Genomic DNA, 55,438 nt, shown 5'->3' on the forward strand with positions numbered 1-55,438 from the left:
GGCAAGAGAAGGCCATTGAACGCATCACCCACGAAGACGCGCTCTCGCGCATCGACGAGGTGCGGATCGGCGGCCAGACGCGCAGCATCGCCGTTCAGCCCAAAAACGGCGCACCAGCCTACGAGGTGGCGCCGCTGCCCGCGGCAGACACCCCCACCGAAGGCCAGGGTGGCAGCAGCGGCCGCAGCCGCTGGCGCGTGTTGAGCTTCTGATTTTTCCTCCCTCATGGCCGTTTACACCGAAGTCCCGACGGACGAAGCCGCCGCGTTGATGCGCGCCCTCCACCTGGGTGAACTCACCGCGCTGCGCGGTATCCAGGGTGGCATTGAAAACACCAACTATTTCACCACCACCGAGCTGGATGGCATCGCAACGGAGCACGTGCTCACGGTGTTCGAGCGCCTGAATTTTGAGCAGTTGCCCTATTACCTGCGGCTGATGAAGCACCTCGCGGGCAAAGGCATTCCGGTGCCGGAGCCAGCGGCCAACGCCCGGGGCGAGCTGGTGCACACCGTGCAGGGCAAACCCGCCGCGGTGGTTGCCAAGCTGCGCGGCCACAGCGAGCTGGCCCCCGGGGTTGCGCATTGCCGGGCCGTGGGCGACATGCTCGCGCGCATGCACCTGGCCGGCCGCGATTTCGAGCTGACCCAACCCAACCTGCGCGGCATCGGCTGGTGGAACCAGACCGTGCCCGTGGTGCTGCCGCACCTGAGCGAGAGCCAGGCCGCGCTGATCCTCAGCGAGCTGGCCTACCAGAACCACGTGGCCGCGAGTCCCGCCTACAAGGCCCTGCCCGGTGGCCCGGTGCACGCCGACCTGTTCCGCGACAACGTGATGTTCGAGGGCGAGACCCTCTGCGGCTTCTTCGACTTCTATTTCGCCGGCAACGACAGCTTCCTGTTCGATCTGGCGGTGACGCTCAACGACTGGTGCATTTACCACGGCCGTGACGGCTTCGACGGGTTGCACGATGAGGCCCGCGCGCAAGCCATGTTGGAGGCATACCAGGCGGTGCGGCCGCTGAGCGCGGCCGAGCGCAGCCTGCTGCCCGCCATGCTGCGGGCCGGGGCGCTGCGCTTCTGGCTCTCGCGCCTGTGGGACTGGCACCTGCCGCGCGAGGCCTCGATGCTGAAACCCCACGACCCCACGCACTTCGAGCGCGTGCTGCGCGAGCGCGTGCGCCAGGCGCGCACGCTGTCGGTGGCGCTGGTGGAAGACGGCGGCGTGACCGCCTGATCCCCATGAAACTGCGTTCCGTTCCCGCCGCCACCGGCCTGCAATGGGTCCAGCTGGGCATGCGCACCTTCCTGCGCCAGCCGCTGGCCATGTCGGGGCTGTTTTTCCTGTTCATGGTCGTGATCTCGCTGCTGGCGCTGTTGCCCGTCGTCGGCGCGGCGCTCTCGGCCCTGCTCACCCCGGCGGTCAACCTGGGCCTGATGGCCGCCAGCAAGGAAGCCTCCGAGGGCCGCTTCCCCATGCCGTCGACCCTGCTCACCGCCTTCCGCTCCGGCCCAGGGAACACCCGGGGCATGATGGTGCTCGGCGGCCTCTACGGCTTCGCCCTGCTGTTGGTGCTGGGTCTGGCGACCCTGGTCGACAACAGTGCGCCGGTCCCGGCCGACGCAACGATGACCGCCGAAGCCATGGTGCAGGCCACGCTCGCCAGCCCCGCGCTGTGGATCACCATGGCGGTGATGGTGCCCCTGCAAATGCTGTTCTGGCACGCCCCCGCCCTGCTGCACTGGCACGGCGTACCGCCGGTCAAGAGCCTGTTCTTCAGCGCCATGGCCTGCTGGGCCAACAAGGGCGCGCTGGCGGTGTTCATGCTCGGCTGGATGGGCGTGTTCATGGTGCTGGGCCTGGTGATCTCCGTCGTGGGCGCGCTGCTGGGCGGCGCGGAGGTGCTCACCATCATCCTGTACCCCGTGGTGTTGTTCATGGCGTCGATGTTTTTCACCTCCATCTACTTCACCTTCCGCGACAGTTTCTACAGCGCCAACGACCCAGACGGCACCCTACCACCCACGGACGAAGGAGCATCCCCATGACCACCCACCACCTGCAAGGTCGCTCGGACAACGAGGTGCTCTGGTTTCAGCGCCGTGAAACCCTGTCGGCGGCCGCTGCCTGGGTGGCCATGGGCGGCATGCCGGTGGCCATGGCGCAGCAGCGCAGCAACGTGGTCGAGTTCGTCGGCGACGTCCTGCTCAACGGCCAGCGCATGTCGTCGGGCCACACCGTGCAGAGCGGCGACGACATCATCACCGGGCCCGCTTCGCGGCTGGTCTTCGTGATCGGCAACTCGGCGTTTCATGTGCGGCAGAACTCGCGACTCACGGTGTCCCGGGGGCGCACCCTGAACACGGTGAGCCTGCTGCGCCTGCTGACCGGTGCGGTGGTCAGCGTGTTCGGTCGCGGCGCCAACCGGGTCATCTCCACGCCCACCCTCACCGCTGGCATCCGCGGCACCGGTGTGTACACCGAGGTCCTGCCCGACCTGCGCACCTACTTCTGCAACTGCTATGGCATGGTGGATCTGGAAACCCGGGGCGAGCAGGTGGTGTCCGCTTCGAGCTACCACCAGTCGTACTGGGGCGAGGTGCAGCCCGACAAAGACGGCCGTGTTATCACCCCCGCTGGCGCGATCAACCACACCGACGAAGAGCTGGAGTTTCTGGCCGGTCTCATCGACCAGCGCACCACCTGGCAGATCGCGGGCAAGAAGGGCTTGAAAGACGGCCGCGGTTACCTGGACAGCGCGCCCGGCGTGCTCCACCCGGCGGCCGTGCCGCTGACCCCGAAGTCCGACGCCCGCTGAAGATGCGCACCCAGGCCCGGCGATTCAGAACGCGGGCAGCGGCCTCACACGGGGCACGTGCGCGGCGTGCCGCGCCATCACCTCCATGAACACCGCCTCCACCTGGGCGGCGATCTGCTGCCAGTCCAGCTGCACCACCCGCCCACGCGCGGGGGCGCGGGCCATGGCGATGCGCTCGGGATGCGCGGCCAGCTCTCGGGCGCAGGCCACATAGGCCTGCGCATCGCCCACGGGCGCCAGCCAGCCCGAGTGGTGGTGCACCAGCCATTCCGAGGCCGCAGCGGTGTCGAAGGCGAGAACCGGCAAGCCGCTGGAGAGCGCCTCCAGTGTCACGTTGCCAAAGGTCTCGGTCAGGCTCGGAAACAGGCACAGATCGGCCGACGCGTAGAACAGGGCCAGCTCATCCTGGCGGCGCTGCCCCACAAACGTGGCCTGCGGGCACCGCTGCCGAAGCGCCTCGCGCGCGGGGCCATCGCCCACAAACACCAGCTTCACCGAGGGGTGCTTCGCGCGCATGGCATCAAAGGCCTGGATCGCGACGTCGAGGTTCTTCTCCGGCGCCAGGCGCCCCACCACCAGCGCCACCAGACTGTCCTCGTCGGCGCCCCAGCTGGCGCGCAACGCCGCGTTGCGCAGGTCCGGGCGAAACATCTGCGTGTCCACGCCCCGCGCCACCACGCGTGTGTTCTCAAAGCCGCTGCTGATCAGCTCGGCACACAGCGCGCGCGTGGGCACCATGGTGCACTGCGTGAGGTTGTGGAACTTGCGCAGGTAAGCCACGATGGGCTTCTTCAGCCAGCCCAGGCCGTAATGCTGGCTGTAGCTGTGGAAGTTGGTGCGGAAGTCGGAGGTCACGGGCAGGCGCAGCTGGCGCGCGGCCTGCAACGCCGACCAGCCCAGCGGGCCTTCGGTCGCGATGTGCACGAGGTCTGGCCGCTGCAAGGCCCAGGCCGCGACCAGCGCCTTCTTACCCGGCAGGCCGAGCTTGAGCTGCGGGTAGCGGGGGATCGGCATGCCGCGCATCAGCACCTCTTCGAAACCGGCGTTGTCCGCCCCGCGCTCGCTCACGGTCTGGCGAGGCCGCACCAGTTGCACTTGGTGGTTGCGCTCGCACTGCCCCTGCACCAGACGCGACAGCGTCAGCGCCACACCGTTGACCTCGGGCGGCCAGGTCTCGGTGACCACGGCGAGGCGAAGCGAGGGCCGGGACGCAGGGAATTCCTGCATCAGGATGTTTTGGGAGACGACTGTTTCCATGTGCACATGATCTCCACGTGACAAAACAGATTGATGACAAGCGCGCACCACGTGTCGCTTGCATGCGATGACTATGACATTCAGGTGGTGTCACAGGCCTTTCATCGGCCGTTCACATCATTGGCTCGCCCGGGTCGTCAGACCTGTTCCTTTGAACCACCGGAGAGCCCTGTGAGCGAATTCTTCAAGCAACTCGAGATCCAGCGTTGGGACGATCACCGCTACTACCACCACAGCCGCGTCAACCAGGCCCTGCACTTCGTCAGCGCGCTCAGCTTTCTAGTGGCCTATGGCTGGCTGTTCGTCGACCCGGCCATCGCCGCGTTGATCGGCTGGCTGGTCTCGATGACGACGCGCCAGTCGGGCCACTTTTTCTTTGAGCCCAAGGGCTACGACCACGTCAACCAGGCCAGCCACGAACACAAAGAAGAGATCAAGGTCGGCTACAACCTGCAGCGCAAGGTGGTTCTGATGGCCCTGTGGGTGGCCGCCCCGCTGGCTTTGCTGGTGCAACCCGATCTGCTGGGCCTGGTGGAGCCGAACGACAGCTGGACAGGCTACCTGCGCCAGGTCGGCATGGCTTGGCTGGCGCTGGGGGTGGGCGGGCTGCTGTTCCGCACGGTGCACCTGTTTGTCATCAAGGATGTGCAGACCGGTCTGGTGTGGATGACCAAGATATTGACCGACCCCTTCCACGACATCGCGCTGTACCACAAGGCCCCGCTGCAGTTGCTGCGCGGCGAGTGGATCGACCCGGCCTACCACGGCCAGCGCGGCTGACCCGGCACCACTCGCGACCGCCCGCCTTGAACTCATCGCGCCAGCAGCGCGCCGAGCACCTCGCGCAGGATGCCGCGCCGGATGGCCCTGTTGCTCTGCCCGCCGCCCTGCCCCCACCAGCCTTGCGACTGCATGTCGCACCCGGCGAGCACAAAGCGCTGCAGCACCTGCTCAAAGTCGGCGTCGCTGAAGTTCAGGCTGAAGATCAGGCGCCCAGTGCCCACCCAGCTCAGTGCCAGACCGTGCCAGCGCAGGTAGTACTGGAGCAACCAGTTGTAGCGCGAGGGGTCGGTGTAGCCGATGGTCCAGATGCTGTGCATGTTCGTCGCGCGCATGGGCAGGCCCTCGGCGGCCATGGTGGCGTTGAAGCGCAGCGCGCGCGCATCCCAGCGCGCCTCCTGCCCGTCGTAGATGGCCTGCACCTCGGGCGTGTCCAGGCGGCGCAGGAAAGCGTTCATGCCGCCCATCACATACGGGTGGGCATTGAAGGTGCCGCGTGCGAAACACAGGTCGGCCGGGCGCTCGGGGCGGTAGCGCTGCATCAGCTCATGGCGCCCGCAGACCACACCCACCGGGTAACCGCCTGCCAGCGTCTTGCCGTAGGTGACCATGTCGGCCTTCACGCCGAAGTACTCCTGCGCACCGCCCGGCGCGAGCCGGAAACCGAGGAACACCTCGTCGAAGATCAGCACGATGCCGCGCTCGGTGCAGACCTCGCGCAGGCGCTGCAGCCAGGCGGTGTAGGCAGCCTTGTCGTAACCCGCCTGGCGGCTGCTGTCGACCAGCGCCGAGTCGGCCGGTGCGTTGCGGTTGGGGTGCAGGGCCTGCAGCGGGTTGACCAGCACGCAGGCGATGTCTTTGCGCGTGCGCAAGACCTGCAGGCTGCGCTCGCTCAGGTCGGCCAGGGTGTGGGTCTCGCGCGGGGGCAGCGGGTTGCCCGGGCCGGGCTGCACGTCTTCCCACCAGCCGTGGTACGCGCCGCAGAAACGCACCAGGTGTTGGCGACGGGTGTGGTAACGCGCCAGGCGCACGGCCTGCATCACCGCCTCGGTGCCCGACATGTGGAAGGACACCTCGTCCAGCCCGGAGAGGGCGCGCAGCCGCGCGATGTTGTCGGCCACGCAAGGGTGGTACGCGCCGAGCACTGGCCCGAAGTCCTGAGCCAGCGCCGCGCCCTCGGCCATGGTGGCCTTGTAGAAGTCCACGCCGAACACGTTGACGCCGTAGGAGCCGGTGAGGTCGATGAAGCGGTTACCGTCCAGATCGGTCAGGCTCACGCCCTCGGCCGATTGCACGAAGGCGCCCACCTTCAGCCGCTCGCTCACGATGGGGCTGAACTGGAAGGGCACGCGGTATTGGCCGGTGAACTGCAGATCGGCCAGTCCCTCGCGCGCCTGCGCGGTAAGCGCCAGGGTCTTGGCGTAGCGCTGCGCGAACCCGGCACACAGGGTCTCGAAGGCCGCGCGCCGCTGCCAGGCCACCTCATCGGACACGCCGTCGCAGTTGAAGAACTTTTCCTCGTCGTAGGCGTAACCCGGCAGCAGCCGCGCCAGCCGCTTGGCCAAACGCGAATGGCCGGCGAGCGAGCGGTGCTTGGCGCGCGAGAGGTCGAGGCGGCGCTTGAGCGCCGGCAGGCCCAGCGCGAGCGCGGCGACCGGGAGGGCGTATTCGAAGACGGGCATGAGCGATGACTTTCAGATGACTGCAATCCCGCGTTTCTATTTCACCCCCATGACACCCGTATGAACCTGCGAGCCGCCGCTCAGCGCCTGGCGCTGAACGAAGACCTGAATTTCCTGCTGACCAACCGCGTGCCGCGCATCGCGCTCACGCGCTTCATGGGCTGGTGGAGCCGCATCCGCCACCGCTGGGTTCGGGATGCGTCGATGGCGGTCTGGAAGACCTTCTCCGACCTCGACCTGAGCGAGGCCCGAAAGACGCACTTCGACAGCCTGCACGACTGTTTCACCCGCGAACTCAAGCCCGGCCTGCGCCCGCTCGACGGCCGGCCCGGCGTGCTGACCAGCCCGAGCGACGGCATCGTCGGCGCCTGCGGCCGCATCGAGCCCTTGCAGGACGGCGCGGACGCCCAGCTGTTCCAGGCCAAGGGCTTCCCCTACCGGCTGCTCGACCTGCTGGGCGACGATGCGCGCGGGCGCGATCTGGCGCGGCAGCTGCAGGGCGGAAGCTACGTGACGCTGCGGCTCACCTCCAGCATGTACCACCGCTTTCACGCGCCCTGCGACGCCATGCTGGAGCACGTGACCTACATCAGCGGCGACACCTGGAACGTGAACCCCATCGCGCTCCAGCGCGTGGAGCGGCTGTTTTGCCGCAACGAGCGCGCGGTGTTGAGGCTGCGCCGGGCCGACGGCGGCCTGCTGGTGGTGGTGCCCGTGGCCGCCATCCTGGTGGCCAGCATGCGCCTGCGCGCGCTCGACGTGCCGCTCAACCTGCGCTACCGCGGCCCGCATCAGCTGCCCTGCTCGGCGCGCTACCAGCAGGGCGACGAACTCGGCTGGTTCGAGCACGGATCGACCATCCTCGTGCTCGCGCCGCCGGGCCTGGCGCCCGATTCCTCGCTGCAGAGCGGCCACCGCATCCGCATGGGCGAAGCCCTGCTGCACACCGCCTCCCACAGCCACACACCATGACCACCGTTGACCTGATCTATTTCAACGCCGGCGGCGGGCACCGTTCTTCGGCGCTCGCGCTGCAAGCCGTGCTGCGCGAACAGGGCCGCCCCTGGGACGTTCGTTTGGTCAACCTGTTCGAGGTGCTGGACCCCACCGGCCGCTTCCAGCGCATCACCGGCAAGGCGCCGGAGGACTGGTACAACCAGCGCCTGGCGCGCGGCTGGACCCTGGGCATGGCGCAGGAGCTCAAGCTGCTGCAAAGCCTGATCCGAGTGGCGCACCCTGCCCTGCTGCGGCGCCTGCGACGGCACTGGCAGACCACGCGGCCCGACCTGGTGGTGTCGCTGATCCCGAACTTCAACCGCGCGCTCTGCGAGAGCCTGGACGCAGCCCTGCCCGGCGTGCCCTACGTGACCGTGCTGACCGATCTGGCCGACTTCCCGCCCCATTTTTGGATCGAGCGCCATCCCTTGCAACACCTGGTCTGCGGTACGCCCCGGGCGGTCGAGCAGGCTCGGGCGCAGGGCCACGACGCGCAGCACGTGCACGCCACCTCGGGCATGGTCCTGCGCCCCGAGTTCTACCGGCCGGGCACCGTGAACCGGGCCGACGAACAGCGCCGGCTGGGGCTCGACCCCGGGCGCCCGACCGGTCTGGTGCTGTTCGGCGGCCACGGCTCCAAGGCCATGCTGGGCATCGCCGAGCGGCTGATCGACACGCAGCTGATCCTGGTCTGCGGCCACAACACAAAGCTCGCTGACGCCTTGCGCGCGCTGCCCCAGGTGGCGCCGCGCCTCGTGGTCGGGTTCAGCACGGACATCCCGCGCTACATGCAGCTGGCGGACTTCCTGATCGGCAAGCCCGGGCCGGGCAGCGTGAGCGAGGCGGTGCAGCAGCAGCTACCGGTGATCGTGGTGAACAACGCCTGGACCATGCCGCAGGAGCGCTATAACGCGCAGTGGATTGAAGAGAACCGGGTCGGTCTGGTGCTGCGCAGCTTCCGCTCCATCGACCGGGGCGTGGCCCAGCTGCTGGGCGACCTCGACGCCTACCGCGCCAGCGTGCGCCAGGTCAACAACCGGGCGCTGTATGAGATCCCGGAGATCCTGGCCGGCCTGTTGCAAGGCGGGACGCCCGAGCGCCCCGCCGTCTCCATCTCAGATCAACGAAGGCCCGCGCAGTTGGCGTAGAAAGTCGTGGTGGCGGGCCAGTCGGAGAACACGCCCATCACACCCACGTCTTTGGCCAGCACGTCGAGCACGCGCAGCATCTCGCCCTCGCTGGTGAGCGCCGAGTCCACCGTCTGGTAATAGAAGCCGTTGTTGCCGTCGGCCAGGATGCCGGCGCGCTCCAGCGACCAGGTGATGAGGCCCAGCCCGGCCGCCTTGGCGTCGCGGGCGGCCTGCGAGGGCACGATTTTTCCCGCGGCGTCGGTGGCCATCAGTGCAAACAGCGGCGGTGCCCAGATGTTGATGCCCATCGACTTGTAGCCCGCCAGCTCGTTGTAGCTGGGCAGATCGGCCACGGTGTTGGCGTCGTCCAGGTAGACCGCCTGCTTGCCGAACGCGGCCTCGTTGCGCACCCAGTACACCACGTCGTTGATGTTGAACGACTGCGCGAACACGTTGCGCGGCGGCACGCCGGCGCGCTTGTACTCGTCGATCATCTTCTGCGCGTAGGCGTCCTGCGTGAAGCCGTCGAAGGGCATGGTCACGCTGGCGCTCTTCAGCTCGGGCGTCATCTTCACGCCCAACCGTTTGAAGAGCTCGATGCTCTCGGCGTGGGTCATCAGCGTGCCGCTGCTCGGGCCCGAGTACAGATCGGTGCGGAAGTTGGCCGTGCCGCCCAGGTACTCGGCGGGCGTGCGCGCGGCGTTGTTGGACGCGTCCATCTTGCCGCGCAGGGTCTTGAACTCGGCCAGCGTGATGTCGCTGGTGCGGCATTCGGCGGTGGCGGGCGTGATCACCTTGCCGGTGGCGTCGAGCGTGGCGGGCACGAAGGGTTTGGTGCACTTGGCCGCCAGCGGCGTGACCAGGATGTTGGTGGTGGTGTGCAGGTCGTTCTGCGCGTGGCGGCAGACGAGTTCCTTGTCTTTGGTGAAGGTCACGTCGCACTCGACGATGCCCGCGCCCATGCGCGCCGCCGCGGTGTAGGACTCCACCGTGTGCTCGGGGAATTGCAGGGCTGCACCACGGTGGCCGATGGACCAGTCACGCGGGGTGAAATGCCCGCGCTGAGCACACTGTTTCAACTGGTTCTTGAGCGGGCTGTCGGCCATGTCGTCCACCAGAAAGAAAGGGCGCGGCCCGAGCTGCACGTGGGAAGGCCGGTCGGTGTTCCGGCCGTGCTTGTCGCCCTGTGGGGCGGCCATGGCAGCGCCACTGACGAACCCGAGCAACATCAAACCAAGGAGGGGAAGTCGCATGAGATACCTCAAGAAGGATGGGAAAAGAAAGCCGGTGCGCCGGAAGGGGCGAGGCGCCTTCATCCTAGAAACGCTGTGTGGCAATGGTGTGGCAGTTGAATGCACTGTCGCATCAACAGGCCACCGATGGGCGCTTCACATGACGGTCACAGGGTTGTCACGGGAACAGGGCACCGCTCCGATATGCTGCTCGCACGCCGGGTCAGCGCAGGACAGGTCAGCCCCGTCGACCGACCGATGGCCACCCATCGTCCAGTGCACTGTGGTGCTGGCGTTGAAAGCGCGAGCGCTGCAAGGCGAGGAACTCCACCAGGCCGGTGGCCCAACCACAGGCCATCACGCCCAGGTGCACCCAGTGGCGGATCTCCAGGCGCTTTGCGCGCCGCTGCAACGGGCTCTGAACCAACATGCGATACCTTGGGCAAATGGGTGGTGGGTCTCACCACCGTAGTGCCCCCCTGTGACAACACCGTGACGACGATCCCATGACCCCCCACCACCGACCATTGCCCGAGCTGCAGGCGCTGGAGCAGCTCATCGAGCAGGGCGGCACCCACCTGCAGACCCGTGAGGTCCGGCGCGTCTCGGTGCCGGGCGGGCCGAGCTTCCCGATCCACGCCATCACGCTGGGCAACCCCGACCCCAGCCTGCCTGCCGTGGGTTACTTCGGCGGCGTGCACGGGCTGGAGCGCATCGGGGCCGAGGTGGTGATCGCCTTTCTGCAGAACATCGTCACCCGCCTGCGCTGGGACACCACGCTGCAGCGCCAGCTGGAGAGCGTGCGCCTGGTGTTCATGCCCATCGTCAACCCCGGCGGCATGTGGGCCGCCACCCGCGCCAACCCGCGCGGCGTGGACCTGATGCGCAACGCGCCGGTGGATTCCCTCGAAAAGGTGCCGCACCTGATGGGCGGACAGCGCCTGAGCGCGGGCTTGCCCTGGTACCGGGGGCGGCTGGGCGACCCGCTGGAGGTGGAGGCCGAGGCTTTGTGCGAGGTGGTGCGCACCGAGCTGCTGGGCCGCCCGTTCAGCCTGGCGCTCGACTGCCACTCGGGCTTCGGCGTCAGTGACCGCCTGTGGTTTCCGTATGCCCACACCCGGGCACCCATTCAGCACCTGGCGGAGCTGCACGCGCTGAAGGACATCTTCGTGCAGGCCCACAGCCAGCACCCCTACATCATCGAACCGCAGAGCGCGCAATATCTGACGCACGGCGACCTGTGGGACCACCTGTACCAGCAGGCCTGCGAGAATCATCCGACGACCACGTTTTTGCCACTGACGCTGGAGATGGGTTCCTGGTTGTGGATCAAGAAGAACCCACGCCAGCTGTTTTCTCGCAAGGGCATCTTCAACCCGCTGATCAACCACCGCCAGCAGCGCGTGCTGCGCCGCCACCAGGCGCTGCTGGATTTTCTGTCAAGGGCCGCGAGCAGCCACGCGCTCTGGACACCGGCCGCAGAACAGCGCGCACAGCGCCAAGCCGATGCACTGGCCGACTGGTATTGAAGACAAGGAAGGACCGCAGCATGAACACCTGGATCTTTCTCCGTGGCCTGACGCGCGAAGCCGCGCACTGGGGCCGCTTCACCGCCGACTTCAAACAAGCCCTGCCCCGCGCGCGCATCCACACGCTGGACCTGCCGGGCAATGGCGAACACCACCGACAGACGAGCCCACTCTCGGTGGCGGACATGGTGACCGCCTGCCGCATGGAGTGCGCCCGCCGCGACATCGAGACCCCGGTGTACCTGCTCGCCATGTCTCTCGGCGCCATGGTGGCGGCCGAGTGGGCGCGCGTGGCGCCCGAGGAGCTCAAAGGCTGCGTGCTGATCAACACCAGCATGCGGCCGTTCAGCCCCCTGCCCCAGCGGCTCCGGCCCGCCAACTACCCGGCCTTGCTGGGCCTGACCCTGCGCGGGGGCTCGCCCGAAGCCATCGAACAGACGGTGCTGCGGCTCACCAGCAACCAGCCGGGAGAACTGCGCGAGGTGATTCCCGACTGGTCGGCCGTGCGCCGCCTGCGCCCGGTGAGCGCCGGCAACGCCATGCGCCAGCTGCTCGCCGCCGCCCGCTACCGCGCACCCCGGCAAGCCCCTGGCGTACCCATGCTGCTGCTGTCCAGCGAGCACGACCAGCTGGTGGACAGCCGCTGCTCGCAGGCCATCGCCAGCGCCTGGCACTGCCCGTTGCGGACACACCCGGCCGCGGGCCACGACCTGCCGCTGGACGACCCACGCTGGGTGACGGGGCAGGTGTGCGCCTGGCTGCGCCGTGGCCACGGCTGACACGGTGCCTTCGCGCCCCTTTCACCGCCCGATCACACAAGCGTCACATTTCCGTCATCAAACCCGAGACCCTCGCCGGTATGCTTCTTTCAATGGCCCAACGAGGTCTTTCGCCTGCCCGTCCATTTGAAAAACCCCTGTGAGAACCCAAGTCATGAGAGCCTTGAAAAAAGCCCGAAAACTGATCGAAAACAAATCCGGAAAACCGGCCGCCGACATCGTGTCGCGCCTGGTGCTTGCACTCGAATCCGAGGTGCCGTTCCTGCTGTCGGACCTGTACAGCCTGGACTACGACGACTTCAACCTGGCCATGGAGGTCATGGCCGAATGGCGGCTTGACCGCTACTACACCAGCAAGGCCGTGTTGCTGGACCTGTCCATGCAGGAGACCCTTCACAAACCCCAGACCAGCGCCGAGGCCCCCAAGGCGGCGGTCGCGAAGGCCGACTGACCCAACGCCTCAGCCGCGCCCCATGGCGCGTGCCCCACAACCCCTGCCCCGCGCCCGCTGGCAGGGGTTTTTTTCGCCCAGCACACAGTGACCGTGTGTTTCAGCGGGCGACTTCATGGTGGTGACACATGGGAACCGTAGGCTGCTCGGTTTGTTCCCGGCTTCCCACCCTTCTCATGCACACACTCCGCCTCTGCACATTGACCGCGGCCCTCGCGGCCTCCCTTGCTTTCTCCTCGCTGGCTCGCTCGGCTCAGCCGGTCGCACCGGTTGGCTCGTTTGCCATGGTCCACCACCTGGCGGTGGACGGCGTGGCCGAGATCGTGGCCGCCACACCCGATGGCATGACGCTGGTCTACACCAGCGCCGATGCCGGGGTGCTGGGGCTGATCGACATCACGCGCCCTGAACAACCTGTGCTGCTGCCGCGCGTGGACGTGATGCGCATGGGCGTGGGCGAGCCCACGTCGGTCGCCATCAGTTCGGACGGCCGCTACGCCGTGGCGGCGGTGCGCATGGGCGACGACGAGAGCAATGCGCGCCAAGGATTTCTGCGCGTCTACGACATCCGCAACCCGCGTGCGGTGCAACACGTCAAGGACATCACCGTGGGCGTGGGGCCTGACTCGCTGGCCCTGGTGGGCCAGGGCCGCACGCTGCGCGCCGTGGTGGCGATCGAAGACGAAGAGACCGACGCCAAAGGCGACGCCACGCTGGGCGGACAACGCCCCGGCCGCATCGACGTGGTCGGCCTGCAAGACCTCTACGGCGGCGCCAGCACCGGCGTGCAGTCCATCGAACTGGTGAAGGCCCTGCAGGCCACGGCCGGGGTGGTCTACCCCAACGACCCGCAACCGGAGTTCGTGTCCATCGACGCCCGCACCCAGAAGGCCGTGGTGTCGCTGCAGGAAAACAACGCTGTCGCGATCCTCGACCTGAGCCAGCCGGCGCGCGCGCGGCTGGAGCGCGTGTTCTCCACGGGCAGCGTGGTCCGCAATGGCAACGCCGATTTGCAGAAAGACAAGGAAGTGCTGCTCAAGGACAGCTTCACCGGCCGACGCGAGGCCGACGCCGTGGCCTGGGTGGCACCGGGCGTTTTCGCCACCGCCAACGAAGGCGATGGCAAGAAGGACAAAGAAGGCGTATTGCCCGGTGCGCGGGGTTTCACGCTCATGAACATCCGCGGCGAGGTGGTCTACGAAGCCGGCGAGCGCACCGAGCTCAACGCGCTGCTGTATGGCCACTACCCCGATGGGCGCTCGGCGTCCAAAGGCGTGGAAATCGAAGGCGTGGCGGCGGGCACGTTCGGTGGCAAGCCGTATCTGTTTGCGGGTTCCGAGCGCGGCTCTTTTGTCGAGGTGCACCGCGTCGATGACCCGAAGCAACCGCGTTTCGTGCAGCTGCTGCCCACCGGCATGTCGCCCGAAGGCCTGACCACGGTCACGAAGCGGCGCGACGGCCAGCAGCTGCTGATCACGGCCAACGAGGGTGAAGGCTCGCTCAACCTGTACCGCTTTCACGCGCAGGGTGCGCCGGCCGCGCGCGAGCCCCAGTTGGTGGCGAAGGACCACAGCATGCCGTGGGGCGCCCTGTCGGGCCTGACCACCGACGGCACGCACCTGTATGCCGTGCCCGACAACGCCTTCGGCCAGTCGCGCATCTACCGGATCGACCCGTCGCAAGTGCCTCAGGGCCGCATGGTGATCGATCAGGTCACCATGCTAACCACCGCCGACGGCCAGGCGCTGAAGGTGGACCCCGAGGGCATCGCCCGGGTGGCCGACGGCTTCTGGATCGCCTCGGAGGGCGCAACGGTCGAGGGCAACGAGCTGATCAAGGTGAACGCCACAGGCGTGGTGCAGCAGCGGGTGAAGCTGCCCGCCAGCGTGCAGGCGCGCTTCGTCAGCCCCAAGACCGGCACGGGCTACGAGGGTGTGACCGCCAGCGCCGATGGACAGACGCTGTACATGGCCATTCAACGGGGTTTCGATGTCAAACGACCCCAGGCCGCGATCCTCAAGCTGCACCTGCCCACCGACACCTGGACCACCGCCTTCTACCCGTTGGACCAGCACAGCAAAGACCCCCAACAGTTCTGGATGGGTTTGTCGGAAATACAGCTCACCGACGACGGTCGCCTGCTGCTGCTCGAACGCGACAAGGGTGGCGGCGAAGGCCAGGCGATCAACGCCGAGGTCAAGCGCGTCTACAGCGTGAAGGCCACCGACATCACCGAGGGTGCGACGCTTCAAAAGACCCTGGTGAAGGACCTGCGCAAGGACTTCAACTACCTGCAGGAAAAGGCCGAGGGCATGGCGGTGTTCAAGGGTGATCTGTGGGTGGTGAACGACAACGACGGTGCGGGCTGGACACGCTGGGTCAACGCCGGAAAGCCTTGAAATGCTTTGTTGCTGCAATGCAACATTCATAGCAATGAAGTGAGAGTGTCACAGAGCTTTTGCGGTCGATCGGTGAAATACACCCACCTGCTTGCCCAAGGCAACGGGTGTGCAGACCGGTGAGTTTTCACCGCTGCCACATTCACCCAACTTCTGGAAAACATCCCATGAAAAAATCCCTCATCGCTCTGGCCGTGCTGGCCGCCTCGGGCGCCACCATGGCCCAATCCTCCGTCACCGTCTACGGCCGCGTGGACCTGTCGGTGGGCAGCCTCAAGGAACTCGACAAGGGCAGCCAGACCAAGCTGTTCAACGGCGGCGACGGCGGTCTGACGACCTCGCGCCTGGGCTTTCGCGGCACCGAAGACCTCGGTGGCGGTCTGAAGGCCAACTTCAAGCTGGAACACCGCCTGAACGCCGACGACGGCTCCTCGCAAGACCCGATGTGGAAGGGCGAGTCCACCGTCGGCCTCTCGGGTGGCTTCGGTGAAGTGAAGCTGGGCCGCAGCTCCACGATCTATGACGACGTGCGTGGCCTGGCCTTCAGCAGCAACGTGTTCGACTCGGCCTTCACGCCCGCCTCCAACGGCGTCTGGGGCTCGGGTGGCGACTACAGCAGCCGCTTCAACAACAAGATCACCTACGCCCTGCCCTCGATGGGCGGTGTGTACGGCGGCATCGAATACGCACTCGACGAAGACGCCACCACCAACGCCAACATGGTCGGCGCCAAGGTCGGCTACAAGAACGGCCCGCTGAACGTGGCCTTGGGCCTGCAGCAGGAAAAGGGCAAGGACAACGACTACATGCTGTTGGCCGGTTCGTACGACCTGGGCATGTTGAGCCTTTCCGCTGGCTACAACACGCGCAAGGGCGATGACGCCAAAGGCGACGACAACGAACTGACCGTGGGCGTCAACGTGCCCATGGGCAATGTCAACCTGTCTGTCGGCTACGCCACCAGCAAAACCGAAATCGGTGGCTCCACCGCTGGCAAATCGTCGGGCTTCGGCGTCGGCGCAACCTACGCCCTGTCCAAGCGCACCAAACTGTATGGCGGCCTGCGTTCGCACAACGTGAAAGACGGCTCGGGCGTGAAGACGGCCGACACCCGCCTGTTCGCCCTGGGCCTGCGCCACGACTTCTGATCGTTTTCTCCGGGTCTTGCGCGGGTAGCTCACAAAGCAATCAGGGTCTGCGCAGGTTTTGACAGCCACCGGTGCTTCGGCACCGGTGGCTTTTTTCATTCGTCCACCGGTGTGAGCTTGGCCACACTCAGCGCCAGCCACTTCACGCCGTGGCGCGAGAAGCTGACCTGCGCGCGCGCATCGGCGCCGGCCCCTTCGAGCGCGAGCACCTTGCCCTCGCCGAACTTGTTGTGAAACACCTTCATGCCAGCCTTGATGTCGGTGCCACGGTCGGGCTCAGGGTTGCTTTTGCCACCCAGGCCCTTGGGGTCGCTGCCCGAAGCCCAGCCCGGTGACCAGGCGGGCTGCAACACGGCGGGCGCCGCGCCCCGCGTGCCATAGCCACCTCGATTGCCCTGCCAGCCACCGCCACCGCCCGCCCCGGCCGCGCTGGGGTTCCAGGCCGGTTGTTGCGGCGTGAGCCACTTCAGACAGGCCTCGGGCAGTTCCTCGAAGAAGCGGCTCTTCATGTTGTAGCGAGTCTGGCCGTGCAGCATGCGCGTCTGCGAATGGCTCAGGTAGAGGCGTTTGCGCGCGCGCGTGATCGCCACGTACATCAGGCGCCGTTCTTCTTCCAGTCCGTCGCGGTCGCTCATCGAGTTCTCGTGCGGGAACAGGCCCTCTTCCATGCCGGTGATGAACACGCAGTCGAACTCCAGGCCCTTGGCGGCGTGCACCGTCATGAGCTGCACCGCGTCCTGCCCGGCCTGCGCCTGGTTGTCGCCGGACTCGAGCGCTGCGTGCGTGAGGAAGGCGGCGAGCGGGCTCATGGTTTCGCCGGTGTCGGCGTCGGGGGCGAGCGGCTCTTCCAGCACCGGGAGCGTCGGGTCCAGCCCCTGGCCGGCCGGGCTCTGCGTCAGCGCCACCCCGTCCGCCGTGCGCGCCACCGCGTCGCGGCCAAAGCCTTCGATGCCGACGAAGCTCTTCGCGGCGCTCACCAGCTCTTCCAGGTTCTCCACCCGGTCCTGCCCTTCGCGCTCGGCGCGGTAATGCTCGATCAATCCGCTGTGGTCCAGCACCAGCTCAATGATCTCAGACAGCGTCATGCCCACCGAGCGCTCGCGCAGCACGTCGAGCTCGGCCACGAAACCACCGATGGCCACGCCTGCCCGGCCGGTGACGGCGCTCACCGCGTCGTGCAGCGAACAGCCCGAGGTGCGCGCCACGTCCTGCAGCTGCTCGATGCTGCGCGCACCGATGCCGCGTGGTGGGAAATTCACTACGCGCAGAAAACTGGTGTCGTCGTTGGCGTTCTCCAGCAGGCGCAGGTAGGCCAGCGCGTGTTTGATTTCGGCGCGCTCGAAGAAGCGCAGGCCGCCGTACACGCGGTAGGGCATGCCGGCGTTGAACAGCGCGGTTTCCACCACACGGCTCTGCGCGTTGCTGCGGTAGAGCACGGCCATCTCGCTCTTGGGCACGTCTTCGCGCGCGAGCTGCTTCATCTCGTCGACCATCCACTGCGCCTCGGCAAAGTCGCTGGTGGCCTCGAACACGCGCACCGGTTCGCCCGCGCCCGCGTCGGTGCGCAGGTTCTTGCCCAGGCGGTTGCTGTTGTGGCTGATCAGCTGGTTGGCCGAATCGAGGATGTTGCTCACGCTGCGGTAGTTCTGCTCCAACTTGATCTGGTGCATCACCCGGAACTCGCGCACAAAGTCGGCCATGTTGCCCACACGCGCGCCCCGGAAGGCGTAGATGCTCTGATCGTCGTCGCCCACGGCGAACACCGCATTGGCCGAAGGCGTGAGCCCTTCGAGCGGCGGCGTGCTGAACATCTTGATCCACGCGTATTGCAGGCGGTTGGTGTCCTGGAACTCGTCGATCAGGATGTGGCGGAAACGGCGCTGGTAGTGCTCGCGCACCGGGTCGTTGTCGCGGAGCACCTCGTAGCTGCGCAGCATGAGTTCACCGAAATCGACCACGCCTTCGCGCTGGCACTGTTCTTCGTACAGCGCATACAGCTCCACCTTCTTGCGCGTCTCTTCATCGCGCGCGACCACATCACCCGGTCGCTGCCCGTCTTCCTTGCAGCCGCTGATGAAGTACTGAATTTGCTTCGGTGGGTAACGTTCGTCGTCCACGTTGAACTGCTTGCACAGGCGCTTGACCGCCGAGAGCTGGTCTTGTGTGTCGAGGATCTGGAAGGTCTGCGGCAGGTTGGCCAGCTTGTGGTGCGCGCGCAGGAAGCGGTTGCACAGGCCGTGAAAGGTGCCGATCCACATGCCGCGCACGTTGACGGGCAGCATGCTGGAGAGCCGCGTCATCATTTCCTTGGCGGCCTTGTTGGTGAAGGTCACCGCCAGCACGCCGCCGGGAGACACCTGCCCGGTCTGCAGCAGCCAGGCGATGCGGGTGGTGAGCACACGGGTCTTGCCCGAGCCGGCCCCGGCCAGGATGAGCGCGTGTTCGGCGGGGAGGGTGACGGCGGCGCCCTGTTCGGTGTTCAGGCCCGCAAGCAGCGGGGACGGGGCAACGGATTCTTCAAACAACATGCTTCGATTGTAGGAAGCCGGGGCGCCACGCCGGGTCTATATGCCTGACCGTATGAGCGTCATAAACCCTTCAGCGGCCCGAACGCTGTCCATAACGGTGGACGGCGCCTAGAATCAATCACCGGGCCCAAGATTCTTGCGCCCGGTTTCTTTTTGGCCCGATGGAATCCCGCCAGACCGAAGACCGGACCCAAGCCAAGCGCTCTCCCTGTTCATTCACAACAGTTTTCTGGAGCCTGGTTTTATGGAGATATTCGACTACGACAACATCCTGCTGCTGCCGCGCAAGTGCCGCGTGGAGAGCCGCTCGGAATGCGACGCCAGCGTGGAGCTGGGTGGCCGCAAGTTCCGCCTGCCGGTGGTGCCGGCCAACATGAAGACGGTGGTGGATGAAAAGATCTGCCTCTGGATGGCCCAGAGCGGCTACTTCTACGTGATGCACCGCTTCGACCTCGACAACGTGCAGTTCGTGCGCGACATGCACGCCGCTGGCACCTACGCCTCGATTTCACTGGGCGTGAAAGCGCCAGATCGCGCCACGGTGGACACCCTCGCCGCAGAGGGTCTGGTGCCCGAATACATCACCATCGACATCGCCCACGGCCACGCCGACAGCGTGCGCGACATGATCGGTTACATCAAGGCGCGGCTGCCGAGCAGCTTCGTGATCGCCGGCAACGTGGCCACGCCCGAAGCGGTGATCGATCTGGAGAACTGGGGCGCCGACGCCACCAAGGTGGGGGTAGGCCCGGGCAAGGTCTGCATCACCAAGCTCAAGACCGGTTTCGGCACCGGCGGCTGGCAGCTCAGCGCGCTCAAGTGGTGTGCGCGGGTGGCGACCAAACCCATCATTGCCGACGGCGGCATCCGCAGCCACGGCGACATCGCCAAGAGCGTGCGTTTCGGCGCCACCATGGTGATGATCGGTTCGCTGTTCGCGGGACACGAAGAGTCGCCGGGCAAGACGGTGGAAGTGAACGGTGAGCTGTTCAAGGAGTACTACGGCTCGGCCAGCGACTTCAACAAGGGCGAATACAAACACGTCGAAGGCAAACGCATCCTGGAGCCCATCAAAGGCCAGCTGGCGAACACGCTGATCGAGATGGAGCAGGACGTGCAGAGCTCGATCAGCTATGCGGGCGGCAAACAGCTGGCCGACCTGCGCAAAGTGAACTACGTGGTGCTCGGCGGCGAGAACGCGGGCGAACACCTGTTTATGTGAACGAACTCCCCCCGCGCCGCGCTGCGCGCGTCACCCCCCAAGGGGGCGGCACTGGCCGTCCGGCAAAGCCGGCCCGGCGGTGCCCTGGGGCGGATTCCCTCTCCGGCGAGAGCTGTCTTGATTCGTGGATGCGGTGGAACCGGCTCCGCCGGGCCACTCGCATCGCCCCCCGGGGGGTGACGCGCGCAGCGCGGCGCGGGGGGGGGGGAAGTTAATCCAGCATCTGCCTGGCGAGCTTGTTCAGCCGGTGGCCCGGTTGGATCAGGGCTTCCAGCACACTGAAGTGGTTCAGGCCTGGCAGGGTTTCGCAGATGGGCACCAGGGCCTCGCCCCAGGTCTCGCGGATCAGGTGGTTCTGGCGCTGGAATTCGCTGCTCTCGTCACCCCCCGCCACGCTCAGCAACACGCCGCGCTCGTCCTCCTGCGGCACCCGCGGCAGATAGGCCGGGCTGGCCATGCACACCTGCTCCGGCGTCAGGCGCAAGGCGTCGCTCAGAAAGGGTGTGTGGCGCAGCGGCTCCAGATCGAACACGCCTGAAATCGACAGCGCGTTGTTCACCAGATCGAGCGGCAGGTCGCTCGCGTAGCGGTCCCACTCGCAGGCCAGCAGCATCGCCGCCAGGTGACCGCCGGCCGAATGGCCGACCACCGAAATACGGCGCGTGTCGCCGCCGTGCACCGCGATGTGGCGGTAGACCCAGGCCAGCGCCTTCACCATCTGCAGGGTGATCTGTGGAATCGTCACCGCCGGGCACAGCGCGTAGTTGGGCACCACGACACACGCGCCTTTTTTCACGAAGGCGGGGGCCAGGAAACTGTGATCGGCTTTGTCCAGGCTGCGCCAGTAGCCCCCGTGGATGAACACCAGCACCGGCGCCAGCGGCGCACCGGCCTTCTGGCGAGCGGGGAAGATGTCCAGCGTCTCGCCCGGCTCGTGTCCATAGGCCACGTCCAGTAAACCGCCCAGCTCAGCCCTCGCCTGGCGCGACCCGGTCGCCCACCGCTCGAAGTGCTGCGCATGCTCGGGCACGAGGGCACGGTTGTTGTACTGGCTGTCGAGCCAGGCCGGATCGTTGCGTTGGGCGTCGTTCATGGAGCGGCATTGTCCAGCAGCTCGTTGACACATGCTGTCACTCACATCCTTCAAAACTTCGTGTATTCTGTATTCAGAGTACAGAATACACAACATGACCGCCCGACTCCTGCAACTGGAAACCGCGCCCGATCTGGTCGATCAGGTGTACCGCGCCCTGCTCGATGCCATCAGCGAAGGTTCGCTGGCGCCCGGGCAGCGGATCACGCAGGAAGAGCTGGCCGAGCGCCTTGCGGTGTCGCGCCAGCCGGTGATGCAGGCGCTGCGCCTGCTCAAGCGCGACGGTTTCGTGCACGACGCGCCGCTGGCCGGCGCCCCCAACGGCCGCAGCCGCGGCCTGCAGGTCGCGCCGCTGGATGCCGCGTGGATCGCCCAGGTGTACGAAGTGCGTGGCGCGCTCGACGTGCTGGCCGCGCGTCTGGCCGCGGGGCGCCGCACCCGCATCGACCCGGCCCTGATCCAGCGCGGCCGCGAGGCGGTGGAACGGGGCGAGATCAAGGCCATGATCGACGCCGACCTCGCCTTCCACCGCGCCCTCTACCAGGGCTCGGCCAACCCGCTGATCGAACAGAGCGCGCTGCTGCATTGGCACCACATCCGCCGCGCGATGGGTGAAGCCCTGCGCCACCACACGCTGCGCGGCCCGGTCTGGGACGAGCACGAAGCCATTGCCGCCGCCGTGGCCAAGGGCGACGTTGAGCGCGCCGAGGCCCTGATGCTTGATCACAGCGGCCAGGCCAGCGCCTACCTCGGCGCCCAGATGGACACCCGCCCCAGCGGCGCCACCCCCCACAACTCCGTGGTTCGTTGAACCACTTCATGCGGTTTCCGGGCAACCCCCGGAAACCGCATTTTTTATTGCGCTCAACCCATCCCTCACTCACCCAGCGCCTACACTTTTTCCATGACCGTCCCTTCCCCCGCCCCACTCTCCATCGCCGTGCTCGGTATCGGCATGATGGGTTTCCCGATGGCACGCCGCCTGTGCGAAGCCGGCCATCGCGTCCTCGCCTGGAACCGCTCCCGCCCCAAGGCCGAGCGCCTGCAGCCCTTCGGCGCCGAGGTGTTTGACCACCCGGCGCAAGCCGTGGCCCAAGCCGACATCGTGATCTGCCTGCTGGAAGACGGCGCCATCGTCGAGAGCGTGCTGTTCGAGCAAGGCACCACCAAGGGCCTGCGTCCGGGCACCCTGGTGATCGACATGTCGTCCATCCAGCCGCGTCAGGCGCGCGACCACGCCGCCCGGCTCGCCGCCATGGGTGTAAGCCACCTCGACGCCCCGGTGTCGGGCGGCACCGTGGGCGCCGAGATCGGCACCCTGGCCATCATGGCCGGCGGCAAACCCGCCGACTTCGAGCGCGCGCTGCCGATGTTTGCCCACTTCGGGCGCGCCACCCACGTGGGGCCGCACGGCGCAGGCCAGCTGGCCAAACTCGCCAACCAGATGATCGTGGGCATCACCATCGGCGCTGTGGCCGAGGCCCTGCTGCTGTGCGAAAAAGGCGGCGCCGACATGGCCAAGGTCAAGCAAGCCATCAGCGGTGGTTTCGCCGACAGCCGCATCCTGCAGGTGCACGGCCAGCGCATGATCGAACGCGACTTCGCCAAACGCGGGGCCGTGGCCGTGCAGCTCAAGGACATGCGCAACGCGCTCACCACCGCCAGCGAGATCGGCTTCGACGCCCCCATCACCGCCCTGTTCGAGCAGCTGTTCGCGCAGGCCGCCGACCACGGCCTGGCCGACCTGGACCACTCGGCACTGTTCATGGAACTGGCCAGCCGCAACGGCATGAGCTAAAGGAAACTGGGGGGCAGATGCCCCCTTTTTCCGGCGCTCCCGGGTCGGGGGTCTGCCGAGAATGGACGGGGTATGCACACCCGCCCCAAGGAACCCTCAGCGTGAACTTATCCACCCTCATTGGCATGGTGGCCAGCGTGTTGCTGATGGCTGTCATCCTGCTGTTTGCTTCTGACAACCCATGGAACTTCATCGACGCCCCCAGCATCGCCATCGTGCTCGGCGGCACGCTGGCCGCGACCTTCCTGAGCTACCCGCTGCGCGAGGTGCTGCGCGTGTTCCACCTGGTGGGCCAGGTCATGCGCGAGGACCGGCTGGACACCAAGAACGACATCGAAGAACTCGTGGCCCTGTCTCGCCTGTGGATCCAGGGCGACCTGCAGGCGGTGGAGAAGTCGCTGGCCCTGGTGACCAACCCCTTCCTTCGCACCGGCGTGCAACTGGTGATCGACCGCACACCCGAAGAAGAGATCATCGACCTGCTGCAGTGGCGCATTGCCCACCTGCGCCAGCGCGAGGCCGCCGAGGCGCAGCTTTTCCGGGTCATGGCCAGCTACGCGCCCGCCTTCGGCATGCTGGGCACCCTGCTCGGACTGATCAACCTGATGGACCTCGTGGGCGACGGCAACATGGCGGCCATTGGCTCGCAACTGGCCATTGCGCTCGTCACCACGTTCTATGGCGTGCTGCTCGCCAACTTGGTGTTCAAGCCCATCGCGGTCAAACTGGAGCGACGCACCGAACAGCGCCTGGTGCTGATGAACATGGTGCTCGAAGGCATCTCGATGATGTGTGTGGGCCGCAGCCCGGCGCTGATGCGCGAAACGCTCAAGGCCTTTGTTGCTCAGTTCGATGACGAGATTTTTGATGGACAACCCCAAACCGCTCGACGCTGACAACATGCCCGTCGCCCTCCATCCTGTCCCGACCCCCACGCGCACGCCCAGGGTCTCCACCAGTGTCGGCCGATACCGCCGCTGGCATGTGGACACCCGCCCCGAGCCCGAAGAAGAAGGCTGGCTGATCACCTACCTGGACGTGATCACCCTGATCCTCGTGCTCATGGTCGTGATGCTGGCCATGTCCGGCCCCAAAGACAACAAGAAGCCCCCCGAAGCCACCCAGGCTCAGACCACCGCCGCGCCAGCAGCCACCGCCACGGCACAGGCCGCCACCACCCCCACCATCGTGCCGCCCGTGCCGCTGCCGGTACCGGTGCCGCAAGCCGAAGCGCCCCCGCCCCCTGCCCCCAAGACGCTCAACGGCTTCCCGCTCGATCAGCTGGGCAACGACATCGAAGTGCTCATGAACGACGACGTGGTCCGGTTCCGCATCAGCAGCGAAATCCTGTTCGACTCTGGCGCCGCCGCGCTCACCGGGGCGGGTCATCCCGTGCTCGACCGCCTGATTCCGCTGCTCAACGCCGACCCCGCCCTGCGCCTGGTGGTCGAAGGCCACACCGACGGCATGCCGATCAACAGCGAGCGGTTCCCCTCCAACTGGGAGCTGTCCACCGCCCGCGCCGCCAGCGTGGCCCGCTACCTGATCGAGCGCGGTGTGGCGCCACAGCGCGTGCAGGCCACGGGCTTTGCCGACACCCGCCCGCTCGCCGCGCGCGACAACCCGGTCGACAGGGTGCACAACCGGCGGGTGGAGCTCACGATGGAACGCTCGCCCCAAGACAAAGCCACCAACCGCTGAATGAATGCTTCGCGATGTGGGCGGGTTTGCTAACATTGCAGCTGGTCGTGGGGACGTAGCTCAGCTGGGAGAGCGTCGCGTTCGCAATGCGAAGGTCGGGAGTTCGATCCTCCTCGTCTCCACCAATCAACCCAGCATGGCGTCAACGCACCAGGCGCTCTACAACAGCCTGGGCCATACCCCCATCGTCGATTGGTCAGCCGCCATCCTGTGCGTTGGCGAGCTCCCGAGCCAAGCTGTCCAGCTCATCACGCAAGGTCCCCCGGCTGCGGAAGGGGCGGTTGGCCTGGGTGTACCAGTACTCGGCGTCCTCCAGGTCGCCTTCCACGATGTGCACGATGCCGTGCAGCCAGGCCCCGAGCGCCGAAGCATCGGTTTGAATCAGGTTGTGGGCCTCGGTCCAGCGCCCGGCGTGCAGGTGGTCCAGCACGGTGTGAAGAACACCCATGCTTCGCTCCTTCAGCCGGCCACGATCTGGCCGATCAGTTGCTCAAAATCGCCGTACAGCGCATGGCCACCCAGCAGCCGGTCGCCCGACGCGCTGTGCACCACCAGAACCGGCACGCCTTGTGCGCCCAGGGTCTGCATCAGGCCGCGGGCCCGGTGGATGCGCGCTGCATTGGCGGCCAGCAGCTCGGCGTCGGCCGCCGCCAGGCGCTCGGCCGCATCGGCCAGACCCTGATCGCGCAGCAGTTGCGCCACCACGGTCGTGTCGCAGGTGTCCAGGCCCTGCACGTAGCGGGCTTCCTGCAGCGCCTTCAGCGTTTCCAGCTCGCGCTGCGGCTCGGACAAAGACACGGCGGTGAGCGCCAGCGTCGTGGTGGCCGAGTCAAAGGGGCTGCCGAGATGGCCCAGCACGTTCTGGCGGTAGGCCTCAGTGAAGCGCTGGCCGGTGAGCTTGGCGATGCGCTGGTCGTTGGACCAGGCATAGCCCGCAAACGCGGCATCCATGCTGCGTCCGCCGCCGGCAAACAGGCCGGTGGGCGCCAGCTCCAGTTGGACGCTGGCTTGTTGCCCCAGTTGCTGGATCACGGGCGACGCGCCATAACACCAACCGCACAAAGGGTCGAACAAATAGGTCACGGAGGTTTGCATGGTGGAAATCCTGTGCGCGCCGTGGCGCGCGAGTCCAGTTACTTTTGTGGGTTGGAGAACATGGGGTTGCCGCTGACGGTCTTGACGACTTCTTCTTGCAAGACGTCCCAGTGCTCCACAATTTTCCCGTTGGCCAGGCGGAAGATGTCCACGCCAATCATGGCTTTGGGGCCCATGCCGGAGTAGCGGCCGTGCACCATGACCAAGTCGCCTTCCGCCACCACCATGCCGGGCTCGTACTTGAAGTCTGGCCCGAAATTGCTCACAAAGCTCTTCAAAACAGCAGCGCCGTTCGGCACCATGGGGTTGTGTTGGATGTAGTCGGGTGACCAGTATTTGTCGATGACCGACGCATCACGCGCGATGAACAGGCCTTTCATGCCCGCCACGACGATCTCCTTGTTGGTCTGGGCAAACGCGCTGGTCGAAAACAAGGCCACCAGGGATGCGGCCATAAGAACGGTTTTGAGGGGTTTCATCAGTGACTCCGATCTGGGTTGCTGTGGATGACTTAGCTACCTATTTACCACTTCATTTCACCCTTGTTGACCTTGGCGCCGATGTCCAGCGACATCGCACCGTCGGTCACCTGCGGGTACGACTTCTTCATGGCGTCGATCAGCTCGGCGCCGGTCTTGCTGGCGGCCAGGTTCTTCTCGAAGGTCTGCAGGTAGTCCTTGGTGAAGGCGATGGCGCTGGCGTCCACGGCGGAGCCGGCCTTCATGTGGCCGGGCACCACCAGCTCGGGCTTGAGCGCGGCCATTTCGTCGAGCTGGGCCACCCAGGCGGCGCGCTCGGCCGCGCTTTGTGTGTCGGCGGTCCACACGTGCATGCTGCCAAAGACACCGATGTTGCCCACCACGGCCTTGATCGACGGGATCCAGGCGTAGGGGCGGTGGGCCAGCAGGCCTTGCGTGCCACGGATTTCAATGGTCTGGCCTTCCAGTTTCAGGCTGTTGCCTTCCAGCGCGCGCGGTGCCACGGGTTTGCGCGGTGCATTGGCGCCCATCTTGGGGCCCCAGAACGCCACCTTGCCCGCCATCTTGGCGTTCAGTTTTTCCAGCACGGCGGGCGTGCTCACCACGTCGGCCTGGGGGAAGATTTCTTTCAGGGTTTCGACGCCGAAGTAGTAGTCCGGGTCGGCCTGGCTCACGTAGATGGTGGTGAGCTGCTTGCCGCTGTCGAGCACGTTGGCGGCGATGCGCAACGCGTCGGCGCGGGTGAAGCCGGCGTCGATCACCATGGCCTCTTTTTCGCCATAGATCAGGGTCGAGTTGACGTTGAAGCTGCTGCCGGCGGCGTTGTAGACCTTGACGGTCAGCGGCTGGGCGGCCTGGGCGCTGGTGAAGGCAATGACCAGCGAGGCGGCGATGACGGTGGTGCGGATCATGGAAGGCTCCTGTTGGTTGTGTCGATAAGGGGACGCTTTGCAGCGCTGGGATGCACTGTAGTTTCAATATCCGAACAGATAAACCGCATAATTCGGCCATATATGTTTCAAAAACAGAGCAAATCATGGACCGTTTGACCGCCATGCGGGTGTTTGTGGCGGTGGCCGAGAGCGGCAGCTTCAGCGCCACCGCCGACAAGCTGGACATGTCGCGCGCCATGGTCACGCGCCATGTGGGCGCGCTGGAGCAGTGGCTGGGCGCGCGGCTGTTGCAGCGCACCACGCGCAGCGTCACGCTCACCGACGCGGGCGAAAGTTGCCTGCGCCGCAGCCAGCAGATGCTGGCGCTGATGGACGACGTGGAGCAGGAAACCAGCCGCCACGACACCGCCCTGCGCGGGCAGCTGCGCGTCACCAGCAGCATCTCCTTCGCCCACGCGCAGCTGGCCGCGGCGTTGGCCGACTTTCTGAAGCTGCACCCGCAGCTGAAGATCGACCTGAACGCCAGTGAGGGCGCGCTCAACCTGGTGGAGGCGCGCATCGACCTGGCCATCCGCATCAGCGCCGAGCCCGATCCCACGCTGATCGGCCGGGTGCTGGCGCCCTGCGCTTCGGTGCTGGTGACCTCGCCGGCCTACCTGGCGGAGCACGGTGTGCCGCAGGCCCCGGCCGATCTGGAAACCCACCGCTGCCTGAGTTTTTCCAACTTCGGCAAGAGCACCTGGACGCTCCGTCGGGGTGAAGAGCATTGCCAGGTCGGCGTGCGCAGCCAGCTCAGCGCCAACGAGGCCACCGCCTTGCTGCAGGCCGCCCTGGCCGGCGGTGGCGTGGCGCTGCAACCGACCTACATGGCCAACCCGTACCTGGCCGACGGCCGTCTGGTGGCGGTGCTGCCTGACTGGCAGCCGCCCGACATGGCCATCCACGCGCTGTATCCCTCACGCAAGCACTTGTCGCCTGCGGTGCGGGCCTTGCTGGACTTTCTGGTGCAACGGTTCGCCTCGCCGCGGTGGTAGCCGCTCATTCCTGCTGCTGCAGGTTCTCCCTGACCCGCCGCAGCAGCCCCATGAGCTGCTGAACCTCGCGGTCGCTCATGCCCTGCGTGGCCGCCGACGCCAGCACCTTCTGGCGTTGTTGCACCAGCTTGTGCATGGCCTGCGCCTCTGTCGACAGTGACAGGCGCCACACGCGGCGGTCGGCTTCGTCGGGCACCGCCAGCAACAGGCCCTTGTCTTTCAAGCCGCCGATCAGCCGGGCGACCTGGCCCCTGTCGCGCCCGGCGTGGGTGGCCAGGTCGCTCTGTGTGGCGCCGGGATGCCGGGCAAAGTAGCCCAGCGCCTTGCCCTCCATCGGGCTCAGATCGCGGGGCTGGTCTGCCTCGCCGCGCAGCAGTTTCGAGCGGAAGGCATGCACGACCGCGTGCATGGCCTCCAGCACATCGCTGTCGGACGACATACCCATTTTGTTGACATTGTCATCAATTTTTGTCATGATTGATGACATTATCAATCAAACCGCTCTATCGATGTCCATCACCTCCCCCATCCGCCGCGTTGAGCGGGTCCGCCACGAACTCGTGCGGCGCGACGTTCAGGTCGCTCGCGTTGAAACGATCAGCCCCCAGTTCCTCGCCGTGACCTTCACTGGCACCGCGCTCGAAGGCTTCACGTCGCTCTCGTTCGACGACCACCTCAAATTCATGTTTGTCGGCCCGTCCGGCGAGGTGCACCGGCGCGACTACACCCCCCGGCACTTTGATGCGGCGCGGCGCGAACTGACCATCGAATTCGCCCTCCACGCCGGTGGCCTGGCCAGCGACTGGGCGCGCCAGGCCCAGCCCGGCATGCCGGCCACCATCGGCGGGCCGCGTGGCTCCATGATCATTCCCGTCGACTTTGACTGGCACCTGCTGGTGGGCGACGCCACCGCCCTGCCCGCCATTCACCGCCGGCTCGAAGAGCTGCCCCCGGGCGCTCGCGTGCTGGTGATCGCCCATGCGCCCACGCCCGAGGACCAGCGCGCCATGCCCACCCGGGCCGATGCGCAGGTGCGCTGGGTGCCAACGGGTGACGACCTGGTGAGCGCCGTGCGCGAACTGGCGCTGCCCGCTGGCGAAGGCTTCGTCTGGTGCGCGGGCGAGGCGGCGGTCATGGCCCGGATGCGCGACATGCTCGCCACCGACAAGGGCCACCCGCGCGAAGGCATGCGCGTGGCGGCCTACTGGAAGGTGGGTGCCGAGGGGCACCACGAAAACCTGGAGTGAGCGGTTTTTGACGCCCGCTGCGGTCAGCGCAGCATGAGTTCGATGCGCCGCTGCAGGCGCGCCGCCTCGTCGGCTGCACCCGCCGACTGGGCACGCTGCTGCTGGACCTTGAGCCAGGCCAGCAAGGGCCGGCGCCAGCCGCGCGCTGACGCGGTGTCCACCGCCGCCTGCACCGTGGCCGGCGTGGCGGCGCCCCTTCTCAACAGCACACCGGCCGCGACCAGACGGGCCAGCGGGTCTTCGATGGCCGAGACATCGGCCTGACCGGCTGCGACGAGGCTGCGGTGCGCTGGCGGCAACAAAGCCGCGTCAGCCGCCTGCGCGTGGCCCGCCAGGTAGCGCGCATAGGCCTGCTCGGCCGGCGCCGCGTCGGCAGCCAGCGCGTCAAAGCCGGTGCACGCCTCCAACTCCAGCGCCGCCACCCGCGCGGCGCAGCGCAGCAGCTCCAGCCGCGCCAGCAGGTCGGGCCGCGCGGTGCGTGCCACCTCGGCCCGCGCCCGCGCAAACTCCGCCGCCTCGATGCGGCTGTCACCACTGAGCCAGGCTTCGGTCGCCCGCTCCGAGCTGCTCTTGGCGTTCATCTGCCATTCGGGCACCGGCGGTGCATTGCCACATGCAGTGAGCGCGACGGCGATCACAACGAGCAAGCCGGAGCAGGCGCTGCTCAACCGGGAACACCGCGGAACCGGCTTCGCCGGGCCGCAGGTGTTGCCCCCTTGAGGGGGTGACGACGAAGTCGGCGCGGGGGTGTTCTTCATGGAAGTTTTATCTCCGTCTCGCGCTTGAACGGCCACTTGCGGTTCAAGTCGTTGATCAGCCCCTCCACCTTGCGCAGGCTGGCGTCCACCTCGCCGCGCAGGCTGGCCAGATCGGTCGTGGCTTCGCGCGTGTTGGCGGTGATGGCCTGCGCGTCGATCAGCAGCTTGTCCACCTTCTGCAGGCTGCCGCGTGCCTCGGTCAGCATGCTGTTGAGCTGCTGCACGGTGGTGCGCGCGTCGGCCACCAGCCCGGTGTCGCCGCCGGTGCCGCCCGGGCCAGCGCCCTGGCCAAACACCTGCTTGTCGGCGTTGGCCACCAGCGAATCCAGCCGCTTGACCAGCCCGTCGGCGCGCGCAAGCACGGTGTTGGCGTTGCCCAGGGTGACCGCGAGCTGCTTCGCGTCGTCGTCGTTGCCCATGAGCAGACCCATCGCGCCCTGCGGCCCCTTGAGTCGCTCGGTGGCGATCTGCACGTTGGCCAGCGACTGCTGCAGCGGCGCGTCGTTCTTGGTCATGTTGTTGAGGTTCTCCAGCAGGTCGCGCACCTGGGCCACCAGCTTCGGGATCTCGGCCGCCGCGTCGCCGCGCAGCACCTGGCGCACCGCCCCGTCTTCCAGCGGCGGGTCGGTCAGGATGCCGCTGTAGGCGCGGATCTTGGTGCCGCCGACCAGCGCCTTCTCCATGGTGAAGATGCTGGAGCTGCGCAGCCACTTGGCGTCTTTGGTCGGCACGTCCACCAGGATGCGCACATTGCCGTCCTCGGCCAGCTCCAGCTGCGCCACCCTGCCGATGGCGAAACCGGCGAAGGTCATGTCCATGCCCGCAACCACGCCCTCGGAGTCGTCCGACATCAAGACCAGCCGCTGCGTGCGCTCGAAGGCACCGCGCGCGTACATCACATAGAGCGCCGAGCCCACCACCAGGATCAGCAGCAGGAGCAGCAGCAGCGCGGCCTTGACCTCCAGATTTTTCACCGGCGGCAAGGGGTCGAGAACGGGGCCGTTGGGTGGCGTGGGTGTGGGCATGGGCGGAACCGGAAGGTGAATCAATAGTAGTTGCCCATCAGGGAAACCACCTCCAGCAGCAGGATCACCGAGAGCAGGCGCGCGAACTCGGTGATGTCGCTGCGGCGCGCGTAGCCGCCGTGAACGTCGCGCTGGGCACTTGCGGCCATGGGCACGAACGCCACCGCCAGGCTGAAGAACACGGTCTTGAGAGAAAAGATCAGCGTGACCGCGGGCGAGAACACGCTGCCCACGCTGCGGTTGTAGTCGGCCAGCGCCCAGGGCGAAAAACCGTACACATTGAGGTAGGTGAGCACCAGCGCGATGAAACAACTCAGCGCGGCCAGCAGCAGCACCGAAAACACGCCGGCCAACGCACGCGGCAGCATGTCCACGCGCAGCAGCAGCTGGCGCGGGCGGAGCCCTCCGCCACGGTGTTCGTCGGCCAGCAGGCGGCGGATGCGCTGCGACTCGGGCATGGTGTAGCGCACCGCCACGAACAGCGCCGCGTAGAGCGGAATCAGCTCCAGCACGAGCGTGCGCACGAGCAGCTCCAGCGCGTACTGTGAGAGGCCGTAACTCAGCGCTGTGGCCACCACGATGCGGATCAGCACCAGGCTCAACAGCGCCGAGAGCACCAGGAACCCGGTCAGCAAGGGGGCGCTGGCGCGGTAGAGGTGCGCGATGATCGCGTGGCGCTCGTCGGGTTCGTCGTAGCTCGATGGCGAGAGCGACAGCACCACGATCTCGGCGCCGATCAACAGCACCTGCCACCAGGCGTCCCAGGCGGCCAACACGCGCCGGCCCGAGCGCAGCAACGTGTGATGCATCGAAGCAAGCAGGTTCATGCGGCGAATCATAGCGGCGCGACTTCTGAGCGTCATGCAGGTGACAGCTTGTCCCCTCTGCTGGTGAAAACGCCCATGGCCGCGCGAGCGGTTTGTGGGTTCAATGCCTTCCATCGTGCCCGCAACAGCAGGCGCCGCTGTAACAGGAGGCATCCTTGACCGACATCCCAACCCATCCCATCTCCCCTGCGGTGCGACGCCAGACCATCGCCGACGCCCTGCACCGTACGGCCCAGCGCCTGCCGGCCAAGACCGCCATCGCCTGCGGCGCCACAACCTGGACCTACGCCGAGTTCAACGCCCTGGTGTCGCGGCTGGCGGCGGGCCTGCACCGCATCGGCGTGGGCGAAGGCGACAAGGTGGCCGTGCTGGCGCGCAATTCGCACGGCTTTGCGGCGCTGCGTTTTGCGCTGGCGCGCCGGGGCGCTGTGCTGGTGCCGATCAACTTCATGCTCAAGGCCGACGAGGTCGCCTACATCCTGCGTCACGCGGGCGCCCGCACGCTGGCCACCGACAGCGGCCTGTCCGGGCTCGCGCGCGAAGCCTCGGCGCTGGAGACGCAGGTACAGCAGTTCATCTGGCTGCCGAGCGAAGACCCGAGCGAACCAGCGCCCGGCATGCACCGGTTCGACGACCTCGCCGCCTGTACCGACGCTCTGCCCGAGGTCGCGCTGGGCAGTTTCGACCTGGCCCAGATCGTGTACACCAGCGGCACCGAATCCACCCCCAAAGGCGCGATGCTCACGCACGATGCCGTGCTCTGGCAGTACGTGAGCTGCGTGATCAACGCCGAGATCGCCGAGACCGACCGCACCCTGCACGCCCTGCCGCTGTACCACTGCGCGCAGCTCGACGTGTTCTTCGGCCCGGCCATCTACATCGGCAGCAACAACGTCATCACCAGCAAGCCCACGCCCGACCACCTGCTGGCGTTGCTGGAGCAGCACCAGATCACCAGCTTCTTCGCGCCGCCCACGGTGTGGATCGCGCTGCTGCGCTCGCCGCTGTTCGACGCGGCCAAACTGACACACCTGGCCAAGGGCTACTACGGCGCGTCCATCATGCCGGTGGAAGTGCTGAAGGAACTGGCCGCGCGCCTGCCGAACGTGCGCCTCTGGAACCTCTACGGCCAGACCGAGATCGCGCCGCTGGCCACCATGCTCGGCCCGGACGACCAACTGCGCAAGCCCGGCTCCTGCGGCAAAGCGGTGCTCAACGTGGAGACCCGCGTGGTCAACGACGCGATGGAAGACGTGGCCGTGGGCGAGGTCGGCGAGATCGTGCACCGCTCACCGCACCTGATGCTCGGCTACTTCAACGACCCCGAGCGCACGGCGGCCAGCTTCGAGGGCGACTGGTTCCACAGCGGCGACCTCGCCATGATCGACAGCGAAGGCTTCATCACCGTGGTGGATCGCAAGAAGGACATGATCAAGACCGGCGGTGAAAACGTCGCCAGCCGCGAGGTCGAAGAAGTGATCTACCGCCTGCCTGCCGTGAGCGAGGTGGCCGTGATCGGCCTGCCCGATCCGAAGTGGGTCGAGGCCGTGACGGCGGTGATCGTGGTCAAGGCGGGACAAAGTCTGACCGAAGAAGAGGTGATGGCGCATTGCACCGGACACATGGCGAACTTCAAGGCGCCCAAGCGCGTGGTGTTCACCGACAGCCTGCCCAAGAACCCCAGCGGGAAGCTGCTCAAGCGAGAGCTGCGGCGCCAATACGCCCCGTGATCATCCACCCCGTGTGATGGCATCGTGGGCCAGCACACCACGAATGAATTCGATCAGCCTGGGGTCAGCGTGCAACGCTCCCAGCAAACGCACCGCTTGCTGAAGATCGCGGTCGTCTCCCAGTTCGGTCTGGACCGCTGTCGCCGCCTGAGTCAGGTCCTTCGTTCGCTGGGCCGGCAACAGGTCGTTCAGCATCTCGGCGGCATAGCGGGTTCGCTTGGCCAGGATGCGGGCGCGGTGGATCTGTTCAAGGCCAGCCTGTGGCTCGCGACCGGCTTTGAGTGATGTTTTGAGGCGCCGTTGCAGCTTTTTGAGGCGCCTGACCGCCCAGTGAACCGGTTTGCCGGTGGCCGCCGTTTCGGGCCCTGCGTTGAGCAGGTCCAGCCCGCGCGCCAAGGCCAGCAGGGCCAGCCCCGTCGCCGGCTGGGCCAATGCCGCCCGAGCCCGCTCGCGCTGCGCGGTGCGGGCTTGATCGAGGTGTTCGAGGGTGCGGTCGGCGATGTCCTGCCGCTGAAGGTCACCGTCGACAAAGGCCGGCCAGCAGCGGCCCAGGGTGTCGGTGCGCAGCACATCCAGATCGCGCACATGTCCCAGCTCGTCGAGCAAGGGCTTCAGACCGCTGGCATCGGGCCGGCCGGGCAGCCATGGCGCAAACAGCCTGATCGCGCTGCGCCAGCGCCGCCACGCGACGCGGGCCTGGTGCACCACCTCGGGGTCGTCCGAGGTCAACAGGGATGAGAGGTTGCGGGTGAACTGGTCGAACGTTGCACCGAGCGCCCGGCGGGCAGCCTCCAACGGCGCGGCGTTGGCGGGCAATCGCAGCGCCGCGGCCGGGGTCGCGGGTGGGGCCAGCCCTTGCGCCAGCCGGTAGCCTCGCTCTGCCTTGCTCTGGTCGCATGGCAAGACGGCCTGAACCGACGCGATGTCCCTGGCCAGGATGAACAGCGCTTCCGGTGCGCCGGACTTGAGCTCCAGCTCAAGCTCCAGAATGGGCTCTGTCCGGTCGCCGGCGATGACCTCGCCCAAGTCGAGCGCCACCTCGATGGTCGCGCCGTGGTAGCGGTACAGGGTCCACACGGTGCGGCGGCAACGGGTTTCGAAACAGGGGACCAGCTCTCCGAACAGGCGACCGTCCGGGTCCAGCTCGGCCCAGGGTGTGGCGCGCAGCGCAAGCGGGTTGAGCTGGCCGGAGGGCTGCCGGCTTTCCCACTCGCCGCGGCGGCTCAGGCCACCCTGCGAGACGCCTGCCGACTTGAAGGTCTGCACCCACTCGCCGCGCAGCGTGGCCGCCGACGCAGTGCTTTTCCACGGGTGGTCCGAAATGCAGCGCATGCGCAGGGCCTGACGCTGCTGGCGCAGGGTCTGTTCGGGCGTGTCGTGGTAGACGTTCCACAGCCACTGCGTGGACCGGCGGCGGCGCGCCAGCACACCCAGCTTGTTCAGCCGCGCTTCGATGCTGGAGGCCTGCGCTCCAGGCAGCAGCAGTTTGAGTTCGGTTTCGGCGTGGGACATGTGGTGCCGTCCAGAGGTATCTTGGTTTGCAGCCTAACCAATCATGAGTGGCCCACTCGCCCCCGAGCATGAAAGCCCAGTTCGAGTGCACCATGTGAGGTGGCACGCAGGTGCGAAGAGGTCGCAAAACGAATGAAGGCCCGACCCCGGTGCCTAACCGGACCTCCACCGAGCTGACTCGTACCCCCGACTGTTGCGCTGCCGGCTCCATTGTCGTGGCGCGGGTGGCAGCACGTACGGTAAAGAGGCCCGAACCGGTTCCGGTTCGAGGAGTCTTGCAGCTCACCGGCTTGCAACAGAACTGCGCTTGCAGCTCTGCCGCTGGCTGGCCACGGGTGATGCTCCTGCGTGCCACTTCGCACTTTACTCACAGGAGCATCGTCATGGAAGGTCTTCCCCCCTTGCACCGGCGTGTGGCCGGTATCGATGTGCACCGCATGCTGCATGTGGTCACGGTGCTGATCGAGCAGCCCGACGGCTCGATCTCTCGGCACAGTCGGGAATTCGGTGGCTTCAAGCGCGACTGCCGCGCCCTGGCCCAGTGGCTGTCTGAGCTGCAGGTTCAGCTGGTGGTCATGGAGAGCACCGGCATCTACTGGAAGAGCGTCTACGCCCACCTGGAGAACGCAGGTATCACCGCCTGGGTGGTCAATGCCCACTTCATCAAACATGTGCCCGGCCGCAAAACCGACATGCTCGACTCCGAATGGCTGGCCGTGCTGGCCCGCTTCGGCCTGGTGCGCGCCAGCTTCATTCCCCCGAAGGACCTGCGCGAGCTGCGCCTGGTCTCGCGCTACCGCCGCAAGCTCAGCGCCATGTGCGCCAGCCAGATCAACCGCCTGCACAAGATGCTCGACGACGCGGGCATCAAGCTCGGCGCGGTGGTCAGCGACATCCACGGTGTCTCCGCCCGCGCCATGGTGCGCGGCCTGATCGAGGGACAGTCCCAAGCCGTGCTGCTGGGCCATGCACGTGGCGCCTTGAAGCGCAAGACCGAGGCACTCGCCGCCAGCCTGGAGGGCGACCTGAGCGAGCGTCACCTGTTCGTGCTGCGCCACCTCAGCGACAGCATCGACGCCCTGCAACGCCAGCTCGCCGACATCGGCGCCTACTTGAGCGCAGCCATGCAACCTTACGCCTGGGCTCATGGCCTGCTGCAGACGATTCCGGGTATTGATGAAGTCGCCGCGGCATTGATCCTCATCGAGATCGGCGAGGACATGGCGCGCTTCGGCAGCCCCGAGCGCCTGGCCTGCTGGGCCGCGCTGAGCCCGGGAAACCACGAGAGCGCGGGCAAGCGCAAGTCCGGGCGCACCCGCCACGGCAACAACACCATCCGCTTCATCCTGTGCGAATGCGCCAACGCCGCGCGCATGACCAAGAGCACGCTGGCGTCCAAGTACCGAAGTCTGATGGTGCGCAAGTCGCACAAGAAGGCCATCGTGGCCGTGGCTCACAAGATGATCCGGCTGATCTACATCCTGCTGTCTCGACACCAGCCCTACCTGGACCAGGCCATCGACTACGCCGCCATGAGCGCGAAGAAGAACGCACCGCGCTGGATCAAGCAGCTCAAGGCCATCGGCAAGTGGCCTGCGCCCAGCGCTGCAGCGGCTCACGCCACCGCCTGATTCACCGCTGAATTCCTGGGGTCGGGCCCAGCGGTTTCCCTTTCTTTGCTGCGGGCCGGCAGGCATGGGATCGTCTCTATGGCAAGGGGCTTTCACGGTAACGCATCAGCGCCCATCCGACATGCTCACGCACCAGGGCATCCGGGTGTTCGGCGCGCGCCGTCAGGGCGGTCCGTATCCCGGCGTCGTCGCCTTGGCGCAGCGCGTTGCCCATCGCCACCGCGATGTTGCGCAACCATCGCTGATGCCCGATGCGGCGGATCGGGCTGCCCTCGGTGCGGCGCAAGAATTCTTCTTCGCTCCACGCGAACAGCTCGACCAGCGTCACGCCCGTGAGCCCCTCGCGCGGGTCGAAGTCCGCCAGCGGGGAACGCTGCGCGAACTTGTTCCAGGGGCAGATCAGCTGGCAATCGTCGCAGCCGTAGATGCGGTTGCCGATCAGCGGGCGCAGGTCTTCGGGAATCGGCCCGGCATGTTCGATGGTGAGGTAAGAGATGCAACGGCGTGCGTCCAGCCGCTGCGGTCCGAGGATGGCCTGGGTCGGGCACACGTCGATGCAGGCCGTGCAGGCACCGCAGTGGTCGGTCACGGGCTCGCTCGGCGGCAAGGCAATGTCCACATAGATCTCGCCCAGGAAAAACATCGAGCCGCCTTCGCGGTTCAGCACCAGGGTGTGTTTGCCGCGCCAGCCCTGGCCGCTGCGCTGGGCCAGCTCGGCTTCGAGCACGGGCGCCGAATCGGTGAACACACGGTGGCCCAGCGGGCCGATGGCGGCCTCGATGCGCTCGGCCAGTTTCTGCAGCCGGTGGCGCAAGACCTTGTGGTAGTCCCGACCCCGCGCGTAGAGCGAGACGATGGCTTCGCCGGGCCGCTGCAGGCGCTGCAGTTCGATGGCCTGCCAACCCTCGGGCGTGTCTTGCGGCAGGTAGTCAAGCCGCGCGGTGATGACGCTCACCGTGCCCGGCACCAGCTCGGCCGGGCGGGCGCGCTTCATGCCGTGGCGTGCCATGTAGTCCATCTCACCGTGAAATCCGGCCGCGAGCCAGGCGCTCAGGCCGGGCTCGGCGGCAGAAAGATCGATGCCGGCCACGCCGATTTGGGACAATGCGAGCTCCTGGCCCCAGGCCTGTATCTGAGTCACCAGTTGAGCAGCATCGAAATCGGACGTCATGTGCCGCCCATTGTAGAAACGCCCGCGTCGGCAGCGCCGTCGCTGTGGCATGGCCGCTGGGCCAACGAGGCGGACACGCAAGCCTTTGCGACCCGGCTGGCCGCGTGCCCGGCCATCCACAACGCCACGCTCACCCTGCAAGGCGACCTGGGCGCGGGCAAGACCACCTTTGTGCGCCACCTGCTGCGGGCATTGGGTGTGCGAGGGCGCATCAAGAGCCCGACCTACGCCGTGGTCGAGCCGCACAGCGCGGTGGACGGCCCGTCGGGGCCCACTGGTGCGCCACTGGCCATCTGGCACTTCGACTTCTACCGTTTCACCGACCCCCGCGAGTGGGAAGACGCGGGCTTTCGCGAACTTTTTGCGAGCCCGGGTCTCAAGCTGGTGGAATGGCCCGAGCGGGCGGCGGGCCTGATGCCTGCGGTCGACGCCGACATCCACATCGAACCGGAAGACACGATGCCCATCACCTCCGACGAAGATGCAGACAGCCCGCGCTCAGTGAGCTTCACGGCACTCACACCCACCGGCCAGCACCTGCTGGCGGCGCTGCAACCATGAGCGCACCCGTCGGGCGCCGCGAGGTGTTGCGCGCAGGCACGCTGGTGCTGTTGTTGGGCGCGCCCCACCTGGCGCAGGCCGGCCGTGTGATCGCCGTGCGCATCTGGCCCGCCGAGGACTACACGCGCGTGACCATCGAGTCCGACGCGGTGCTCAAGGCCCACAAGACCACGGTGATCGACCCGCCGCAGCTGACGGTGGAGATCGAAGGCATTGACCTGCTCGACGGCATGCGCGAGCTGGTGGCCAAGCTGCGCTCGGACGACCCCAACATCGCAGGCATGCGGGTCACACCCGTGGGGCCCAATCTCGCCCGGCTGACCATCGACCTGAAAAAACCCATCAAACCCCAGGTGTTCAACCTGCCACCGGTCGCGGCTTACCAGCATCGGCTGGTGTTCGACCTGTTTCCGGTGGAAGAGGTGGACCCCCTGGACGCACTGATCCGCGAGCGCTTTCTGGAGGTGGACGAGGCCAGCGCGCGGGCCGCGAAGCTGCTGGGCATCGAGTTGGACAAGGCACAGGCATCGCCCGATCCGCTGGGCGCACTGATCGCGAGCCGAGACAAACCCAAAGCCACCACCAAGCCGCCCGCGTCCAAGCGCGACCCCGAGCCGGCACCGGGCAAAAAAACCGAGCGCCTGATCATCGTGGCGCTCGATCCGGGCCATGGCGGTGAAGACCCGGGCGCCATCGGACCTGGTGGCACCAAAGAGAAAGACGTGGTGCTGAAGGTCGCGCAGCGCCTGCGCGAGCGCATCAACGCCACGCGGGTCAACGGCAACCCGATGCGCGCCTACCTCACGCGTGACGCCGATTTTTTCGTGCCGCTGGGCGTTCGGGTGCAAAAGGCGCAGCGCGTGCGCGCCGATCTGTTCATCAGCATCCATGCCGATGCGTTCCTGACGCCGCGGCCCCAGGGCGCCAGCATCTTCGCGCTCAGCACCAAAGGGGCGAGCAGCGCCGCCGCGCGCTGGATGGCCAACAAGGAAAACGCCGCCGATCTGGTGGGTGGCCTCAACGTGAAAGTCAAGGATGCGACCCTGCAACGTGCCCTGCTGGACATGAGCACCACGGCGCAGATCAAGGACAGCCTCAAGCTCGGCAGCGCCATGCTGGGCGAGGTGGGCAGGGTCGGCAAGCTGCACAAGCCACACGTCGAGCAAGCCGGCTTCGCGGTGCTCAAGGCGCCCGATATTCCCAGCGTGCTGGTGGAGACCGCTTTCATCAGCAACCCGGATGAAGAAGCCCGGCTCAACAGCGAGAGCTATCAGGCCAACCTGGCCGAAGCCCTGATGAAGGGCATCGTGAAGTATTTCAGCGCCAACCCGCCACTGGCGCGCACGAGAGCCCTCTGAACTGGGGTGGGCGCTATACGCCCGCGCGTGCTTTCTCGGCTCGGGCAGCGCGCCAGCCGCCGAACAGGGCAATCAACCCCGGCACAAAGATCAGCGCCCAGATGATCTTGGAGAGATTGGCCTGCACCCACGGCAGGTTGCCGAAGAAGTAGCCGGCAGCGGTGAGACCGATCACCCAGATCACCGCGCCGACCACGTTGAACATGGTGAACTTGCTGCGGGTCATGTCGGCCACGCCGGCCACGAAGGGCGCAAAGGTGCGGATGAAGGGCATGAAACGCGCGAGGATGATGGTCACACCGCCGTAACGCTCATAGAAGTTGTGCGCCTGGTTGAAGGCATTCTTGTTGAAGAAGCGCGAGTTCTCCCACTGGAACACCTTCGGCCCGAAATAGCGGCCGATCGAGTAGTTGGTCTGATCGCCCAGGATCGCGGCGGCCAGCATCAGGCCGGCGGCGAGCGACCAGTCGATCAGGCCCGCGCCGCAGAGCGCGCCCACGATGAAGAGCAGCGAGTCGCCCGGCAGAAAGGGCATGACCACCAGGCCCGTCTCCACAAAAATGATCAGGAACAGCAGGGCATAGACCCAGGCGCCGTAGGTTTGAACGAAAGCCTGCAGGTGTTTGTCCACATGCAGGATGAAGTCGAGGAGGGTCAGAACAATTTCCATGGGGGAGATTATCCAGCGCCGGGCCGCCCCAAGCTGGATGGCGCCCCCTCTGGGGGCAACGACCCGCGCAGCGGCGGAGTGTGGGGGGGGCCACGGACTCCAGTGGCTGCGTGTCAGGCCAACGGCCACGGCACCTACAATTTCCCCGGTGAACGCACCCTTCCCCCTCCCGCCCCGCCGCCCCATCCTCGAACTCCCCGACGAACTGATCAGCCAGATCGCGGCCGGTGAGGTGGTCGAGCGGCCCGCCTCCGTGGTGCGCGAGCTGCTGGACAACGCGCTGGACGCGGGCGCCACACAGATCACCTTGCGGCTGCAGGCCGGCGGCGTGCGGCTCATCAGCGTGGAGGACAACGGCAGCGGCATCCTGCGTGCCGAGCTGCCGACCGCGCTCAAGCGCCACGCCACCAGCAAGATCGCCAGCCTGTCCGACCTCGAATCGGTGGGCACCATGGGCTTTCGGGGCGAAGCACTGGCCGCCATCTGCTCCATCGCCGAGGTGTCCATCCTGACCCGCGTGGACGCGCCCGACGAGCCCCACGGCTGGCTGCTCGACGGCCGCAGCGGCGAGCTGCAACCCACCGCGCGCAGCACCGGCACCACAGTCGAGGTGCGTGAACTCTTTTTCGCCACGCCCGCGCGGCGCAAGTTCCTGAAGACCGATGCCACCGAGCTGGCGCACTGCATCGAGGCGGTGCGCCGCCATGCGCTGGCGCGGCCCGAGGTGGGTTTCGCCATCTGGCACGACGGCAAGCTGGCCGCGCAGTGGCGCGCCGTGCCCGGCGGCGGCATCGAAGCGCTGCGCCAGCGCCTGGCCGATGTGCTGGGCGAAGAGTTCATCGAGCAGGCGGTGGCGGTGAACTGGCCTCTGGACATCCCCACTGATCGTGAAGACCAGCCGCAGCGCCTGCGCGTCTGGGGTTTCGCCGGCGTGCCCGACGCGGCGCGCTCGCGCGGCGACTGGCAGTTTGCCTATGTCAACGGCCGCTACGTGCGCGACAAGGTGATCACCCACGCCGGGCGCAGTGCCTACGAGGACGTGCTGCACGGCCACAAGCAGCCGGTGTACGCGCTGTTTGTGTCGCTGGACCCGACGCGCGTGGACGTGAATGTGCACCCGACCAAGATCGAGGTGCGCTTTCGAGACAGCCGCGAGGTGCACCAGGCCGTGCGGCACGCGGTGGAATCCGCGCTGGCGGTGCCGCGTTCGGCGGCCGCTGCGACGGCGCAGGCCGCGCTGGCGCACGGCGATGCCGCCCCTGACAACACGCTCCAGGCCGGTGCGCCCACCTGGGCAGCGCCCGACCGCCTGCCTTCCACCCTGGGCGGCGCGCAGAACACGCTGCCGTTCCAGCGCTACACGCCGCCAGACACCGTCGGCCATCGGGTGAGCGACTTGGGAGCTTTGTGGGGCGCCGGTTCCGACAGGGCCATCAGCGGCTCAAGCCCAACGGCGGGATGGATGGCCGTCCCGGATGCCACGCCAGCCAACGCCGCGTCCGCGCGGGCCGAGCCAGTCGGAGCCGCGGCCACCGGCACACCCCTGCCCGCTGGCGACTGGCCGCTCGGCCGCGCCATCGCGCAGCTGCAGGGCGTCTACATCCTGGCCGAAAACGCCCAGGGCCTGGTGGTGGTGGACATGCACGCCGCCCACGAGCGCATCGTGTACGAACGCCTCAAACAGCAAATGGACAACGAGCAACTGGCCAGCCAGCCGCTGCTGATCCCGGCCACCTTCGCCGCCACGCCCGCCGAAGTGGCCACCGCGGAAGACAGCGGCGTGGTGCTGGCCATGCTGGGGCTGGAGGTGGTGCCGTTTTCGCCCAAGACGCTGGCGGTGCGTGCCGTGCCGACCACGCTGGCGCAGGGAGACCCGGTGGAACTCGCGCGCAGCGTGCTCGCCGAGCTGAGCCAGCACGACGCCAGCACGGTGGTGCAGCGCGCGCGCAACGAGCTGCTGGCCACCATGGCCTGCCACGGCGCGGTGCGCGCCAACCGGCGCCTCACGCTCGACGAAATGAACGCGCTCTTGCGCCAGATGGAAGTCACCGAGCGCTCCGACCAGTGCAACCACGGCCGCCCGACCTGGCGCCAGGTGAGCATGAAAGAGCTGGACGCGCTGTTCCTGCGCGGACGCTGAACCCCTGGGAGGCCATCACCATGGTGCACCTGCTCGACAACATCTTCTGGCACGCCCTCACCGGCCCGCAGGCGCACTGGGCCGTCGGCTCCGGCGGCGCCCGCCGCTACGCCCCGGGCTTCTCGCCCATCGTCGGCTTTGCCAACCCCCAGCGCCCCGATTTCGACGCGCTGGCGCCGCACTGCGACCCCGACGAACACTTCTACTGCGATGGCTGGTCGGGCCCGGCGCCCGAGGGCTGGGTGGTCGAGGCCGAGGCCACCATGCACAAGATGGTCTGGGCCGGCGAATCGCCGGCGCGAGACGAGGCTCCCGAGGCTCGGCCCATCGGTCCCGAACACCTGGACCAGGTGCTGGCGATGGCCGAGCTCACCCGCCCCGGGCCGTTCGGTCCGCGCACCATCGAGCTCGGCGAGTACTTCGGCCTGTTCGACGGCGAACGCCTCATGGCCATGGCCGGCGAACGCAGCTTCGTCGAGACCCTGCGCGAGGTCAGCGGCGTCTGCACCCACCCCGACTTTCAGGGCCGCGGGCTGGCCAAACGCCTGATGCTCAAACTCATCGCACGCCAGCTCGCGCGCGGCGAAACCCCGTTCCTGCACGTGATGAGCGCCAACACCGACGCCCTGGGCCTTTACCTGCGCATGGGCTTTCGCACCCACCGTGAATCGGTGGTGCGGGTCATCACACGAAGCCAAATCAATCCAGGGTTTGTCGGTAGCGTTTGAGCGCCACCGCGCCAGCCACCGCCAGAAACAGCAGCATGGGCCAAAGGTCGGCCCAGAGCTGCGGCGCCTGGTTGCCCTTGAGCATGATGCCGCGCACGATGCGCAGGAAGTGTGTCAGCGGCAGCCCCTCGCCCAGCCACTGCGCCCAGACCGGCATGCCGCGGAACGGGAACATGAAGCCCGAGAGCAGCATGGACGGCAGGAAGAAAAAGAAGGTCATCTGCATCGCCTGCAGCTGGTTGCGCGCGATGGTCGAAAAGGTGAAGCCCACCGCCAGGTTGGCCACCATGAAGACGCCGATCATCGCCATCAGCAACGCAAAGCTGCCCACCATGGGCACTTCGAACAGCAGCCAGGCCGCGCCCAGGATCACGCCAAGCTGCACATAGCCGATCACCACGTAGGGCAGGATCTTGCCCACCATCACCTCCAGCGGCCGCACCGGGGTGGCGAGCAGGTTTTCCATCGTGCCGCGCTCGCGCTCGCGCGTCATGGCCAGCGAGGTCAGCATCACCATGGTCATGGTGAGGATGGTGCCGATCAGGCCGGGCACGATGTTGTAGCGCGACAGGCCTTCGGGGTTGTAGCGCCGGTGGATTCGCAGTTCAAACGGTGCCGCGCCCTTCTGCAGCGACTGCAGCGGGCCGGTGAGGTCGTGGCGCAGGGCCAGGTTCGTCATCTCGCCGAGTGCGGCGATCGCGTTGCCCGAGGCCGAGGGGTCGGTGGCGTCCACCGAGACCAGCACCGCCGGGCGCTCGCCGCGCACCACGTCGCGCGAAAAACCGGGCGGGATCACGATCATGAACTGCACCTCGCCCGCGGCCACCAGGGCATCGGCCTCGGCCTGGCTGGTGCCCTGGTGCACCAGCTTGAAATAACCGGTGTTCTGCAGCGAGGCCACCAGGCTGCGCGCCAGCGGGCCGGCGTCGGCCGCGACCACCGCCGTGGGCAGGCCCTTGGGGTCGGTGTTGATGGCGTAACCGAACAGCACCAGCTGCATCACCGGAACGCCCACCGCCATGGCGAAGGTGAGGCGGTCGCGCAGCATCTGCTGGAACTCCTTGATGAACACGGCCCAGGTGCGTGCGGGCGAAAACCATTTCACAGATTACCTCCGTGCTGCGCACTGCGGTGCGAGCTTGCTTGGGAGCGGCCCGGCGGGGCGCTCATGTCCGCCCCGCCTGGCCGTGGCCGAAGTTGTCCTGCGCCTGGTCGATCAGGCTGATGAACACGTCTTCGAGGTTGGCCCGCGTTTCGCGCAGCACCACGCCACTCTCGGCCTGGAAAGCGCCGAGCGACTGCGCCAGCAGCGCGGCGTCGCGCCCGGCCACGTGCAACGTGTTGCCGAAAGCGACGACGTTCTGCACACCGGGCAGCGCGCGCAGGCGTTCGCTCAGGTCCTGCGCGGCAGCGCCTTCGAGCGCCCAGACGCTCAGACCCGCCGCGTCCACGATCTCACGCTCGTTGCCGCGCGCCAGCACCTTGCCGTAGGCGATGTAGACCAGGTCGTGGCAGCGCGCGGCCTCGTCCATGTAGTGGGTGGACACCAGCACCGTGATGCCCTCTGCGGCCAGGCGGTGGATCTGGTCCCAGAAGTCGCGCCGCGCCTTGGGGTCCACGCCGGCCGTGGGTTCGTCGAGCAGCAGCAGGCGCGGCCCATGGATCAGGCAGGCGGCCAGCGCCAGGCGCTGTTTCCAGCCGCCCGAGAGCGTGCCGGCGAGCTGGCGCTCCCGCGCCTGCAGGCCCAGTTGCTCCAGTGCCTGGTCGACCGCCGTGCGGCGCTGCGGCAATTCGAACAGGCGCGCGACGAAGTCCAGGTTCTCGCGGATCGAGAGGTCGTCGTAGAGGCCGAACTTCTGCGTCATGTAGCCCACCTGGCGCTTGATGGTGGCGGCCTCGCGGCGGAAGTCCAGCCCCAGGCACTGGCCCTCGCCCGCGTCGGGCCGCAGCAGGCCACAAAGCATGCGGATGGTCGTGGTCTTGCCGCTGCCGTTGGGCCCGAGGAAACCGCAGATGCGGCCCTGGCCCACCTGCAGGGTCACGTCGTCCACCACGGCGCGGCCGTCGTAGCGTTTGGTCAGGCCGCGCACGTCGATGGCGAGGGCGTTCACTTCGGCTCCTGTGCCAGCCGGGTCACGTCCAGCGGCTGGCCGGGGCGCAGCCGCGCAGCGTCGGCCGGGCGCGGCGCCGCTTCCACCAGAAACACCAGTCGGGCGCGCTGGGCGTTGGAGTAGATCACCGGTGGCGTGAATTCCGGGCCACTGGCGATGCGGATGATGCGCGCCGGAATCGCCTCGCCGCAACCGTCGCAGCGCAGTCCCACCCACTGCCCGGTGGCGAGCGCGCCGACCTCGGTTTCGGGCACATAGAACCGGGCCTTCACGCCTCCCGGTGGCAACAGCGACAGCACCGGTTGCCCAGGCGCCACGTGTTCGCCGACGCGGAAAAACACCTCGGCCACCTGGGCATCGGCGGGCGCGGGCTGCTGCTTCTGGGCCAGCCGCCAGTCGCTCTGGCGCAGCACCTGGCGCGCGGCTTCGGCCTGGGCCTGGGCGGCATTGGTTTCGTCGCTGCGCGCCGGCAGGGCCGCCACGCGCAAGGCGGCCTCCAGCTCGGCGACCCGGGCCCTCGCCTGGTCGAGCGCGGCCTTGGCGGCGTCCAGGCTGGCCTGCGACACAAAACCCTGTGCCACCAGATCCCGCTGGCGCGCCCAGGCGGTCTGCGCGAGTACGGCCTGCGCCCGGGCCTGCGCCAGCTGGGCGCGGGTGACCGCCACCTCATCGCTGCGCCGGCCTTTGGTGGTGTTGGCGGCCTGTGCCAAGGTACCGGCCAGGCGGGCCTGTGCTTCGGCCTGCGCCGCCTGCTCGGCCTGAGCGTCCAGCGCGAACAGCGCATCGCCCTGACGGACCCGGTCGCCCGCCCGCACGGTCAGCCTGTCGAGCCGCCCACCCACCGGGGACGACACGTGTACATAGTCACCCTCGACATAACCCGACCAGCCCGTGGGCGGCGCCTCACCGCAGGCCAGCAGGCCGGCAACCACGGCCAGCCCCGCGGCCCGACGAAGCCTGCGCCCTCCGCCGGGCGATGCGTCGTGCACCACCTCCCCCAAGGCAACGACACGTTCGTGCTCGAACACGGAGGCCGCCGGGATGTCGCGGCGGATGCTGCGGGTGAACACGTTGTCGGTCATGGCTGATCGTCCGGTGAGGCCAGGCGGGGTGGCATGGTGCTGGCCAGATTCATTCTGCCTTGAACTTTTCGAGCTGGGCCGCATCATTCCCTGCGATGAAACGTTTCCTGATCCTCCTGTTTGCCGCGGTCGCGGTGCTCACCGGCTGCGCCACGCTCGATCAGCGGCAGCGGGCCTGGATCTTCCAGCCGTCCGACCGCAGCTGGTCGCGGGGCACCGAAGCCGCCGAGGGCATGGACGATGTCTGGATCAGCTTCCCGTCGAAGGAGACCACCCAGCCGGTGAAACTGCACGGCCTCTGGCTGGCGCATGACAACTTCAGCACCCGGCCGGACGCGCCCGTGCTGCTCTACCTGCACGGCGCTCGCTTCAACGTGACCGGCTCGGCCTTCCGGGCACGCCGCATGCAGGAGCTGGGCTTCTCGGTGCTCGCCATCGACTACCGGGGCTTCGGCAAGAGCTCGCCTGGGCTGCCCTCGGAAACCATGGCCTACGAAGACGCCCGCGCCGCCTGGGACTGGCTGGGCCAGCAGCACCCTGGCCGGCCGCGCTACATCTTCGGTCACTCGCTGGGGGGCGCCATCGCCATCGAACTCGCCGCCCAGGTGCCCGACGAAGCGGGCACGCTGGTTGAAGGCAGTTTCACCTCGATTCCGGACGTGGTCAGCAGCTTCAAGTGGGGCTGGCTGCCGGTGGGGCCGCTGATCACCCAGCGCTTCGACGCGGTCAAGCGCGTGCCCGCCATCGGCTCGCCGCTGCTGGTGGTGCACGGCGGCGAAGACCGTTTGATCCAGCCCGCACTGGGACGCCGCCTGTTTGAGGCCGCCACCGGCAAGAAGGCCTTCGTGCTGGTGGAAGGCGGCTCGCACCACAACACCAATTCCATGGGCCAGCCGCAATACCGCGTGGCGCTGGCCGAGCTGTTCGGGTTGAACTGAATCACCCCCGCGCCGCCTTCGGCGTCACCCCCTGAGGGGGCAACGCGGTGCGGCCCGGCAAAGCCGGTTCCGCCGCGTCCTGGACGCATGCACGTCGCGCAGGTCGCACATGGGGGCATCTGCTACCCTCAATCGGATGTCCGCCTCCCGTTCCGCCATGTCACCCGGCCTGATCGTGCTCGTGCTCTCCCTGCTGCTCGGTCTGCAGCCGATCACCACCGACCTGTACCTGCCCGCCCTGCCCGCCATCACCCAGGGCTTCGGCGCCAGCATGCCGCAGGCCCAGCTCACCCTGACCGCGCTGCTGCTGGCCTTCGGCCTCTCGCAAATGGTCTGGGGTCCGCTGTCTGACCGCTTTGGCCGCCGGCCGGTGTTGCTGGTCGGCATGGTGCTGTACATGCTGGCCTCGGTGGGCAGCACCTTCGCTGCCTCGATGGATCAGCTCATCGTGTGGCGCACGCTGCAGGGCATCGCGATGGGCGCGGGCGTGATGTGCGCGCGCGCCATCGTGCGCGACCTGTACGCCCCCACCGAGGGAGCGCGCATCATGTCCAAGGGCCTGACCGGGCTGGGCGTGATCGCCTGCGCCAGCGCACCGATAGGCGGCCTGTTGGCCGAGTTCGCGGGCTGGCGCATGGCGCTGATGGTGCTGGCCGTGTTCGGCGCCGGCACCCTGGCGGTGCTGGCTTGGCGCTTTGAAGAGACCCTGGCGCAGAAGAACCCGCGCGCGCTGGAGCCGCTCACCTTGCTGCGCACCTGGGCGCAGATCGTGCGCCACCCCACCTTCTGGGCCTTCACCCTGCTCTCAGCCACCTCTTATGGTGGCCTGTTCACCTTCCTCGCCGCCTCGCCTTTCGTGTTCATCGGTGTGCTCGGCCTCTCGAAAGCCGCCTACGGTGTGGTGATGTTCTCGATGTCGCTGTCGTACATCGTCGGCACCCTCATCTGCCGCCGCCTGCTGCCCCGACTGGGTGTGCGCAAGACGGTGGCGATCGCCGGCGCCTGCACCCTGGTCGCTGGCACCACGATGGGCCTGCTGGCCCTGTTCGGCGTGCAGAGCGTGGCGGCCATCATGGTGCCTGTCTACCTGTTCATGCTCGGCCACGGCGTGCACCAGCCCTGCGGCCAGAGCGGCGCCGTCGGCCCGTTTCCGCATGCGGCCGGTGCGGCCTCGGCGGTCAGCGGCTTCCTGATGATGGTCCTGGCGTTTTTCATGGGCGGCTGGCTCGGCAAGAGCCTGGCCGTCAGCCAGGGCAGCGTGCAACCCCTGACCAACGGCATGTGGTTCTGGAGCGTGCTGATCGCACTCACCGCGTGGACGCTGGTGCAGCGCTTTGGCGAAGCCAAGGCGCCCCTGGTGCGCGTCGCCTCTGAAACCGCCACATGACGACGAGCGAAGCGCGGCGGGGGGGTGTCGTGCTGGCCATGGCCGGGCCGACCGCGAGCGGAAAGAGCGCGGCCTCTCTGGCCATTGCCGAGCGCTGGCCGGTCGAGATCATCAGCGTCGATTCGGCGCTGGTCTACCGAGGCATGGACATCGGCACCGCCAAGCCCACGCCAGACGAACTGGCCTGGGTACCGCACCACCTGATCGACATCACCGATCCGCTGCAGGCCTACAGCGCTGCCGATTTCGTGCGCGATGCCACCCGGCTCATCGGTGAGATCAGCGCCCGGGGTCGCACGCCGCTGCTCGTGGGCGGCACGATGTTGTATTTCAAGGCGCTCATGCAGGGCCTGGACGAGATGCCGCGGGCCGATGCCGCCGTGCGCGCCGACATCGAGGCCCGCTCAAAGGCAAACGGCTGGCCGGCGATGCACGCCGAGCTGGCGCGCGTGGACCCCGCCACCGCCGCGCGCCTGGCGCCCAACGACTCGCAGCGCATTCAGCGCGCGCTGGAGGTGTTTCAGGTGTCGGGGCAACCGATCTCGTCCTTCCAGACCGGGCCGATCAGCGGGCACCACAACCCCTTGGTCCCGGGTGCCTTCATCAGCCTGGAGCCCACCGACCGCGCCTGGCTGCACGCCCGGATTGCACAACGCTTCGACGCCATGCTGGAGGCAGGCTTCCTGGAAGAGGTGCGGGCACTGCGGGCACGCGGCGACCTGCAACCGGACCTGCCATCCATGCGCTGCGTGGGTTACCGCCAGGCCTGGGAGGCACTCGACACCGCGGGCGGCGCGCCGCTCACGTCGGCCCAACTCGCCGAGCTGCGCGACCGCGGCATCTTCGCCACGCGCCAGCTCGCCAAGCGCCAGATCACCTGGCTGCGGTCCATGCCCGAGCGGGTGGTGGTCCCGTGCGACGCACCTGATGCGCTGGACCAGGTGGTTCAATGCGTGCAAGACCTGCTCGGCCCGCCCTCTCACTGAAACCATGCTGCAACGCCTGCTCCATCTTCTGCCACCGGCCCTGCGATGCCGCTGCACGCTGGGCCATGCGCTCTGGCTGATCGCGCTGGTGATGGTGTTCATGGTCTGGGGGCATGGGGCATGAGCGAGCGCCGGGCCGCTCCCAAGCACGCTCGCACCGCAGCACACAGGGCGAAGGTATTCCGATGAGCCTCATCATTGAACATCTTGGCAAGCGCTACGGCGAGGTGCCGGTGTTTTCAAATGTGAGCCTGCGCGTGGCGCCCGGCGAGTTCGTGGCCATCGTCGGCGAATCGGGTGTGGGCAAGTCCAGCCTGCTCAACTGCATGGCCGCGCTCGACGACTGGAGCGAGGGCAGCATCACCCACGACGGCGTGGACCTCGGCACCCTGGGCGAGGTGCAGCGCGCGCATTGGCGGCGTGAGAAGCTGGGCTTCGTGTTCCAGGCTTTTCACGTGCTGCCGCACCTGGACGTGGCGCAAAACGTGGGCCTGCCCTTGCTGCTGCTGGGTCGGCCCGACACCGCGCGTGTCGCAGAGATGCTGGCGGCGGTGGGGCTCGAAGGCCTGGGGGAACGCCTGCCGGCCCAGCTCTCAGGCGGTCAATTGCAGCGCGTGGCGATTGCCCGCGCGCTGGTGCACCGCCCCCGCCTGCTGCTGGCCGACGAGCCCACCGGCAACCTCGACCCGTCCACGGCGCGCCAGGTGATGGACGTGCTGGAGCGGCAAGCCAAAGACAGCGGCGCGGCACTGATCCTGGTGACGCACTCCGAAGCTGCGGCGGCTCGGGCTCACAGGGTGTTGCACCTCACGGCGCAGGGACTGCACGAGGCGCCGACCACTCAGCCTTGAGTCGCGCTGGGCTTGCGCATTAGGGATCGCGCGAAGCGCGGCAGGCAACCCCTTTCCGGCGCGAAATGCCCCAACCCAGAACGCGGCGGAACCGGCTTTGCCGGGCCGCTCGCGTTGCCCCTTGAGGGGCGGAGCGGCCACACGCAGTGGGCAAGCGATGGGGGTGGGTCAAGTCTTCAAGAAGATGTCCCGGTCCGGCGCAAAGCAGGCGTGCAACGGCAACAAGGCCCCGCCCAGCGCGCGAGCGTCCGAGCCGATGCTGCCCAGCTCCAGGCGCGGCAGGCCCTGCAGGCCTTCGAGGTTGTAGGCCTTGAGCGCTTCGCCGGTGCGTGCCCAGAGGTCGCGCAGCAGGTCGGGCGCGACCACACCGTCGATCACCACCGCCTCGACATCGAGAAAGGCCGTGCCGGCCACGATGCAGTGCGCCAGCGCGAGCGCGGCGCGGTCGATCCACTCGCGGGTGTAGGGCAACCAGGGTGCCTGCATCGCGCGCGCATCGTAGGCGGCCATGGGGTCCAAAGCGTGCTCGCGGAAGCGCTGCTCCAGGTCCCACAACGAGGCCTGGCTGATCAGCTGTGGTGGCAGCTCTTTCACGCCCGGCACCGCCACCTGCAAGGGCAGCGAGGCCACGGCACCCGCGTTGCCGTTGACGCCTCGGTGCAAGTGGGAGTTGATCACCAGACCGCCGCCCACGAAGGTGTCCATGAAGAGGTAGAGAAAACTGTGCAGTTCGCGGCCCCGGCCCTGCAGCAGCTCGGCCACGCAGGCGGCCGAGGTGTCTTTGGCGTAACTCACGGGCAGGTCGGTCAGGGCCTGCACCTCGGTGCCCAGGTCGATCTGGCCCCAGTCATGCGCCTGGGCTTCCGTCAGGCCCAGCATGCGGTGCCAGCCACCCAGCTGGAACGGCGCGGCCACGCCAACGCCCACCACGCGGCTGCGCAGCGGGCCGAGGCCGTCGAGCAAGCGATTGAGATGGGCACCGATGGCGGGCAACAAGGTGGCCGCATCGGGGAACGGGTAGTCGAGCACGATGCGCTGGCGCACGCGGCCGAGAAAATCGACCAGCAGCCAGTCGGCGCTGCGGCGCCCGATCTTGATGCCGATCGCGAAGGCGCCGTCAGGGTTCATGCCAATGGGCACCGAGGGCTGCCCCACCCGGCCGCGCACCGGCGCTTCACGGGTCAGTAGTTGGTCTTCGTCCAACCGGGCGGTGATCAGGCCGATGGTCTGGGCCGTGAGCCCGGTCAGTCGCGCGAGTTCGGCTTTGGGCTGACTGCCGTGCACGCGCAGCGCTTGCAGCACCACGCGCTCGTTGAACTGGCGCATGCCCACCTGGTTGGAGCCACGCTGGCGCAGGCGCGGCGCGTCCGCAATGTCGCCCGCGGTCACCACGGCGGGCGAGCTTTCGGTGGTGTCTTGAAGATGCGGATCGGTCACGGTAACCGAGTGTGACATGGTCACGCACGCAGAGGCTGGCCCAACACACCTTTGCGCAGGATGAAGTTGCCCCAGGGCTCCAGCTCACCGGTGACGACGATGGCGTAGGCCTTCTTCACGCGCTCGTAGAACGCGTAGCGCTCCACGGCCTCCACCCGCTCGGTCGGCAGGCCGGCACCGGCCAGCAGGTCGATGGCCTCGCGCTGCAGCGCCGAGCGGTAGCCTTCTGGCGTGTCGCTCACGTGCATGTAGGCGACCGGGTGGCTCACGTCTTCTGCCAGCGGCAGCACGCTCACCACCGCCTGCAGCGTGCGCAGCATGCCCACGCCCGGCAGGCGCAGCACCGGCTTGCCGGCACCGAGACTCATGGCGGTGAAGTTGGCGTCGGCCAGCACCACCGCGTCGTCGTGGCCCATTTCGGCGAGCAGCTTGAGCATGTCGGGGCTGAGCAGGGGATCAATGCCTTTGAGCATCTGGGTCTTTCAAGCAAGGACCTCGGCCGGCAGCTGGTCGACGGTCATCGCGCCCGTCATCACCGCCACCGTGTCGCTCATGCTGATCTTCTTCGGGTTGACCACCGCGGCGCGTTTGCCCAGGCGGGCGATGTGGATGCGGTCGGCGATCTCGAAGACGTGGGGCATGTTGTGGCTGATCAGGATCACGGGCAGGCCCTTGTCGCGCACACGGCGGATCAGTTCCAGCACCATGTTGCCCTCCTTCACACCCAGCGCGGCGGTGGGTTCGTCCATGATCACCACGTGCTGCGCGAAGGCCGCGGCGCGCGCCACGGCCACGCACTGGCGCTGGCCGCCCGAGAGCGTTTCCACCGCCTGCGTCATGGAGCGGATGCCGACCTTGAGGTCGTTCATGCGCGAGATGCTTTCGGCCAGCATCTTCTTCTTGTCGATCATCTGCAGCACGCTGCCCAGGAAACCGGGGCGGCGGATCTCGCGGCCGAGAAACAGGTTCTCCGCAATCGTCATGGCGGGGGCCACGGCGAGGTCCTGGTACACGGTTTCAATGCCGGCGCGACGCGCGTCGATGGGGCTCTTGAAGTGGGCGCGCTGGCCGTCCAGGTAGATCTCGCCTTCGTCGGGAATCGTGGCGCCGGCCAGGCACTTGATGAGCGAGGACTTGCCGGCACCGTTGTCGCCGATCACGGCCAGGATTTCACCGGCACGCAGTTCGAAGTCGGCGCCGTCCAGCGCGGTGACCTGGCCATAGCGCTTGACGAGGCCTTTGGCCTGGATCACGAGGGGAGAGGAGGTATCGATGGTCATTTCAACGCACTCCTTTGCGGGACATCTGGTCGGTCAGCACGGCAAGGATGACGAGCACACCGGTCACAAGAATTTGATAGACAGAGGACACGCCCATGAGCGTCAGGCCGTTGCGGAACACGCCCACGATCAGGGCGCCCACCAGGGTGCCGAGGATGATGCCGCGACCGCCAAACAGGCTGGTGCCGCCCAGCACCACGGCGGTGATGGCGTCGAGGTTTTCGGTCTGCCCGGCGTTGGGGTCACCGGCGCCGATGCGGGCCACGGAGAGCAGCGAGGCCAGGCCGTAGAACACGCCGGCCAGTGCGTACACGCCCAGCAGCACCTTGTCGGTGGAGATGCCGGTGAGGCGCGTGGCCTCGGGGCTGTTGCCCACGGCGTAGATGTGGCGGCCCGGCGCGGTCTCGCGCAGGAACAGCCAGGTGATCAGGTAGAGCGCGAGCATCAGCACCACGCCGTAGAGGATGTTGGTCTGGCCGATGCGGAACGAGTTGCCCAGCCAGGTCATGCCCTCGGACACATCGGTGATGGTCTGTGAGCCCGAGTACAGCTGGGTGATGGCGAAGGCGATGTTCAGCGTGCCCAGCGTGACGATGAAGGGCGGCAGCTTGGCCTTGGTGACCAGCAGGCCGTTGACCAGGCCAAACAGCGTGGTGGCACCAATGCCCAGCGCGATGGCGACGGGGGCTGACAAACCGAAGTCGGCGCCCATCTTGGTCATGACGATGGAGCCCAGCGCCATGATCATGCCGCACGACAAATCGATGCCGGCGGTCAGGATGATCAGTGTCTGGCCGATGGCGATGGTGCCCACCACCATCACCTGCTGCATGATCAGCGAGAAGTTCTGCAACGAGAGGAAGCGGTCGCTCTGCGTCGAAAAGAAAATGCAGGCACCGAGCAGGGCGATGAACGGCCCGAGGGTGCCCATGGGCGGAAGTTTGGCTTTGATGGCATTCATGGCGGTGGCCCGTCCAATCAGAGAAGAAGGAGTTGCAACCACCGCCCGCAAGGGCAGGTGAGCTGCAAACGGAGTGCCTGTCTGACGCAGGCTCTCTCAGTCAAATGAATCTCAAGAAGCGGTCAAGGCGAAAGTCGCCAAGCGAAGCGAGGCGATACCCACCAAGGGCACCCAGGGTCCGGCTCCGCCGGCCCTATGGTGCCGTCCCCCCTCCAAGCGCCGAAGGCGCGCCAGAGAGGGGGGAAGCCGCAAAGCGGCGCAGGGGGGAGTTACTTGTTCCCCCAGCACAGGTCCGTGCCCATCTTCACGTCCTTGCTGTCCACACCCTTGACGGCTTTGGCAGCGATCAGGGTCACGCCGGTGTCGACGTAGCCGCTGACCTTCTTGCCGGTCTTGGCGTATTCCACACCAGCGGCCACACCCATCGAAGCCATCTTCAGCGGGTACTGCTGCGAGGTGGCGGTGATCACGCCAGCGCCCACGTCCTTGATGCCGGCGCAGCCGCCGTCCACCGAGACGATGACCACGTCTTTTTCCTTGCCGGCGGCCTTCAGTGCCTTGTAGGCACCGGCGGCGGCGGGTTCGTTGATCGTGTAGACCAGGTTGATGCCGGGGTTCTTCTGCAGGCAGTTTTCCATGCCGGTCTGGCCCTTGGCGGCGTCACCGAAGCTGTCGGCCATGCAGGCCACGCCGGCCTTGGCGCCGCCCAGGTCGTTGCTCTTGGCGTCCGGTGCGGTCAGGCCAAAGCCCTTCAGGAAACCGTTGTGGCGCTGGGCGCCCACCGGGTGGCCGGGGAACAGGTCGAGCGTGGCGATGACCGGCTTCTTGCCGGCCATGGCGACCTTCGCGTATTCGCCGATCAGCACGCCGGCCTTGTAGTTGTCGGTGGCGAACAGGGCGTCCACGGCGGTGGCCGGGTCGGTCGGGCTGTCGAGGGCGATGACCATCACGCCAGCGGCTTGCGCCTTCTTGATGGCGGGGATGATGGCCTTGGCGTCGCTCG

General features: G+C 67.3%; 53 protein-coding genes, 1 tRNA gene and 1 pseudogene (1 of these 55 cut by a window edge). 30 read left to right on the forward strand and 25 right to left on the reverse strand.

The window, feature by feature from the left end; translation table 11 throughout:
• From B0E41_RS27140 to B0E41_RS14485, 4 genes and pseudogenes are all read left to right on the forward strand, one after another.
• Positions 1-212: pseudogene (locus B0E41_RS27140) on the forward strand (hypothetical protein); the annotation flags it as partial.
• A 13-nt stretch (positions 213-225) separates the two neighbouring features.
• A complete protein-coding gene (locus B0E41_RS14475; protein ID WP_077331865.1) occupies positions 226-1,236 on the forward strand; it encodes a homoserine kinase in 1,011 nt (336 codons plus the stop codon).
• Positions 1,237-1,241: 5 nt separating this feature from the next.
• Positions 1,242-2,048, forward strand: a complete 807-nt coding sequence (locus tag B0E41_RS14480) for a BPSS1780 family membrane protein (RefSeq protein WP_077331866.1) — start codon at positions 1,242-1,244, stop codon at positions 2,046-2,048.
• On the forward strand, positions 2,045-2,818 hold the full coding sequence (locus B0E41_RS14485; RefSeq protein WP_077331867.1) for an iron dicitrate transport regulator FecR: 774 nt from the start codon (positions 2,045-2,047) through the stop codon (positions 2,816-2,818). The genes B0E41_RS14480 and B0E41_RS14485 overlap by 4 nt, the downstream gene beginning before the upstream one ends.
• Before the next feature lie 24 nt (positions 2,819-2,842).
• Here B0E41_RS14485 and B0E41_RS14490 read toward each other — a convergent pair whose 3' ends face one another.
• A complete protein-coding gene (locus B0E41_RS14490; protein WP_077331868.1) occupies positions 2,843-4,075 on the reverse strand; it encodes a glycosyltransferase family 1 protein in 1,233 nt (410 codons plus the stop codon).
• A 171-nt stretch (positions 4,076-4,246) separates the two neighbouring features.
• Between B0E41_RS14490 and B0E41_RS14495 the strand changes: the two genes are divergently transcribed.
• Entirely contained in the window at positions 4,247-4,855 is a 609-nt protein-coding gene (locus B0E41_RS14495; RefSeq protein ID WP_077331869.1) for a hypothetical protein, read from the forward strand.
• Positions 4,856-4,887: 32 nt separating this feature from the next.
• Here B0E41_RS14495 and B0E41_RS14500 read toward each other — a convergent pair whose 3' ends face one another.
• A complete protein-coding gene (locus tag B0E41_RS14500) occupies positions 4,888-6,537 on the reverse strand; it encodes an aminotransferase class III-fold pyridoxal phosphate-dependent enzyme (RefSeq protein WP_077331870.1) in 1,650 nt (549 codons plus the stop codon).
• A 60-nt stretch (positions 6,538-6,597) separates the two neighbouring features.
• Here B0E41_RS14500 and asd point away from each other — a divergent pair, with 60 nt between their 5' ends.
• Positions 6,598-7,509 carry an archaetidylserine decarboxylase gene (asd, locus tag B0E41_RS14505; protein WP_077331871.1) on the forward strand — a complete coding sequence of 304 codons (912 nt, stop codon included), beginning with the start codon at positions 6,598-6,600 and terminating at the stop codon, positions 7,507-7,509.
• Complete coding sequence (locus B0E41_RS14510) at positions 7,506-8,681, forward strand: glycosyltransferase (protein WP_077331872.1); 1,176 nt, start codon at positions 7,506-7,508, stop codon at positions 8,679-8,681. The genes asd and B0E41_RS14510 overlap by 4 nt, the downstream gene beginning before the upstream one ends.
• On the opposite strand, the gene B0E41_RS14515 is transcribed toward B0E41_RS14510, so the two are convergent.
• The gene (locus B0E41_RS14515; protein ID WP_077331873.1) at positions 8,654-9,916 is read right to left on the reverse strand and encodes a glycerophosphodiester phosphodiesterase family protein; all 1,263 of its coding nucleotides are present in this window, start codon (positions 9,914-9,916) and stop codon (positions 8,654-8,656) included. The genes B0E41_RS14510 and B0E41_RS14515 overlap by 28 nt on opposite strands.
• 217 nt (positions 9,917-10,133) lie before the next feature.
• Positions 10,134-10,325, reverse strand: a complete 192-nt coding sequence (locus B0E41_RS14520) for a hypothetical protein (protein WP_077331874.1) — start codon at positions 10,323-10,325, stop codon at positions 10,134-10,136.
• Between the two features lie 76 nt (positions 10,326-10,401).
• Here B0E41_RS14520 and B0E41_RS14525 point away from each other — a divergent pair, with 76 nt between their 5' ends.
• The 5 genes from B0E41_RS14525 (at position 10,402) to B0E41_RS14545 (ending at position 16,201) form a co-directional block, all read left to right on the forward strand.
• Positions 10,402-11,424 (forward strand): M14 family zinc carboxypeptidase, encoded by a 1,023-nt coding sequence (locus B0E41_RS14525; RefSeq protein ID WP_077331875.1) that lies wholly within the window; start codon positions 10,402-10,404, stop codon positions 11,422-11,424.
• A 20-nt stretch (positions 11,425-11,444) separates the two neighbouring features.
• The gene (locus tag B0E41_RS14530) at positions 11,445-12,203 is read left to right on the forward strand and encodes an alpha/beta hydrolase (RefSeq protein WP_077331876.1); all 759 of its coding nucleotides are present in this window, start codon (positions 11,445-11,447) and stop codon (positions 12,201-12,203) included.
• 154 nt (positions 12,204-12,357) lie between these two features.
• Entirely contained in the window at positions 12,358-12,654 is a 297-nt protein-coding gene (locus B0E41_RS14535; protein ID WP_077331877.1) for a hypothetical protein, read from the forward strand.
• Between the two features lie 176 nt (positions 12,655-12,830).
• Entirely contained in the window at positions 12,831-15,053 is a 2,223-nt protein-coding gene (locus B0E41_RS14540) for an esterase-like activity of phytase family protein (protein ID WP_171984769.1), read from the forward strand.
• A 167-nt stretch (positions 15,054-15,220) separates the two neighbouring features.
• Positions 15,221-16,201 carry a porin gene (locus tag B0E41_RS14545; RefSeq protein WP_077331879.1) on the forward strand — a complete coding sequence of 327 codons (981 nt, stop codon included), beginning with the start codon at positions 15,221-15,223 and terminating at the stop codon, positions 16,199-16,201.
• A gap of 95 nt (positions 16,202-16,296) precedes the next feature.
• Here B0E41_RS14545 and B0E41_RS14550 read toward each other — a convergent pair whose 3' ends face one another.
• A complete protein-coding gene (locus B0E41_RS14550) occupies positions 16,297-18,729 on the reverse strand; it encodes a UvrD-helicase domain-containing protein (protein ID WP_077331880.1) in 2,433 nt (810 codons plus the stop codon).
• 244 nt (positions 18,730-18,973) lie between these two features.
• Here B0E41_RS14550 and B0E41_RS14555 point away from each other — a divergent pair, with 244 nt between their 5' ends.
• The gene (locus B0E41_RS14555) at positions 18,974-19,951 is read left to right on the forward strand and encodes a GMP reductase (RefSeq protein WP_077331881.1); all 978 of its coding nucleotides are present in this window, start codon (positions 18,974-18,976) and stop codon (positions 19,949-19,951) included.
• Between the two features lie 211 nt (positions 19,952-20,162).
• Here the strand turns inward: B0E41_RS14555 and B0E41_RS14560 are convergent, their stop codons facing one another.
• Positions 20,163-21,044 carry an alpha/beta hydrolase gene (locus B0E41_RS14560; protein ID WP_077331882.1) on the reverse strand — a complete coding sequence of 294 codons (882 nt, stop codon included), beginning with the start codon at positions 21,042-21,044 and terminating at the stop codon, positions 20,163-20,165.
• Between the two features lie 94 nt (positions 21,045-21,138).
• Here B0E41_RS14560 and B0E41_RS14565 point away from each other — a divergent pair, with 94 nt between their 5' ends.
• The 5 genes from B0E41_RS14565 (at position 21,139) to B0E41_RS14585 (ending at position 24,668) form a co-directional block, all read left to right on the forward strand.
• Entirely contained in the window at positions 21,139-21,855 is a 717-nt protein-coding gene (locus tag B0E41_RS14565; protein ID WP_077331883.1) for a GntR family transcriptional regulator, read from the forward strand.
• A gap of 93 nt (positions 21,856-21,948) precedes the next feature.
• On the forward strand, positions 21,949-22,842 hold the full coding sequence (locus B0E41_RS14570) for an NAD(P)-dependent oxidoreductase (protein WP_077331884.1): 894 nt from the start codon (positions 21,949-21,951) through the stop codon (positions 22,840-22,842).
• A gap of 101 nt (positions 22,843-22,943) precedes the next feature.
• Positions 22,944-23,738, forward strand: a complete 795-nt coding sequence (locus tag B0E41_RS14575) for a MotA/TolQ/ExbB proton channel family protein (protein ID WP_077331885.1) — start codon at positions 22,944-22,946, stop codon at positions 23,736-23,738.
• A complete protein-coding gene (locus B0E41_RS14580; protein WP_216350763.1) occupies positions 23,710-24,543 on the forward strand; it encodes a flagellar motor protein MotB in 834 nt (277 codons plus the stop codon). Before B0E41_RS14575 ends, B0E41_RS14580 begins: the two co-directional genes overlap by 29 nt.
• A gap of 49 nt (positions 24,544-24,592) precedes the next feature.
• Positions 24,593-24,668 (forward strand) — tRNA-Ala (locus tag B0E41_RS14585).
• Positions 24,669-24,739: 71 nt separating this feature from the next.
• On the opposite strand, the gene B0E41_RS14590 is transcribed toward B0E41_RS14585, so the two are convergent.
• Genes B0E41_RS14590 through B0E41_RS14605 form a run of 4 tightly spaced genes read right to left on the reverse strand, consistent with a single transcriptional unit; the run spans position 24,740 to position 27,028 of the window.
• Entirely contained in the window at positions 24,740-24,991 is a 252-nt protein-coding gene (locus tag B0E41_RS14590) for a hypothetical protein (protein ID WP_077331886.1), read from the reverse strand.
• 11 nt (positions 24,992-25,002) lie between these two features.
• Complete coding sequence (locus B0E41_RS14595; RefSeq protein WP_077331887.1) at positions 25,003-25,638, reverse strand: DsbA family protein; 636 nt, start codon at positions 25,636-25,638, stop codon at positions 25,003-25,005.
• 38 nt (positions 25,639-25,676) lie between these two features.
• Positions 25,677-26,117 (reverse strand): nuclear transport factor 2 family protein, encoded by a 441-nt coding sequence (locus B0E41_RS14600; RefSeq protein WP_077331888.1) that lies wholly within the window; start codon positions 26,115-26,117, stop codon positions 25,677-25,679.
• A 44-nt stretch (positions 26,118-26,161) separates the two neighbouring features.
• Positions 26,162-27,028 (reverse strand): MBL fold metallo-hydrolase, encoded by an 867-nt coding sequence (locus tag B0E41_RS14605; RefSeq protein ID WP_077331889.1) that lies wholly within the window; start codon positions 27,026-27,028, stop codon positions 26,162-26,164.
• Between the two features lie 125 nt (positions 27,029-27,153).
• On the opposite strand from B0E41_RS14605, the gene B0E41_RS14610 reads away from it, so the two are divergent.
• Entirely contained in the window at positions 27,154-28,044 is an 891-nt protein-coding gene (locus B0E41_RS14610; protein WP_077331890.1) for a LysR family transcriptional regulator, read from the forward strand.
• Positions 28,045-28,048: 4 nt separating this feature from the next.
• Here the strand turns inward: B0E41_RS14610 and B0E41_RS14615 are convergent, their stop codons facing one another.
• A complete protein-coding gene (locus B0E41_RS14615) occupies positions 28,049-28,483 on the reverse strand; it encodes a MarR family transcriptional regulator (protein ID WP_253194861.1) in 435 nt (144 codons plus the stop codon).
• A 70-nt stretch (positions 28,484-28,553) separates the two neighbouring features.
• Here B0E41_RS14615 and B0E41_RS14620 point away from each other — a divergent pair, with 70 nt between their 5' ends.
• Positions 28,554-29,291: a siderophore-interacting protein gene (locus B0E41_RS14620; protein ID WP_077331892.1), complete on the forward strand. Its 738-nt coding sequence runs from the start codon at positions 28,554-28,556 to the stop codon at positions 29,289-29,291.
• 23 nt (positions 29,292-29,314) lie between these two features.
• Here the strand turns inward: B0E41_RS14620 and B0E41_RS14625 are convergent, their stop codons facing one another.
• Genes B0E41_RS14625 through B0E41_RS14635 form a run of 3 tightly spaced genes read right to left on the reverse strand, consistent with a single transcriptional unit; the run spans position 29,315 to position 31,901 of the window.
• The gene (locus B0E41_RS14625) at positions 29,315-30,049 is read right to left on the reverse strand and encodes a hypothetical protein (RefSeq protein ID WP_253194863.1); all 735 of its coding nucleotides are present in this window, start codon (positions 30,047-30,049) and stop codon (positions 29,315-29,317) included.
• Complete coding sequence (locus B0E41_RS14630) at positions 30,046-31,074, reverse strand: mammalian cell entry protein (RefSeq protein WP_077331894.1); 1,029 nt, start codon at positions 31,072-31,074, stop codon at positions 30,046-30,048. Before B0E41_RS14630 ends, B0E41_RS14625 begins: the two co-directional genes overlap by 4 nt.
• A 20-nt stretch (positions 31,075-31,094) precedes the next feature.
• On the reverse strand, positions 31,095-31,901 hold the full coding sequence (locus tag B0E41_RS14635) for an ABC transporter permease (protein ID WP_253194865.1): 807 nt from the start codon (positions 31,899-31,901) through the stop codon (positions 31,095-31,097).
• Positions 31,902-32,056: 155 nt separating this feature from the next.
• Between B0E41_RS14635 and B0E41_RS14640 the strand changes: the two genes are divergently transcribed.
• Positions 32,057-33,631, forward strand: a complete 1,575-nt coding sequence (locus tag B0E41_RS14640; RefSeq protein WP_253194867.1) for an acyl-CoA synthetase — start codon at positions 32,057-32,059, stop codon at positions 33,629-33,631.
• Here B0E41_RS14640 and B0E41_RS14645 read toward each other — a convergent pair whose 3' ends face one another.
• Positions 33,632-35,143, reverse strand: a complete 1,512-nt coding sequence (locus B0E41_RS14645; protein WP_077331896.1) for a CYTH and CHAD domain-containing protein — start codon at positions 35,141-35,143, stop codon at positions 33,632-33,634. It abuts the gene before it with no gap.
• 383 nt (positions 35,144-35,526) lie between these two features.
• Between B0E41_RS14645 and B0E41_RS14650 the strand changes: the two genes are divergently transcribed.
• Positions 35,527-36,774 (forward strand): IS110 family transposase, encoded by a 1,248-nt coding sequence (locus B0E41_RS14650; protein WP_077331897.1) that lies wholly within the window; start codon positions 35,527-35,529, stop codon positions 36,772-36,774.
• A gap of 76 nt (positions 36,775-36,850) precedes the next feature.
• Here the strand turns inward: B0E41_RS14650 and queG are convergent, their stop codons facing one another.
• Positions 36,851-37,945 (reverse strand): tRNA epoxyqueuosine(34) reductase QueG, encoded by a 1,095-nt coding sequence (queG, locus tag B0E41_RS27585; protein WP_253194869.1) that lies wholly within the window; start codon positions 37,943-37,945, stop codon positions 36,851-36,853.
• Positions 37,946-37,954: 9 nt separating this feature from the next.
• Here queG and tsaE point away from each other — a divergent pair, with 9 nt between their 5' ends.
• Together tsaE and B0E41_RS14665 are read left to right on the forward strand one after the other, a co-directional pair.
• Complete coding sequence (tsaE, locus tag B0E41_RS27590; protein ID WP_253194880.1) at positions 37,955-38,506, forward strand: tRNA (adenosine(37)-N6)-threonylcarbamoyltransferase complex ATPase subunit type 1 TsaE; 552 nt, start codon at positions 37,955-37,957, stop codon at positions 38,504-38,506.
• Positions 38,503-39,864 carry an N-acetylmuramoyl-L-alanine amidase gene (locus B0E41_RS14665; RefSeq protein WP_077331899.1) on the forward strand — a complete coding sequence of 454 codons (1,362 nt, stop codon included), beginning with the start codon at positions 38,503-38,505 and terminating at the stop codon, positions 39,862-39,864. Before tsaE ends, B0E41_RS14665 begins: the two co-directional genes overlap by 4 nt.
• A 13-nt stretch (positions 39,865-39,877) precedes the next feature.
• Here B0E41_RS14665 and B0E41_RS14670 read toward each other — a convergent pair whose 3' ends face one another.
• Positions 39,878-40,534, reverse strand: a complete 657-nt coding sequence (locus B0E41_RS14670) for a DedA family protein (protein ID WP_077331900.1) — start codon at positions 40,532-40,534, stop codon at positions 39,878-39,880.
• A 148-nt stretch (positions 40,535-40,682) separates the two neighbouring features.
• Between B0E41_RS14670 and mutL the strand changes: the two genes are divergently transcribed.
• Both mutL and B0E41_RS14680 read left to right on the forward strand, forming a co-directional pair.
• Positions 40,683-42,674 (forward strand): DNA mismatch repair endonuclease MutL, encoded by a 1,992-nt coding sequence (gene mutL, locus B0E41_RS14675; protein ID WP_253194871.1) that lies wholly within the window; start codon positions 40,683-40,685, stop codon positions 42,672-42,674.
• A gap of 20 nt (positions 42,675-42,694) precedes the next feature.
• Entirely contained in the window at positions 42,695-43,402 is a 708-nt protein-coding gene (locus B0E41_RS14680) for a GNAT family N-acetyltransferase (RefSeq protein WP_077331902.1), read from the forward strand.
• Here the strand turns inward: B0E41_RS14680 and B0E41_RS14685 are convergent.
• The 3 genes from B0E41_RS14685 to B0E41_RS14695 all read right to left on the reverse strand — a co-directional run bounded on the left by B0E41_RS14685 (position 43,374) and on the right by B0E41_RS14695 (position 46,595).
• Positions 43,374-44,507, reverse strand: a complete 1,134-nt coding sequence (locus tag B0E41_RS14685) for an ABC transporter permease (RefSeq protein ID WP_077331903.1) — start codon at positions 44,505-44,507, stop codon at positions 43,374-43,376. The genes B0E41_RS14680 and B0E41_RS14685 overlap by 29 nt on opposite strands.
• A gap of 61 nt (positions 44,508-44,568) precedes the next feature.
• The gene (locus B0E41_RS14690) at positions 44,569-45,513 is read right to left on the reverse strand and encodes an ABC transporter ATP-binding protein (protein WP_077331904.1); all 945 of its coding nucleotides are present in this window, start codon (positions 45,511-45,513) and stop codon (positions 44,569-44,571) included.
• Positions 45,510-46,595 (reverse strand): HlyD family efflux transporter periplasmic adaptor subunit, encoded by a 1,086-nt coding sequence (locus B0E41_RS14695; protein ID WP_077331905.1) that lies wholly within the window; start codon positions 46,593-46,595, stop codon positions 45,510-45,512. Before B0E41_RS14695 ends, B0E41_RS14690 begins: the two co-directional genes overlap by 4 nt.
• 95 nt (positions 46,596-46,690) lie before the next feature.
• Here B0E41_RS14695 and B0E41_RS14700 point away from each other — a divergent pair, with 95 nt between their 5' ends.
• The 4 genes from B0E41_RS14700 to B0E41_RS14715 all read left to right on the forward strand — a co-directional run bounded on the left by B0E41_RS14700 (position 46,691) and on the right by B0E41_RS14715 (position 50,757).
• Positions 46,691-47,533, forward strand: a complete 843-nt coding sequence (locus tag B0E41_RS14700) for an alpha/beta fold hydrolase (protein WP_077331906.1) — start codon at positions 46,691-46,693, stop codon at positions 47,531-47,533.
• Between the two features lie 136 nt (positions 47,534-47,669).
• Entirely contained in the window at positions 47,670-48,920 is a 1,251-nt protein-coding gene (locus tag B0E41_RS14705; RefSeq protein ID WP_216350764.1) for a multidrug effflux MFS transporter, read from the forward strand.
• Positions 48,917-49,906, forward strand: coding sequence for a tRNA (adenosine(37)-N6)-dimethylallyltransferase MiaA (miaA, locus tag B0E41_RS14710; protein WP_077331908.1), 990 nt, complete (start codon positions 48,917-48,919; stop codon positions 49,904-49,906). The genes B0E41_RS14705 and miaA overlap by 4 nt, the downstream gene beginning before the upstream one ends.
• A 185-nt stretch (positions 49,907-50,091) precedes the next feature.
• On the forward strand, positions 50,092-50,757 hold the full coding sequence (locus B0E41_RS14715; protein WP_077331909.1) for an ABC transporter ATP-binding protein: 666 nt from the start codon (positions 50,092-50,094) through the stop codon (positions 50,755-50,757).
• Between the two features lie 168 nt (positions 50,758-50,925).
• Here the strand turns inward: B0E41_RS14715 and B0E41_RS14720 are convergent, their stop codons facing one another.
• The 5 genes from B0E41_RS14720 to B0E41_RS14740 all read right to left on the reverse strand — a co-directional run.
• On the reverse strand, positions 50,926-52,083 hold the full coding sequence (locus B0E41_RS14720) for an ROK family transcriptional regulator (RefSeq protein ID WP_253194883.1): 1,158 nt from the start codon (positions 52,081-52,083) through the stop codon (positions 50,926-50,928).
• Positions 52,084-52,214: 131 nt separating this feature from the next.
• The gene (locus B0E41_RS14725; protein ID WP_077331911.1) at positions 52,215-52,667 is read right to left on the reverse strand and encodes an RbsD/FucU domain-containing protein; all 453 of its coding nucleotides are present in this window, start codon (positions 52,665-52,667) and stop codon (positions 52,215-52,217) included.
• 9 nt (positions 52,668-52,676) lie between these two features.
• Positions 52,677-53,474, reverse strand: coding sequence for an ATP-binding cassette domain-containing protein (locus B0E41_RS14730; protein ID WP_077331912.1), 798 nt, complete (start codon positions 53,472-53,474; stop codon positions 52,677-52,679).
• A gap of 1 nt (position 53,475) precedes the next feature.
• Positions 53,476-54,435, reverse strand: coding sequence for an ABC transporter permease (locus B0E41_RS14735; protein ID WP_077331913.1), 960 nt, complete (start codon positions 54,433-54,435; stop codon positions 53,476-53,478).
• A gap of 269 nt (positions 54,436-54,704) precedes the next feature.
• Positions 54,705-55,438, reverse strand: partial view of a sugar ABC transporter substrate-binding protein gene (locus B0E41_RS14740; RefSeq protein WP_143433844.1) — the 3' portion only. Its footprint extends 271 nt past the window's final position; only the last 734 of its 1,005 coding nucleotides appear in the window; the start codon falls outside the window, past its right edge; it ends in the stop codon at positions 54,705-54,707.

The sequence above is a fragment of the Hydrogenophaga sp. A37 genome (assembly GCF_002001205.1).
Classification (GTDB): domain Bacteria; phylum Pseudomonadota; class Gammaproteobacteria; order Burkholderiales; family Burkholderiaceae_C; genus Hydrogenophaga.

What these genes read in the sequence shown, in the direction of transcription:
- B0E41_RS14475 (WP_077331865.1), top strand. Translation starts at nt 226, where the DNA reads ATGGCCGTTTACACCGAAGTCCCGACGGACGAAGCCGCCGCGTTGATG.
- B0E41_RS14480 (WP_077331866.1), top strand. Translation starts at nt 1,242, where the DNA reads ATGAAACTGCGTTCCGTTCCCGCCGCCACCGGCCTGCAATGGGTCCAG.
- B0E41_RS14485 (WP_077331867.1), top strand. Translation starts at nt 2,045, where the DNA reads ATGACCACCCACCACCTGCAAGGTCGCTCGGACAACGAGGTGCTCTGG.
- B0E41_RS14490 (WP_077331868.1), bottom strand. Translation starts at nt 4,075, where the DNA reads ATGGAAACAGTCGTCTCCCAAAACATCCTGATGCAGGAATTCCCTGCG.
- B0E41_RS14500 (WP_077331870.1), bottom strand. Translation starts at nt 6,537, where the DNA reads ATGCCCGTCTTCGAATACGCCCTCCCGGTCGCCGCGCTCGCGCTGGGC.
- asd (WP_077331871.1), top strand. Translation starts at nt 6,598, where the DNA reads ATGAACCTGCGAGCCGCCGCTCAGCGCCTGGCGCTGAACGAAGACCTG.
- B0E41_RS14510 (WP_077331872.1), top strand. Translation starts at nt 7,506, where the DNA reads ATGACCACCGTTGACCTGATCTATTTCAACGCCGGCGGCGGGCACCGT.
- B0E41_RS14515 (WP_077331873.1), bottom strand. Translation starts at nt 9,916, where the DNA reads ATGCGACTTCCCCTCCTTGGTTTGATGTTGCTCGGGTTCGTCAGTGGC.
- B0E41_RS14520 (WP_077331874.1), bottom strand. Translation starts at nt 10,325, where the DNA reads ATGTTGGTTCAGAGCCCGTTGCAGCGGCGCGCAAAGCGCCTGGAGATC.
- B0E41_RS14525 (WP_077331875.1), top strand. Translation starts at nt 10,402, where the DNA reads ATGACCCCCCACCACCGACCATTGCCCGAGCTGCAGGCGCTGGAGCAG.
- B0E41_RS14530 (WP_077331876.1), top strand. Translation starts at nt 11,445, where the DNA reads ATGAACACCTGGATCTTTCTCCGTGGCCTGACGCGCGAAGCCGCGCAC.
- B0E41_RS14535 (WP_077331877.1), top strand. Translation starts at nt 12,358, where the DNA reads ATGAGAGCCTTGAAAAAAGCCCGAAAACTGATCGAAAACAAATCCGGA.
- B0E41_RS14540 (WP_171984769.1), top strand. Translation starts at nt 12,831, where the DNA reads ATGCACACACTCCGCCTCTGCACATTGACCGCGGCCCTCGCGGCCTCC.
- B0E41_RS14545 (WP_077331879.1), top strand. Translation starts at nt 15,221, where the DNA reads ATGAAAAAATCCCTCATCGCTCTGGCCGTGCTGGCCGCCTCGGGCGCC.
- B0E41_RS14550 (WP_077331880.1), bottom strand. Translation starts at nt 18,729, where the DNA reads ATGTTGTTTGAAGAATCCGTTGCCCCGTCCCCGCTGCTTGCGGGCCTG.
- B0E41_RS14555 (WP_077331881.1), top strand. Translation starts at nt 18,974, where the DNA reads ATGGAGATATTCGACTACGACAACATCCTGCTGCTGCCGCGCAAGTGC.
- B0E41_RS14560 (WP_077331882.1), bottom strand. Translation starts at nt 21,044, where the DNA reads ATGAACGACGCCCAACGCAACGATCCGGCCTGGCTCGACAGCCAGTAC.
- B0E41_RS14565 (WP_077331883.1), top strand. Translation starts at nt 21,139, where the DNA reads ATGACCGCCCGACTCCTGCAACTGGAAACCGCGCCCGATCTGGTCGAT.
- B0E41_RS14570 (WP_077331884.1), top strand. Translation starts at nt 21,949, where the DNA reads ATGACCGTCCCTTCCCCCGCCCCACTCTCCATCGCCGTGCTCGGTATC.
- B0E41_RS14580 (WP_216350763.1), top strand. Translation starts at nt 23,710, where the DNA reads ATGGACAACCCCAAACCGCTCGACGCTGACAACATGCCCGTCGCCCTC.
- B0E41_RS14590 (WP_077331886.1), bottom strand. Translation starts at nt 24,991, where the DNA reads ATGGGTGTTCTTCACACCGTGCTGGACCACCTGCACGCCGGGCGCTGG.
- B0E41_RS14595 (WP_077331887.1), bottom strand. Translation starts at nt 25,638, where the DNA reads ATGCAAACCTCCGTGACCTATTTGTTCGACCCTTTGTGCGGTTGGTGT.
- B0E41_RS14600 (WP_077331888.1), bottom strand. Translation starts at nt 26,117, where the DNA reads ATGAAACCCCTCAAAACCGTTCTTATGGCCGCATCCCTGGTGGCCTTG.
- B0E41_RS14605 (WP_077331889.1), bottom strand. Translation starts at nt 27,028, where the DNA reads ATGATCCGCACCACCGTCATCGCCGCCTCGCTGGTCATTGCCTTCACC.
- B0E41_RS14610 (WP_077331890.1), top strand. Translation starts at nt 27,154, where the DNA reads ATGGACCGTTTGACCGCCATGCGGGTGTTTGTGGCGGTGGCCGAGAGC.
- B0E41_RS14615 (WP_253194861.1), bottom strand. Translation starts at nt 28,483, where the DNA reads ATGTCGTCCGACAGCGATGTGCTGGAGGCCATGCACGCGGTCGTGCAT.
- B0E41_RS14620 (WP_077331892.1), top strand. Translation starts at nt 28,554, where the DNA reads ATGTCCATCACCTCCCCCATCCGCCGCGTTGAGCGGGTCCGCCACGAA.
- B0E41_RS14625 (WP_253194863.1), bottom strand. Translation starts at nt 30,049, where the DNA reads ATGAAGAACACCCCCGCGCCGACTTCGTCGTCACCCCCTCAAGGGGGC.
- B0E41_RS14630 (WP_077331894.1), bottom strand. Translation starts at nt 31,074, where the DNA reads ATGCCCACACCCACGCCACCCAACGGCCCCGTTCTCGACCCCTTGCCG.
- B0E41_RS14635 (WP_253194865.1), bottom strand. Translation starts at nt 31,901, where the DNA reads ATGAACCTGCTTGCTTCGATGCATCACACGTTGCTGCGCTCGGGCCGG.
- B0E41_RS14645 (WP_077331896.1), bottom strand. Translation starts at nt 35,143, where the DNA reads ATGTCCCACGCCGAAACCGAACTCAAACTGCTGCTGCCTGGAGCGCAG.
- B0E41_RS14650 (WP_077331897.1), top strand. Translation starts at nt 35,527, where the DNA reads ATGGAAGGTCTTCCCCCCTTGCACCGGCGTGTGGCCGGTATCGATGTG.
- queG (WP_253194869.1), bottom strand. Translation starts at nt 37,945, where the DNA reads ATGACGTCCGATTTCGATGCTGCTCAACTGGTGACTCAGATACAGGCC.
- B0E41_RS14665 (WP_077331899.1), top strand. Translation starts at nt 38,503, where the DNA reads ATGAGCGCACCCGTCGGGCGCCGCGAGGTGTTGCGCGCAGGCACGCTG.
- B0E41_RS14670 (WP_077331900.1), bottom strand. Translation starts at nt 40,534, where the DNA reads ATGGAAATTGTTCTGACCCTCCTCGACTTCATCCTGCATGTGGACAAA.
- B0E41_RS14680 (WP_077331902.1), top strand. Translation starts at nt 42,695, where the DNA reads ATGGTGCACCTGCTCGACAACATCTTCTGGCACGCCCTCACCGGCCCG.
- B0E41_RS14695 (WP_077331905.1), bottom strand. Translation starts at nt 46,595, where the DNA reads ATGACCGACAACGTGTTCACCCGCAGCATCCGCCGCGACATCCCGGCG.
- B0E41_RS14700 (WP_077331906.1), top strand. Translation starts at nt 46,691, where the DNA reads ATGAAACGTTTCCTGATCCTCCTGTTTGCCGCGGTCGCGGTGCTCACC.
- B0E41_RS14705 (WP_216350764.1), top strand. Translation starts at nt 47,670, where the DNA reads ATGTCCGCCTCCCGTTCCGCCATGTCACCCGGCCTGATCGTGCTCGTG.
- miaA (WP_077331908.1), top strand. Translation starts at nt 48,917, where the DNA reads ATGACGACGAGCGAAGCGCGGCGGGGGGGTGTCGTGCTGGCCATGGCC.
- B0E41_RS14715 (WP_077331909.1), top strand. Translation starts at nt 50,092, where the DNA reads ATGAGCCTCATCATTGAACATCTTGGCAAGCGCTACGGCGAGGTGCCG.
- B0E41_RS14720 (WP_253194883.1), bottom strand. Translation starts at nt 52,083, where the DNA reads ATGCGCCAGTTCAACGAGCGCGTGGTGCTGCAAGCGCTGCGCGTGCAC.
- B0E41_RS14725 (WP_077331911.1), bottom strand. Translation starts at nt 52,667, where the DNA reads ATGCTCAAAGGCATTGATCCCCTGCTCAGCCCCGACATGCTCAAGCTG.
- B0E41_RS14730 (WP_077331912.1), bottom strand. Translation starts at nt 53,474, where the DNA reads ATGACCATCGATACCTCCTCTCCCCTCGTGATCCAGGCCAAAGGCCTC.
- B0E41_RS14735 (WP_077331913.1), bottom strand. Translation starts at nt 54,435, where the DNA reads ATGAATGCCATCAAAGCCAAACTTCCGCCCATGGGCACCCTCGGGCCG.